Here is a 43,803-nt window from a genome sequence, read left to right as displayed (position 1 = left end):
AAACCGGAATGGATCAAGGCCAAGGTCCAGATGGGCCCGGAGTTCGTGGGCCTGAAGAACCTGGTGAAAAAAGAAGGCCTGCACACCGTCTGCGAAGAGGCCGGCTGCCCGAACATCTTCGAATGCTGGGAAGACAAGGAAGCCACCTTCCTGATCGGCGGCTCCGAATGCACCCGCCGCTGCGACTTCTGCCAGATCGACACCGGCAAACCCTCACCCCTGGACCGGTTCGAACCCACCAAGGTGGCCCGCTCCGTCCAATCCATGCAGCTGCGCTACGCCACCGTCACCGGCGTGGCCCGCGACGACCTCGAAGACGAAGGCGTCTGGCTCTACGCCGAAACCGTCCGCAAGATCCACGAACTGAACCCCGGCACCGGCGTGGAACTGCTCATCCCGGACTTCTCCGGCAAACCCGACCACATCGCCGCGATCTGCGACTCCAAACCCGAAGTCTTCGCCCACAACGTCGAAACCGTGCCCCGGATCTTCAAGCGCATCCGCCCCGCGTTCCGCTACGACCGCTCCCTGGACGTCATCACCCAAGGCCGGAACCTGGGCATGGTCACCAAATCCAACCTCATCCTGGGCATGGGCGAAACCCGCGAGGAAATCAGCGAAGCCCTCCGCGACCTGCACGACGCCGGCTGCGACCTGATCACCATCACCCAGTACCTGCGCCCCTCCGAACGGCACCTGCCCGTGGACCGCTGGGTCAAACCCCAGGAATTCGTGGACCTCCAGCACGAAGCCGAAGAGATCGGCTTCCTCGGCGTCATGTCCGGCCCCCTGGTCCGCTCCTCCTACCGGGCCGGCCGCCTCTGGGCCACCGCCATGCGCAAAAAAGGCCGCGACATCCCCGCCGAACTCGCCCACATCGCCGACGGCATCCAGGACTCCGGCACCACCCGCCAGGAAGCCGCCACCCTCCTGGCAAGCTAGGCGGACGGAGGTTCGGCGGGCTCACCGATGGTTGAACGGCGACGGCGGCAGGAAGCCAAGGGGCCCGGCGGAGGTGTCCGCCGGGCCGCCGTCGGGCATACCGCTTTAGCTGTTGCCGCGCACCACAGGGATGCTCGCCGTCGGAAGTCCGCTGGGGAAGACCGTGGGCTCGGGCTTCGCGACCGGCTCCAGCGGCACCCGGACGGGTTCGCCCGCCACCGCCACCCGCGTCCCGCGCACGTCAATCTCCAGCGGGCCGCCCTCCTGGATGGTGAGCGTGATGGCATCACCCGTCAGCCGAACCAGCAGCAGCCGGCCCCGGATCTTCAGGTGGAAGGACAGGGCGTCCCACTCAGCCGGCAGGCGCGGATCGAAGAACGGCACCGGCCCCTGGTCGCGCATCCCGGCGAAGCCGCAGACCAGCGAACTCCAGACACCGCCGGTGGAGGCGATGTGCACGCCGTCGATGGTGTTGCCGTGGGTGTCGTCCAGGTCGATGAACACGGCGTTGGTGAAGTGGTCCAGTGCTTCTTTCGAGTAGCCCACCTCGGCGGCCATGATCCCCTGGACACAGGCGGACAGGGTGGAGTCGCCGGTGGTGATGGGGTCGTAGAAGTCGAAGGCGCGCTGCTTCTCCTCCGCCGAGAAATCCTGCCACTGCAGGAACATCGCCAGCACGGTATCCGCCTGCTTCAGGACCTGATGCCGGTAAATCACCAGCGGGTGGAAGTGCAGGAGCAGCGGGTACTTGGACCGGGGCGTGGTCCAGTCCCAGGCCTCCAGGGTCATGAAGTCGTTGTCCTGGGAGTGCACCTGCATCCGCTCATCGAACGGCAGCTGCATGCGCTTGGCCGCAGCCTCCCAGAGCTGGCGCTCCTCCTGGGTGATTCCTGCATGCTCAAGGGCGGCGGCGGCACGCAGGTTGAAGCGGGCCATCACGTTTGTGTACAGGTTGTCGTTCACCACGGCGGTGTATTCGTCCGGCCCGGTGACACCGTGAATGTGGAAGAGCCCGTCCTTGCCGAAGAAGCCCAGAGAGATCCACATGCGCGCCGTCTCGATCAGCAGTTCGGCGCCCATTCCTTCCCGGAACGCGGAATCGCCGGTAGCCCACAGGTACCTGTTGGTGGCGAAGGCGATCGCCGCCGCAATGTGGAACTGGGCCGTGCCCGCTGCGTAGTAGGCGCTGGCTTCGAGCCCGTTGATGGTGCGCCATGGGAAGAGGGCGCCGTCAACACTCAGCTCCTTTGCCCGGATCTTCGCCTCGGGAAGCATGCCGTGGCGGAATTCCAGGACCTGGCGGGCGCCGTCGGGATTGGTGTAGGTCAGGTACGGCAGGAGGTACACCTCCTGGTCCCAGAAGTAGTGGCCCTCGTAGCCCGAGCCCGTCACGCCCTTGGCCGGGATACCGGCTACATCGGCGCGTGCAGTGGCCTGGGCCAGCTGGAACAGGTTCCAGCGGACGGCCTGCTGCAGCCCAGGGCTGCCGCCTTCCACCACAACGTCCGACGTCGCCCAGTAGCCGCGGAAGTGGGCCACACTCTCGGCGAAGATCCCGTCCACCGGCCGGAGCGCCTCTTCCGCCACCGCTGCCGCATCGACGTCCGGGTCCTGGATGGTGCGGCCGGCGGCGTAGCTGACGCTCTTTTCCAGCCGGAACGGCTGATCGGCGTCCACGGCCAGGACGTACCGGACGCTGCTGTCGTCCTGGTCCACCAGCGTCTCGAACGGCTGGTGCCCTGCCGAGGTCCAGTGGTCCACGGCAATGCCGACCCGCTGTTTGGACTCGGCTGCCTCCCAGGACAGCCGCAGCGAGCCGTCGCCGCCGTCGAGCCGCACCGGGACCAACACGCGCCCGGCGTGCCGGCCGGCGCGGCGCGGATCATGCACCGAGTGGTCCTCCACGGGCTGGTCCTGCCGGTTGATCACGGAGGAGGTGACGTCCAGGGAGACCTGACGGTTGGTTTCCACCTCCAGCGAGATGCCAAGGCTGCCGCGGGACTCGAACCCTACGGCCCGCCGCTCGGTGGTGGTCACAGTTGCGCCGGACCGGCATTGCCAGGTGATCCGGCACTGATAGATGCCGGTGCTGAAGTCCACGCTGCGGCGGTAGTCCAGGACCTCGGATTCGGCGAGGGACAGGCTCTCGCCATCCACCACCACGGTGAAGTTGTTGGCGTCCGGGATGTAAAGGATCCGCTGCCCCGTCCGGGCAAACCCAAAGGCGTTTTCGGCGTGCTTGATGTCCCAGATCTCGTGCAGTCCATTGATGAAGCTGCCCGGCAGTCCGGCGTCCGCTGCCGCCCAATGGGCGCCACGGATGCCAAGGTGCCCGTTACCCAGGGCAAACAGGGTCTCCAGTGTTCCCGCCGCGCCGGCCTCGTGCCGCGTTTCGATGAGTTGCCAGGGGGTGTCGGGGAACCGTTCGCGGTCCGCGGTGATCAGTGCCATGGTCGGGGTCCTTTTGGCCTTGCTGTGCTGCCGGTCTGGCCGGCAGCAGGAATTCGGGGGGATGGGTATTCGGCTGGGTGCTGCCGGGGGAAGCAGCAGGTTGCCCGGGGACGGCAACCGGGATTCGGCTGGGGTTTAGGGAACGAGCTCGCCAAGGTCCTTGACCACCAGGGTGGCGCCTGCTTCCAGGAGCGTCTGCCGCCCGGCGCCGCGGTCCACGCCGATGACCGAGTGGAACGATCCTGCATGGCCGGCCTGCACGCCGGACACGGCGTCTTCCACCACCACGCACTCGGCGCTGGACAGGTCCAGCAGTTTCGCCGCGTATTCATAGGTCGCCGGGCTGGGCTTTCCGGGCAGGCCCTGTTCGGCGGCCACCACGCCGTCCACCACCACAGTGAAGTGGTGGCTGAGCCCGGCTGCCGCCAGGACGGCGGGGGCGTTGCGGGAGGAAGATACGACGGCGACCCTCAGTCCGCGCTCGAGCACGGCTTTGAGGAAGCGCACCGAGCCTTCAAAGGGTTCGACGCCGGTGCTCACGATGTCATTGAAAATGGCGTTCTTGCGGTTGCCCAGGCCCTGGACGGTTTCGTTGCCGGGGTGGTCGTCCAGGGGCCCTTCCGGCAGGGTGATGCCGCGGGAGGCCAGGAAGTCGCGAACCCCGTCGAAGCGTGGTTTGCCGTCGATGTGGTCGAAGTAGTCGCTTTCGCTGTAGCCCGCGACTCCTGCGCGGGAGGCCAGGTAACCATCGAAGAGTTCCTGCCAGGCACGCTCGTGCACGGTTGCTGTAGGTGTCAGCACCCCATCCAGGTCAAACAGGATTGCTGCGGCGCCGGTCCAGGCGGCCGTATCAGCGGCAGTTTGGTGTGTCATCGGCAGTGCGGTGTCCTCTCGGTTCGTGGACAGCCGGCCCCGCCGGGAGGGCCGGGGAGGAAGATGCGGTGCTTTACGCACACGGCATCGTCTCCCAGTCCGCCCACTGCAGGACCGATCATGGCCGTAGACGAGTGTAAGCGCTTACAAATTTGACTTGCAACTGTTTTTTATATGTGGCTTGCCTGAGGCCCCGAAGTCAGCGCAGCACGTAATGGCGCAGGAACGCGCTGACGTCCACCATCTCGGTTTTCGACATGGCATGCCCCATGCCGGGGTATGTCCTGGTGGTCAGAAGCGTGTTCTTTTCCAGCCATTCAGCGGTGTAGGCAATGGCGTCGTCGTTGATCACCAGGTCCGCCTTGTCCCGTCCCCAGAAGAAGGGCGGCCTGGTCTCGAAGGAATCCATCACCGAGAGGAGTTCGTTGTTGAGGATGAAACCGGACAACCCCACCACCGCCTTGTAGTCGTGCGGATGCAGCCGCAGCAGCGTGCTGGCCATCGCCATACCCTGGGAGTACCCCATCAGGGTGACGCTGCTGTGCCGGTGCTTGACGGAGTTGATCCATGCCTGCACAGCGTTCGCCGCGGAAATGACGTCCGCGAAGTCGTTGGCTAGGAAATAGTCGAGCAGGAACCAGCCCCAGTGGTCGCCGATCGGCATGGGCGCCCGGAGGGCCGCAAAAGTAAACTCGTGCGGCAGGTACTCGAACAGCCGGACCATGCGTGATTCATCTGTGCCGTAACCGTGCATCATCACCAGCAAGGGAGTGCCGGCGCGCTGGTCTTCCGGCCTTGACCACACAACTGTTTCCACCGGTCCAGCCTAGCGAGACAAATCCGCCGCCCCGGGCGGGTCATTGAATCCGGAATAGCTCAGAGGTAGCGTGACGCTTGAAAGACAGCAGGCTTAGCTTTGGCAGTACGCACTACCCTCCCGTAACGCCCAACCAGCGCCGCACAGGATGCGGCCGTAAGGAGCAAGTCATGAGAATCGGCTCGTCAATCTTCCTTATCGCACTTGGCGCCATTCTTGCCTGGGCCGTGGCCCCGGGGCTGATTCCATTCGTGGACCAGCAGCTGGTGGGCTACATCCTGATGGCCGTGGGCGTGATCGGACTGATCGCATCCCTCATCCTCGCCTCCCCCGGCCGCAGTCGCCGCGTCAGCGAGTCCCGTTCCGTCGTCGACCCCAATACCGGCGAACGCATCACCCGCCGCGAAAGCCGCGACGGCGGCATTTAGCAATAGTGAAGCCGGGAAAGGATCCCGAGGAAGCAATACGAGACCCGCCCAGCCGGGCCGGACCAGCAGCGTCCGGCCCGGCTTCTGCGTTACCGGAGAGGCCACCGAAAAACCGCGGAATCTTGTTTCGTGTTGGTTTCCATTGACAAACCAACACAAGCAAAGATAAAGTCAAGTAACTCAACATCAATGTGATGCGAGTCACCCTCCGGACCGGGCGGGGACAGTTCACCACCAGCAGGACCTACGCAACGGAGGGTATGTGTTCGCCGAGGAGCGCCAGCAAAAGATTGCCGAGCTTGTAGCCGGCAGCGGCCGGGTCAGCGTGACCCTGCTGGCTGAGCGCTTCAACATCACCACTGAGACAGTCCGCCGGGACTTGGCTGCCCTGGAGAATGCCGGTACTGTCCGGCGCGTCCATGGCGGCGCGGTAGCGGCAGACCGCTTCAGCACCACTGAGGAAAGCGTCAACGAACGGGCCATCCAGCGGCCGGACCAAAAGATCCGGATCGCCGAAGCCGCCCTGGCCCTGATCCCCCGCAACTCGTCCGCCAGCGTGCTGATGGACGGCGGAACCACCACGGAGGTGCTGGCAGACATGCTGGCGCGGCGCACCGCCGTCGAACCCTCTGATGGAACGGGACCACACCACGAGCTGGTGGTCATCACCCACGCAGTACCCATTGCCAGCAAACTTTCCAACGTTCCCGGCGTGGCCCTGCAGATCCTTGGCGGCCGGGTGCGCGGCATTACCCAGGTGGCCGTCGGCCAGGCAACCGTGGACGCAGCTGCCAGGCTGCGGCCGGACATCGCGTTCATCGGTACCAACGGCATCCACCCAGCCTTTGGCATAAGCACTCCCGATCCTGAAGAAGCAGCCGTCAAGGCAGCCTTCGTCCAGTCGGCGCGCCGCATCGTGGTGCTGGCCGACTCCTCCAAGCTGGACACGGAAACCCTGGTCCAGTTCGCCTCCCTGAAAGATCTGGATACCTTGATCACAGACAGTGAACCCGGACCTGAACTCGCAGCCGCGCTGGAAGACGCCGGCGTCGATGTGGTGATCGCATGATCGTCACCTTCACCGCCAACCCCAGCCTGGACCGCACGGTCGCGCTGCCAGGCCCCCTGGAACGCGGCGAGGTTCAGCGTGCCGTGTCCGTCCGCCAGGAGTCCGGCGGGAAGGGGGTCAACGTCTCCCGCGCCCTGGTGGCCTCCGGCCTGGAATCCCTGGCCGTCCTGCCCGGGGCGGACAGCGACCCAGTCCTTGCCGGCCTGCGCGAAAGCGCCGTTCCCTTCGTTTCGCTTCCCATCGATGAGCCGCTGCGCACCAACGTGGCACTCACCGAGCCCGGAGGCGTCACCACAAAGATCAACGAACCCGGCCCCGTGTTGGCAGCCGACCAGCAGGAAGCGCTCATCAAGCTGCTGCTGGAAAGCTCCCGCGGTGCCAGCTGGGTTGTCCTGGCCGGCTCGCTGCCGCCCGGCTTCCCGGTCGACTTTTACGCCACGGTGGCCCGGCGGATCCGGGAGGCGGGCAACGGCACCACGCCGCTGATCGCCGTCGATTCCTCCGGGGCTCCCCTCGCCGCCGCCCTCACCGGCGATGGAACGGGGACCGGCGGAACCTCTACTGGTTCCGGCAAACCGGACCTCCTTAAGCCCAACGCCGAAGAACTGGCAGAACTGGCCGCAGCGGCCGGTTTCGCCCCGGCCACTGGTGACGAACTGGAGGCGGACCCGGCGGCTGCATCCGCTGCCGCCGCCGCCGTCGTGCGTTCCGGTGTGGGTGCTGTGCTGGCAACTCTCGGTTCCAAGGGAGCTGTCCTTGTAACGGCCGACGGCGCGTGGCTGGCCACGCACCCGCCGGTCGCCGCGGTCAGCACGGTGGGTGCGGGCGACTCCGCGCTTGCCGGTTACCTGCTCGCCCACGGCCGGGGCGCCGCCCCTGCCGATTGCCTTCGTCAGGCGGTGGCCCATGGTGCCGCCGCTGCCTCGCTGCCGGGTTCCACTGTTCCGGCAGTACACCAAACCACCCCGGATGCCGTAACCATCACGGCCCTTCGAAAGGATTGACAGTGACCCAGCTCATCACCACGGAACTGGTCGAGCTCGACCAGAACCTGGGCAACGCGCCCGAGTCGGTGATCCGGCATCTGGCAAGCAAGGTAGCTGCCACCGGACGCGCCTCTGAAGTTGAAGGCCTCTTCGCGGACGCCTTCGCCCGCGAGCAGAAGACGGCCACGGGCATCCCCGGCGGCATCGCCATTCCGCACTGCCGCTCTGCCGCCGTCACCGTACCCACCCTGGCAATGGCCCGCCTGAACCCGAAGGTGGACTTCGGTGCCAAGGACGGCCCGGCCGACCTGGTGTTCTTCATCGCCGCTCCGGACGGGGCGGACCAGGAGCACCTGAAGCTGCTTTCCAAGCTGGCGCGGTCCCTCATCAAGAAGGACTTCACCGCGGCCCTCCGCAATGCCGCCTCCGAGGCGGAGATCGTGGAACTCGTGGACGGCGCCCTGGCGGACAAGCCTGCGGCGCACGCTGCAGCTCCGGTTGATGCAGTTCCGGTCGGCGCCGGAGTAGGCGCAGCCGGTGCCACTGCTGTAGGTGCCCCCGCAGGGGCTTCAACAGGTTCCGCGGCCCGCGGACCCAAGCGCCTGGTAGCCGTCACCGCGTGCCCCACCGGCATTGCCCACACCTACATGGCAGCCGATTCCCTCGTGGCAGCCGCCAAGGAGGTAGGCGTTGACCTGCAGGTGGAGACCCAGGGTTCCTCCGGCGCCAAGGCACTGGACCCCGCCGTCATCGCAGCGGCGGACGCCGTGATCTTCGCTGTCGACGTGGACGTGCGCGGCAAGGAGCGCTTCGCGGGCAAGCCCGTCATCAATGCACCCGTAAAGCGCGGCATCGATGAACCGGACAAGATGGTCCAGGAAGCCCTCGCCGCGGCTGACAACCCCCACGCCCGGCGCGTCCCGCACTTCGGTGCCGAGGAACAGGCCGAGCACGAGGCCGAGGAAAGGGGCGAGCACATTGGGCAGAAGCTCAAGAAGGCCCTCCTGACCGGCGTCAGCTACATGATTCCATTCGTGGCCGGCGGTGGCCTGCTGATCGCCCTCGGGTTCCTCATGGGCGGCTACCTGATCACCAAGTACGCGGACACGATTGTCGTCCAGAACAGCCTGTTCAACCTGCCCACCCAGTTCCCCGACAACGCCTGGGGTCCGCTCGGCGCCTACCTCGGCGCGGTGCTGTTCAAGATCGGCGCATTGTCACTCGGGTTCCTGGTTCCGGCCCTGGCCGGTTACATCGCGTACGCGATCGCTGACCGTCCGGGCATCGCCCCGGGCTTCGTGGCCGGTGCAGTTGCCGGCTTCATGGGTGCGGGCTTCCTTGGCGGCATCGTCGGCGGCCTGCTGGCCGGTTACATTGCCCACGTGGTGGGCCGCCTGCAGGTGGCACGCTGGCTCCGCGGCCTGATGCCGGTTGTCATCATCCCGCTGCTGGCCTCCCTGGTGGCTTCGGGCCTGATGTTCGTGATCCTGGGCGGCCCCATCGTCGCCATCACCAACGGCCTGAACTCCTGGCTGTCCGGCCTCACCGGCGCCGGCGCCATCGCCCTCGGCGTCATCCTGGGCCTCATGATGTGCTTCGACCTCGGCGGCCCGGTCAACAAGGTGGCTTACTCCTTCGCCGTTGCCGGCCTCGGCGCCGCAACCATCGACAACCAGGCACCGTGGCAGATCATGGCAGCCGTCATGGCGTCCGGCATGGTTCCCCCGCTTGCCATGGCGCTGGCCTCCACCGTCCTGAACAAGAAGCTCTTCAGCCTCGCAGAGCAGGAAAACGGCAAGGCAGCCTGGCTGCTGGGCGCGTCCTTCATCTCCGAAGGCGCCATCCCGTTCGCCGCAGCCGACCCGCTGCGCGTTATCCCGGCCAGCATGCTGGGCGGCGCGGTGACCGGAGCCATCTCGATGGCTGCCGGCGTCGGATCCAAGGCACCCCACGGCGGTCTCTTCGTCTTCTTCGCCATCGACAACTTCCTGATGTTCGTCGTCTCGATCATCGTTGGCGTGGTGGTTACCGCGCTCTCGGTCATCGCCCTCAAGCGCTGGGCAGTCAAGAAGACCGTTGATACGGTTGAACCGGTTCCCGTAACCGTCTGAGCCGGTTTAGCCACAGACCTTCCCGGCGCTGAACCATCAGTACGCCGAAAGACAAAGGAGCAAAAATGCCAGAACGCACCGCAACCGTCGCCAGCCGCGTGGGCCTCCACGCCCGCCCCGCAGCCATCTTCGCAGAGGCTGCCGGAGAGTTCGACCTGGACATCACCATCGCCCGTGAAGGCGAGCCGGCCGACGAGGCCATGGATGCCGCCAGCATCCTGTCCCTCATGAGCCTTGGTGCCTCCCACGGCGACGTGGTGGTCCTGCGCGCCGAAGGTGCCGGTGCAGACGATGCGCTGGAGCGCCTGGTGCAGATCCTGGAAACGGATCACGACGCCGAGTAGCGGCTTTCGGTCCGCGGCCGCCGTCGGATGCCTCCCAACGGGAGGATTCCGACGGCGGCCTCGGCGTTTAACGGGCGTTCAGGGGGGGCGGTCAGCGGGCTTCGGCGATGCGCTTGACGTCAGCCACCAGCTTGTCCCACATGGCCTTCGAATGCGCGGCGGCCTCCTCGGTGGGGTTGTTGTCCTGGGCCAGGGTCAGGCGGGTCGAGCCGCCAAGGTCCTCCAGGGTCCATTCGAGGGTGTGGTAGTTCTCCGGCTTGTCCTCCTGGCCCGAAAGTGGGCTGAAGTGGGTGTGGACGAGTTTCCGTCCCGGCTCAACGTGCCGGATCTCGCCTTTGTCCTGGAACGCCGTCCCCTCCCATTCCCCGTGCCAGGTAATGGGACTCCCCTCGTTCCAGTCCGTTTCCAGTTCTGTTCCGAACATGAATTCCTTGACGGCAGCCGGATCGGTGATCACACCCCAGACCCGGTCCGCTGGTGCGTCGATGGTGGCGGTGGACGTGGCCACATGGTTCTCCGGCATGGTTCAGGCCTTCCTCGCGGTGAACAACAGGTACTCCCATTCCATCTGGAATGGGGAATCGCCGTGGGCGTCGCCGAAAGAGTCGGCAAGGTCGGTGAGGGCCTGGTCCAGCGCCTTCACCTTGTCCTGGTCATCCGCGATCGACTTGTAGACGGAGATGATGGGCCCGTAATGGGACTTGAAATACCGGACGAAGTCCGGGGGCTGGTGGAAGCTCCTGACGGTTAGGGTCCGCTTGCGGGTCCGGACATCAGTGATCCTGTCGCCCAGCAGGCTGCGGACATGGTCCTCGCTCCCCCACAGCGGCGCCGGCTGGGCGCCGGGCGGCGGCGGTGGAGCGAAGGGCTTCAGGGTGGCCAACATCTGACCGACGAATCCTTCCGGCGTCCAGCTCAGCAGGCCGATGGAGCCCCCCGGCTTGCAGACCCGCAACAATTCGTCGGCAGCAGCCTGGTGGTGGGGTGCGAACATCACGCCTATGCAGGACATGACGGCGTCAAATTCCGCATCGGGGAACGGCAGGGCCTCGGCATCGCCCTCCTGCCAGTCGAGGCTGACTCCGCGGTTGGCCGCCTCCCGTCGCCCCGCCTCGAAAAGTTCAGGGGTGAGGTCGCTGGCCACCACTTTCGCGCCCATCATTGCCGCAGGAATGGCCGCATTGCCGGTCCCTGCCGCAACATCCAGGACCCGTTGCCGGGACTTAATGCCGCAGGCCTCCACCAGGACGGCGCCCAGCTCCAGCAGCATCTCGTCAGCCAGCGCGGGGTAGTCCCCCAACGCCCACATGGCCCGGTGCTTCTGCTTCAGCTCCCGGTCCGCCTCCGCCACGCCTGTCTGCTCGCTCATCTCCGCGCCCCTTTACATGTCCGTCCGAGGATGGATGACAGCACGCTGTTGGCACAGCGGAGGCTGCGATGCGACTCATTGTGGGCGCGTTGGAAGCGCCTGTAAAGGGTGGGGGGCGGCCGGCAGGGGCTCAGGCTGGCTTGCGCGCCCTGGTGGTCTTGGCCGCCGGCTTTTCCGCGGTCCTGGTTCCCGTGGGCTTGGCGTCCGAGGTCTTCGAGGCAGTGGACTTTGATCCGGTGGACTTCGACGCGGTGGTCTTTGATGCGGTGGACTTTGATGCAGAGGTTCTGGATGTACTGGACTTCGCCGCCGCCGACTTGGCGGCAGGCTTCGCATCGTCCGTGCCGGTCTTCGCTGTTGCCTTGGAGGCGGACGTCTTCGAGGCTGTCGTATCGGAGGCCGACGCCTTCGAAGCCGCCGTCCTGCTTGCGGAAGCCTTGCGGGCCGGTTTGGCCTGCCCGTCCTCCTCGCCGCCGGTGTCCGCTTCGTCGTCGGAAGTTCCCCCGGCGGCGGCCGCGTCCCCGCCACCGCGCTTCCGGTCCAGGCTTCGCTTGAGCGCCTCCATAAGGTCGATGACCTCGCCCTTGCCGCCCTCGCCTGCTTCCACGCCGAAGGTCTCCTCCGTGTCCAGCGATTCGCCCTGTTCGAGCTTGGCGTCGATCAGCTGGCGGAGCTGCACCTGGTACTCGTCCGTGAAGGCGGCGGGGTCGAAGTCGGCCGCCATGGATTCCACCAGCGCCGCGGACATGTCGCGCTCCTGGGCGGAAATCCTGATGTCGGCCTCCAGGGACGGGAAGTTGGCCTCCCGCACCTCGTCCGGCCACAGGAGCGACTGCAGCACCAGCACGTCGTCCTTGATCCGCAGGGCCCCCAGCCGGGTCTTCTCCCGGAGCGCGAACTGGACGACGGCCACCCGGTCCGTATCCTCCAGCGCCCGCCGCAGCAGCACGTAGGCCTTGGGTGACTTCGAATCCGGCTCCAGGTAGTAGCTTTTCTCGAACATCATGGGTTCAAGCTGCTCGGACGGAACGAACTGCACCACTTCGATCTCGTGGCTGTTCTCCGCGGGGATGGACTTGAGCTCATCCTTGGACAGGACCACCGTCCGGCCGTCCTCCTCGAAGGCCTTCTCGATGTCGGAGTAATCCACCACCTCGCCGCACACCTCGCACCGGCGCTGGTAGCGGATCCGGCCGCCGTCGGCATTGTGAACCTGGTGCAGACTGATGTCATGATCCTCAGTGGCGCTGTAGACCTTCACAGGCACGTTGACCAGCCCGAACGCGATGGCACCTTTCCAGATGGCTCTCATTCCTACAGTCAACATCAGAGCGGGCCGGAGGTGAAGACCCGTGGCCGGGAGTAAGGAACGTGTCCGGGTTGCGGGACGGGAACTGACGCTGACCAACCTGGACAAAATCATCTATCCGGAGACCGGCACCACCAAGGCGGACGTGCTGGCCTACTACGCCGCTGTGGCCCATGTGCTGATCCCGGCGGCGGCCAACCGCCCGGCCACGCGGAAGCGGTGGGTCAACGGGGTGGGGACGGCGGACAAGCCCGGCGAGGTGTTCTTCCAGAAGGACCTGGAAGACTCCGCACCCGGGTGGCTCCCCCGGGCTGCCATAACGCACAAGGACCGCACCATCCACTACCCCATGGTCAATGACGCGGCCACGCTGACCTGGTTCGGCCAGATCAACTCACTGGAAGTCCATGTGCCGCAGTGGCGGGTGGACTCCCACGGCCACCAGTTGAACCCCGACCGGCTGGTACTGGACCTCGATCCGGGCGAGGGTGCCGGGCTGCGTGAATGCCGCGAAGTGGCCCTGCTGGCGCGGGCCATCCTGCAGGACGTGGGCCTGGACCCGGTCCCGGTCACCAGCGGGAGCAAGGGAATCCACCTCTACGCAGCCCTGGACGGGACCCAGACTTCAGAGCAGATCTCCGCTTTCGCGCGGGAACTGGCCCGCGCGCTGGAAGCCGACCATCCGGACCTCGCGGTCAGCGACATGAAGAAGTCGCTGCGCAAGGGCAAGGTGCTGGTGGACTGGAGCCAGAACAATGCGGCAAAAACCACGGTCGTCCCCTACTCGCTCCGCGGCCGGCCCACACCCATGGTGGCCGCGCCACGGACCTGGCGGGAAATCGAGTCGCCCAAACTGAAGCACCTGGCTTACCAGGAGGTCCTGCAGCGGGTGCGGGACGGCAAAGACCCGTTCGCCGCCGTCGTCAATGCTGCGGCGGGTGCTGCGGGCAGCACCGCGGCCCAGGAGGAAACGCACGACGGTGACCCCCGGCTGGGCAAGTACCGCTCCATGCGCGACCCCAAGGAAACGCCCGAACCATTCGCGGGCATACCCGCTGGGGGCAACAGCTTTGTCATTCAGGAGCACCACGCCAGCCGGCTGCACTGGGACCTCCGTTTGGAACACGAAGGGGTCCTGGTGTCCTGGGCCCTGCCCAAGGGAGTACCGGAGTCGGGAGAGAAAAACCACCTGGCAGTCCAGACCGAGGACCACCCCATGGACTACCTCACCTTCCACGGCACCATTCCCGAAGGCCAGTACGGGGCCGGTGAGATGACCATCTGGGATACCGGCACCTATGAGCTGCATAAATGGATCAACGGCAAAGAAGTCATCGTCACGCTGGCCGGGTCCGAGGGCGGTGGGCTGAGCGGCACCAGGAAGGTCGCGCTGATCCATACCGGGCGCGGTACCGGCAAGGACGCGGGGAACCAGTGGCTGATCCACCTGATGAACCAGGAACATGCAGGCGGACGACGACGGCAGGCGGCACCGGCGCCGAAGGCACCTTCACAGGGCGCCGGCGAAGGGGAAACAGGGCCGGATCCGAATCAGCCCAGCAGTGCCGAACCCGCACCGGACACGTCCGCGGACCCCTTGGAGTACCGGCCAATGATGGCAACCTCCGGGACCACCGGGGACCTGCAGGGCAGTAAATGGCAGTACGAACTCAAATGGGACGGTGTACGGGCCATCCTTGTGGCCGACGCGGACCAGGTCAGGATCTTCAGCCGCAACGGCAACGACGTCACCAGGACCTACCCCGAGTTCACCAACAGGGCGTGCTGGCCCGAACAGCCCTTCGTGGCGGACGGTGAGATTATCGCCGTCGGGCCAGGTGGGAAGCCCGACTTTGGCCTCCTACAGGGCCGGATGAAGCTGACCCGCGCCGCTGACGTCGCCAGAGCCCGCGCCGCCATCCCGGTCCAGCTGATGCTGTTCGACCTCCTCTTCGACGGAACGGACCTCCGGCGCCTGCCGCTCAGCCAGCGGCGCCGCAGGCTCGAAAAGTTCTTCCGCCCCTCCGACTGCCCCGTGGACCTCTCCCTGGTGCTGGACGAGCCCGTGGACCTCCTCCTGGAGAGCGCACAGGAACTGGGTCTTGAAGGGGTGATGGCCAAGAGGACGGACAGCCGCTATGTCAGTGGCCAGCGGACCCGCACCTGGATCAAACTCAAGACCGAGCAGACCCAGGAAGTGGTGGTGGGCGGCTGGCGTCCCGGCAAAGGGGGCCGCCAGGAGACCGTGGGTTCACTGCTGGTGGGGATCCCCGACGGCGGCAAGCTGCGGTACGTGGGCCGGGTTGGCTCTGGTTTCAGCACCCGTGAGCTCGAGGAACTGCGGCAGACGGTGGAGCGGCTCGGCCGGAAGACCTCGCCCTTCCATGAGGTCCCGCGCCCGGACGCCGCGGACGCCCACTGGGTAGCGCCCGAGCTGGTGGGCGAGGTGACCTACAGCGAGTGGACCGGCCCGGGAAGGCTGCGGCATCCGCGGTGGCGCGGCTGGCGGGTGGATAAGGACCCGTCGGACGTGGTCCGGGAAGGGTAAGCCGGGCGGGGCGCACGCTCTTCGACGAGCTTGCGGGTCCGCGAAGCGGAGATTACCTGGCGGCCGCCACATTTCGGGGGGCGCCAGGTAATCTCCGTGTCGATATGGACAGCGCGCGTCGCCATGCTGGATCCGTGCGCCCGCCGCCACCTACGAGGAGTGCGGCATCTGCGGCCGGCCGGTGCGGTGGACAGCCGTCACGGCGGCTTCGTGGCCCATCCGCCCATGGATCCCGGCATCGTCCTTTGGATGCCGCCTCTTTCCGTAGCCGTCCGGCCATCCGCTTTGCTGTGCAATGGGGACGGCACCGGTTGCCGCGGGACCCGGTGCCGCCGGGGCATCCATGGCCGCCGTAAGGTGGTCCGCCACCTCAGGCTTGATGTGGGACTGGTTGGACTCTTCACGCATGTGGTTCTTCCCTTCTTTCCTTCGTTCTTCCTTGAAACGAATCCCAACGAAAGCGCCCGGGCGCGCGGACTACTGCCCGGAAAGAAGTGTGTTCATCGCTCTACCATAGGCACGTCCGAGGCTGCTGGGAACCCCCTCGGGAACGTGGCCGCGGTCACTTTTTGCGGCCGGTTTCCCGCGGAAAGCGGCTTGAAACGGAGCAATTAGGAAAATTTTTGGTAACGGCACCGCTCATCAGCCTGCTTCCCAGTGACAACGCGGGAAAAGCCGGGGTAAAGAATTTCGGAACCTGCCCCATATCGCGCCCAAAAGGGAGGATGCTACGCCATCAAACTGCCCCGGGGCTAGGGGAATCCCGTAAAATTGAAGGCCTGCCCAGAGCGGGGCAGCTACAAGTCGCAAGCAAATGACCTCCACAGGAGTTGCCCAAATGCCCACAGACCGAAGCATGACCGACTCTTCAGCAGGCGCCAGGAACGCCCGCGGAACCGACCCTGCAGCCCCCGCGGCTGCCAAGAAGCCACGGCTGCTGCCACGCCGCCGGCTCAAGGAATCAGATGTCAACGTCGTTGACCAGCCGATGCTCAAAAAGGCACTGGGCGGAACCATCGTGGGCAACACCATGGAATGGTACGACGTAGGCGTCTTCGGCTACCTCATCACCACCATGGGCCCGGTGTTCCTTCCCGAATCCGATCCCACCACGCAGACGCTGTTCCTGCTGGGAACGTTCGCCGCCACCTTCATCGCACGTCCCCTGGGCGGCGTGATCTTCGGCTGGCTGGGCGACAAAATGGGACGCCAGAAGATCCTGGCGGCCACGCTGATGATCATGGCGGCCAGCACCTTCGCCGTCGGCCTCCTGCCCGGCTACGCCCAGATCGGGCTCTGGGCTGCAGCGCTCCTGGTGCTCCTCAAGGTCATCCAGGGCTTCTCCACCGGCGGTGAGTACGCCGGCGCCACCACCTTTGTCAGCGAGTACGCCGCCGACAAACGCCGCGGCTTCTTCGCGAGCTTCCTGGACCTGGGCAGCTACCTGGGCTTCGCCATCGGTGCCGCCCTGGTGTCCGTCCTGCAACTGACCCTTGGCCAGGACACCATGGAGGACTGGGGATGGCGCATCCCATTCCTCGTTGCCGGGCCGCTGGGTCTGATCGCCGTTTACTTCCGGAGCAAGATCGAGGAATCGCCGCAGTTCCAGGCCACCCTTGACGCCCAGGAAGAGAACGCCAAGAACGCCTCCGCGGGAGACGTCGCGACGACCAAGGGACCCCTGGGCATCCTCAAGGCCTACTGGCGTCCGATCATCGTGGCCATGGTTGTGGTGGCTGCCGCCAACACCGCCGGTTACGCCCTGACGTCGTACATGCCCACCTACCTCACCGAGTCCAAGGGCTATGACGAGGTACACGGCACGCTGCTGACCATTCCGGTCCTCGTGGTGATGTCGTTGTGCATTCCCCTCACCGGCAAGCTCTCCGACCGCATCGGCCGCCGGCCCGTCCTGTGGATCGGCGCCATCAGCACCATCGTGCTGGCCATCCCGGCCTTCATGCTGATCGGCATCGGACAGATCTGGTCCACGGTGGCCGGGCTGGCACTGGTTGCCTTCCCCGTCACCTTCTACGTGGCCAACCTGGCTTCGGCGCTGCCGGCCCAGTTCCCCACATCCAGCCGCTATGGCGCCATGGGCATTGCCTATAACTTCGCCGTGGCCATCTTCGGCGGCACCACCCCGTTCATCGTGGCGGCACTGATCAGTGCCACCGGCAACGACATGATGCCTGCCTATTACCTGATGGCAACTTCCCTGGCGGGCGCTGTGGCGATCTACTTCCTGAAGGAATCGGCCAACCGCCCGCTCCCCGGCTCCATGCCCAGCGTTGACAGCCACGCTGAAGCCAAGGAACTGGTGGCAACCCAGGACGAAAACCCGCTGATCAACCTGGATGAACTGCCGTTCGAGAGCCTTGACGGCGCGGATTCCCTGGCCCACCGCGAAGTTCCGGCAGGGGCATAGCTCCGGCCGCCCGGGCACCCTTGTAGCCCACGCTCGCAGGCCCGTTCCGTGTGCTTCCTTGGGGGAAGCATGCAGGACGGGCCTTCGCGTTGCCGGCGGATGACCTCTTATGACTGCCGCATGTGACTCTGCCGCGGAGCCGGTGATACTTTCCCAGAGGCCGTGGGCCGCGGCAGGAGAACCACAACAGGACAGGCTGGTACATGAAGCGCGTGAGGGAGCAGGTTCGCGCGCTCCATCGGTTGGAACCGGCCAACAACGACCACCTGGCGGCGCTGCGTGTGGCACTGAGCGTCGCCGTCCCCTCCCTGCTGCTGCTGGCCGCCGGCCGCACCGACCTCATCATCTATGCCGTCTTCGGTGCCCTGACGGGCATGTACGGCCGCTCGGAACCACACCAGCTGCGGCTGCGCCACCAGGCCCAGGCCGCACTTGTGCTGCTCACCGGAGTTGCCGTGGGGGTGGCGCTGTCCGTCAACCACATCCACTCCTGGTGGCTGGTGGCCGTGGAAGCCACCCTGGCGGGTGTGGGTTCCGTGTACTCGGACCGGGTACGGCTGAAGCCCAACGGTCCGTTCTTTGGCATTCTCGCACTCGGCGCGTGCGCCTCTGTTCCGGCCCAGGTCCCCTGGTACGCCGCCATGCTCATCGCCTGCGGTTCCGCCCTGTTTTCCATCGCCATCGGGTTCAGTGGCTGGATGCGCCGGAGGACGTGGGAACCAGGGGCAACCCGGACCGTGCCGCCCCGTTCTGCAGCGGGGACCCGCGAACTCGCGCTGCATGCCGCCCGCTACGTCCTGGCCGTTGCCGCTGCCGGGACCGTGGGCGTGGCCAGCGGCAGCGGCCACCCGCACTGGGCCATGGCGGCGGCTGCGGTACCGCTCGCCGGAGCAGACCTGCCCAGCAGCGTCCGGCGGGGTGTCCACCGCATTGTGGGGACGTTCCTGGGCCTGGCGGTGACCGCCGTCGTGCTCCTCCCAGGGCCCTGGACCCTGGCTGCGCTCTACCCCGCATTCCAGGAGCCCGTGCACCAGGCGCAGGTGCTGGCCCTGCTGGTGGTCCTCTTCCAATTCGCCACCGAGCTGTTCATGACCAGGCATTATGGGCTGGCGATGGTCTGGTTTACGCCGGTTATCCTGCTCATGACCCAGCTAGCCTCACCGGCGGAACCACGCATCCTGATCCTCGATCGGGCAGTGGAAACGCTGGTGGGTGCGCTGATGGGCATCCTGGTGGTGGTGGCTGTCCGCCGGCCCGGTTCACGCCGCCGGACCGGCTTCCCTGGACTGCCGGCCGTGCGCCCGGCCCTATTTCGGTTTCCGCGCAGGCCCGGCCATTAGCCGCGTCGGCGCCACCTTGGCCAGCGCCGCAACCACCTTGTACCGCTTGGACGGGATGGACACAGCCTTGCCGCGCTCGTTGTCCGCCAAGCCCTCCCGGACCACCCGGTCCGCCCGCAGCCACGTCCAGGACGGGGCCACCGATTTGTCCATCCCCATCCGGTCGTGGAACTCGGTATGAGTGAAGCCCGGGCAGACGGCCGTGACCTTGATGCCGCGCTTGCGGTAGGCCAGGTTCGCCCAGCGGCTGAAGCTCACCAGCCAGGCCTTCGCCGCCGAATACGTGCCGCGGGGCAGGAACGCGGCCACGCTGGCCACATTGATGATCCTGCCCCCGCCCCGCTCCAGCATGCCCTTCAGCGCCGCGTGGGTGAGCACCATCGAGGTTTCGGCGTGCAGCCGCAGGTGCTTCTTCTCGTCGGATGCATGGTTTTCCTCGAAGTTGTGCAGCAGTCCGATCCCCGCGTTGTTGACCAGGATGCCCACCGGCCGCGTGCTGTCCTCAAGGCGTTCGACGACGGCGGCGACGTCATCCTCGTCCGTCAGGTCGGCGGGAAGCACCTCCGCCGTGATTCCGTAGCGCCGGCGCAGGTCCTCCGCTGTTTCGGCCAGTCGGGCCGCGTTGCGCGCCACCAGTACCAGGTCATTCCCCTGGGCGGCGAGCTGCCTGGCGAATTCGTGGCCCAGTCCGGCGCTGGCACCGGTGACCAATGCGGTGGTTCGGGAGGTTGTTGGCGTCATGCTGCCAGCCTAGTCACGGCCGGGCGTCTCCGTCCGCGAACCTTGCCAGCGGGTTTGCCAGCCGCCCGGCCATCTGCAGTCCGCCGGAGGGATCCGCCAGGTCCAGCATGTGCTGGTTGTTGCGGAGCTGCAGCCGGTTTAAGCAGGACAACGCGAAATCCGGAGCGAAAAGGTCATACCTGGCGAACTCGGCCGCGAGCTCCGGATGGTGCGCCTGGTAGTCCCTGATGGCGGCGGCCGCCGTCCGCCAGAACTCCTCCTGCGGAAGGACGCCGTCCTCGTCCAGCAGCGCACTGAGGAAACGGAAGATGCAGTCGAAGACGTCGGTGAAGATTGCCAGCAACTTTTCGCCATCGGGTATGTCGGCCTTGATGCGGGCCACTTCTTCCGGAAGGTCCAGCTGGTCGCCCATCACCACGATCTCCTCGGCGATGTCCTTCATGATGGCCCTGGCGGGCACGCCGTCCTCCAGCACCAGGATCACGTTCTCGCCGTGCGGCATGAACGCCAGCCCGTACCGGAAGAGGCAGTGCACCAGCGGGACCAGGTAGGCCTCGAAGTAGCGGCGAAGCCAGGCCCCGGCGGCCAGGCCGGACCGCTCGATGAGGGCTGACGCCATTGGCTTGCCCGCGGCGTCCACGTGCAGCAGCGAGGCCATGGTGGCCAGCTGCTGCCCGTCCTGCAAAAGCGGCAGCGGACTTTCCCGCCACAGCGCGGACAGCATCTTCCGGTAGGACGACGCGCTGGCCGAGCCGGCCTCGTAATACCCGTTGTGGTACCCGATCGCCGCCACCTCGCCGATCATGGTAAAGCCCCGCCGGCTGAGCGTGCCGTCGGCTTCGATGAGGCCCCGCAGCCAGTCGTTGATGGCCGGGGTGGCCTTCATGTATTGCGGGGACAGGCCCCGCATGAAGCCCATGTTCAGCACGGACATGGCGGTCTTGACGTAGTTGCGGGACGGGTGGTTGGTGTTGAAGAACGTGCGGATCGACTGCTGTGCCTGGTAGCTGTCCTTCCCGGCGCCCAGGTGGACGATGCGCTGCCGGGCGATTTCTGCCGCGAAAGTCACGGCCAGCTTGTTCTCCCACTGCCACGGATGGACGGGCATGAAGAAGTAATGGTCCGGGTCCAGGCCCATCAGCTGCAGTTCCTTGGCGAAGTTTCCGGCAAGCGGGCCCAGCTCGGCGTCCAGGTGCGCGCGGTAGTCCAGCCCGGCGCTCGCCGTGAATACAGCATGGGACCGCTGCACCGCGATCCATTGCAGCTGCACGGGTGCGCCTGTTTCCGGGGCAAAGGCGTGGTAGTCGCCGATGCCGAAACCCAGGCGGCCGTTGTTCGCTACGAAACAGGGATGCCCCTCAGTCATGCTCCGCTCGACGGCCTGGAAATCGGCGGCAATGTCCCGGCCGCCGGTCACACCAGCCGCGAGTTCGGCTGCCGACGGCCGGCGGCCCCCCTGCTTGTACGCGTGGCTGGCCAGCGTGCTGCTGATTTCTTCGAGGTAGACCGGGAGCATCTGCAGGGTGACACCCAGCGTCGTGTGGAACACCGTGATGAACTCCAGGACATCCAGGGGCGCTTCGGTGCCGTTATGGAGGTGCCGGATGGACGCGGCATCAATGGACCAGTGGTCGAGTTCGAGGATCCTGGCCGCGAACCGGTATTCGTGTGAACCGTCATCGCTGGCCAGACGGTAGCTGCCGGCATCGGCTGCGGCGGACACGCGTTCGGGAGCGAGGATCCGCTCGTGGGAGAACTCGGCGAGGGCCTTGCGGAGCAGGTGCCGGTTGGCTGCGTCCCAGCGGGCAGGTGTCAGGTGGGAAACGGCGGCCCCAGGGGCCGTGGCTTGAGCTGCGGCAGCGGTGGGTCGGTGGTCGAGGTGGATGGTCACAGTGCTCCTTCGGGGCTGCTGTTGGGAATTGTTGGGAGTGGGCGTGCGGGCAGGAGGGCTGCCCGGGCGGCCAGGTAGCCGGAGCGGGTGCAGAAGCTCAGCAGTGCTTTCTTGTCCGGCAGCGCCACCACCCCGGCAGGCTGGAAACCAAGCCGTTCGTTGAGCGCATGGATCCTGGTGTTCCTGACATCCGGTTCCACCACCACGCGTTCCACGTCCGGCAGGGAGAACAGCCGGGCAAGGACGGCGTCCATGACGGCGGTGGTGTAGCCGGGCTCCGGTCCGGACGACGGCGGGCCCACCAGCAGGTGCATCCCCACGTCACCGGGCTGGACGGTGTAGACGGCCGCCAATGGCGAGGAGGCGGGAAGGTACTCCTCCATCAGGAAGGCGGGCACTCCGCCGTCGAGCCCCAGGAGTGCGTGGTGGTGGCCGCTTGACTGGATCGCGGCGTACTCCTCCACCACGTCAGCCACACTGGCGGAGAGCATCCCCCAGAACACGGCGTACGGCTGGGTCACCCAGCCGTGCAGCAGCAGGGCGTCGGCGTGCGCGTCCAGGCAGTGGAACGTGAACCTCATGCCGGGACCTCTTGGGAAATGCCGGCCGGGGCCCCGAACTGCTGGAAGGCGATGCTGCGCTCCACGGGGTACACCTCGCGGCCGGTGATCTCACGGAGGATGCAGGCGTTGCGGTAGGCGCCCATCCCCAGGTCCGGGGTGGCGAACCCGTGGGTGTGCAGTTCGGCGTTCTGGACGAAGATCTCGCCGGGAACCACACCGGTGCTGTAGTTCCGGTCCACGGCGAAGCGCCCGGCGCTGTCACGGGCAATCCGGTCCTGCACGCCGGCCAGGAACGCGGGCTCCCGGTAGCCGTAACCGGTGGCGAACACCACGGCTTCGCTGTCCAACGTGTAGGAGGTGCCCTGTTCGTCATGGTGCAGCTCCAGCGCGTGGGTGCCGGTGGACGGATCCCACTGCGCTCCGGTGAGGGTGGAGTGGGTGAGCAGCCGGCTGTTGACCATGCCGGAGAGGCTCTTGGCGTAAAGCAGGTCGTAAATCGCATCGATCAGGTCCGAGTTGATCCCCTTGTAGAGGTTCTTCTGCGTCTTGTTGAGGTGGTCCCGCCGGTCCTGCGGCAGTGCATGGAAGTAGTCCACGTACTCGGGCGAGGTCATCTCAAGGGTCAGCTTGGTGTACTCCAGCGGGAAGAACCGGCCGGAACGGGTCACCCAGTTCAACTGGTAGCCGTGCACGTCTGCTTCCTGCAGGAGCTCGTAATAGATCTCGGCCGCACTCTGGCCGCTGCCCACAATGGTGATGCTGCGCTGCCGCTGGAGCTCGGCTTTCCGGGCCAGGTAGTCGCCATTGTGGAAGGCCATTCCCCCGCGTCCTGCCTCCGCCGCAGCGGCGATGTCCGCGCCGGCGTCCGGGATGTGGGGCGAGGTGCCCGTTCCGAGCACGAGCCGCCGGGCCCGGAGTACCTCCTGCCCCGCCGGGCCGTCCACGCTGAGCCGGTACACGCCGTCGTCGTACCGGACGTCCAGCACGGTGGTGCCGAACCGCACGGTCGGCAGCTGGCCGGCCACCCACTGGCAGTACTGGTTGTACTCGGCGCGCAGGGGGTAGAGGTTCTCCCGGATGTAGAAGCGGTACAGCCGTCCGGTCTGCTTGAGGAAGTTCAGGAATGAATACGGCGAGGTGGGGTCCGCCATGGTCACGAGGTCGGCCATGAAGGGCACCTGCAGGTGTGCGGGCTCAAGCATCATCCCCGGGTGCCAGTCAAAGCACGCGCGCTGCTCCAGGAAAATGCCCTCCACCCCTTCCACAGGCCCGGTGAGGGCGGCCAGGCCCAGGTTGAAGGGCCCGACGCCGGCTGCGGCGAAGTCGTAGATCCTGCAGTTGTCCGGGGTGCTCATGCTGCGGTGGCCTTCAGGAGTCCGGCCCCGGTGGTGCGGAGGAGGCCAATGATCCCGGCGATGTCCTCGAGCGCTGCCTCGGCGTTGAGGAGGGTGAACTTCAGGTAGTGGCGCCCGCCGACCTTTGTCCCGGCCACCACCGCCTTGCCGGAGGCGAAGACCGCCGCCCGGATGGCGGGGTTCAGCGCGTCGGCGGCGTCCTGGGACAGGCGGACGCCGTCCTGCACGGCAGGGCGGTACCGGAACACCAGGGTGCTGAGCTGCGGCGGTGCGGCGAGCTCGAAGTCGTCGTCGGCCTCGAGGAGGGAACCCACCCGGGCCGTAAGGTCGATGGCCTCGTCGAACAGGGCTCCAACGGCGTCTGCGCCCATGATCCGCAGGGTGAGCCAGAGCTTGAGGGCGTCGAACCGGCGGGTGGTCTGGATGCTCTTGTCCACCTGGTTGGGGATCCCGGCCAGCGCGGCGCTTTCATGGTTGAGGTAGTCGGCGTAGTGGGTGACATGCCGCAGCATTGCGGCCTCGCGGACCAGGAGGGCGCTTGAGCTGACCGGCTGGAAGAAGGTCTTGTGGAAGTCCACGGTGACGGAGTCGGCCAGGGCGATGCCGTCCAGCAGGTGCCGGTAGCAGCCTGAAACCATGAGCCCACCACCATAGGCGGCGTCGACGTGGAACCAGGCGCGGTAAGCCTTGGCGAGACCGGCCAGGTCTGCCAGCGGGTCCACCGCACCGAAGTCCGTGGTCCCGGCGGTCGCCACCACGGCCATGGCGGTCAGGCCGGCTGCCTGTGCTTCCGCCATGGCGTCGGCGAGGGCCGCCGGGTCCGTCCTGTGGTCAGCGGTGCAGGGAATGCTGATGACCGCATCGAGGCCGAGGCCCAGCATGGAGGCTGACTTCCGGATGCTGAAGTGGCTGTCCGCGGAGGTGAAGATCCGCAGGGTGTCCAGCAGGGCCGGAAGGCGGAGTCCGGCGCGGGCGGGGTCCCGGCGAAGCCCCGCCACGGCACGGTTGCGGGCCACGAGCAGCGCCTGCAGGTTGGACTGGCTGCCCCCGGAGGTGAAGATGCCGTCCGCGGTGTCACCCAGGTGCAGGCGCTCTGCTGCCCAATCGATGAGGCGCCGCTCGATCATGGTGGCGCCTGCGCTCTGGTCCCAGGTATCCAGTGACGAGTTCACGGCAGACAGGATGGCTTCGCCGACCAGTGCGGGGATCACCACGGGACAGTTGAGGTGGGCGGCGTACCGGGCGTCATGGAAGTAGACGGCGTCACGCAGGTACACCTCCTCGAGTTCCTGCAGCGCTGCTGCCGTGTCCGGCAGCGGGCTGTCGAGGTCCACGGCGGCCACGCGGGCCTGTAGCGCCGCCGGTTCGACGCCGGTGAACGGCCCGGTGGTTCGCTCAAGCCTGGTGGCCACAGCGGTGACACCCTGCAGCACCTGCGCGACGTACCGGGCCGAGTTGCGGGTGTTGAGCAGGTGGTTTCCGGCAGCCAGCGCCAGTCCGATTTCGTCAGCGAAATGTTTTCCCACCCGGCGTTCCTGCTGTTGCAGTGCGCGCTGCGGGTGACCTCCGGGCCGCTGCGGTGGGTGGCTGGTGTGGTCGGGGCGGGTCATCAACGGCACGGTTTTTCCTTTACTCGGATCGTTAGTAAGGACAGCCTTACTTAGGTGACCCTTTTAATCAAACTTTTATGCCGTAATTATCCAAACGGATCCCTGAAGGCTAGGCTGATGGAGTCGCAGGCACATCAGGCTGCCGGGGCAAAAGGGGGAAGCATGGACCAGCAACCGTCCGGAATGGTCGGATTCCGCGAGGTGGACCGGGACGGAAATCCCGTGCCGCCCGAACGTGAAGACCCGGAGCCTGCGGCGGCAAGGCCTTGGGCGGCGCCAAACCCGTTCATTGTGGTGTTGTGGCTATTGGCTGCGGGGCTGATGGTAGGCGGGGTGGCGGCACTCACCCAAGGGCCCATCGCCATGGCGCCCATGCGCGACGGATTCTCCGTCGCCTTCATAATCTTCACCTTTGCCCCGCAACTGGTGCTCATCGGCATTGCCACGGTGGTTATCCTGCTGCTCTGGCATGCCTGGCGCTGGCAACGCCGGCGCGGCTGACCCGGGCGACACATGCGGGCGACCTCGACGCCCGCATGCAGCCGGCCTCGATTTGTGCAGTAATTAGTAAGCGTGCTTAGCTTACGGGGTACATGAACCTCCGCAAGCAGTTCGCGGCGGGGTTGCCAGCGTTGGCGGCTCCGTGAAAGAAGCCCAAGGATGAACATAATGACCACCGCAATGGAAGACCAGCTGACGGCGTTTGGGGAGCGCACCGAGGAAGCTGCGAAGCTCTTGACCGCCACCGTACCCGTGGATGCAGGGTTGCTGTTGACCCTGAACTCCCGCATGCATTGCCGCACGCCAATGCAGCGCGTCGACCACGGCGAACTGCCGGTGCGGCAGCCTGTGTACGTTGACGGGAACTCCGTAGTTGAGCTGCGGCCCGGATCCGTTCCGGAGAGCGTGGTCACTTACCGCTGCGCCTGCGGCTTCACCATCGACGATCCCGGCACCGCCGTGCCCGTGACCGATCAGGCCCTGGCCAGCTGAACTCCTTGATCATTGCCCGGCAGCGCGCTCAGCCGACGCCGGCCAGCCCGGGCGCCAGTCAGTCCGGGCGCCGTTCAGTTCTGGGGCCAGTCGACGAACTGGCCGTACCCTTCGTGCTTGCGCAGGTAGCTGGAGATGAATGGGCAGTGCGGGATGATCCGCTTGCCCGTGGCCACCACGTCATCCAGGGCAAAGTGCGCAAGGACTTTGCCCAGCCCCTGGCCCTCAAAATCCTGGTCCGTTTCCGTGTGAGTGAAGTCGATGTGCCCGGGAAGGTCATGGAAGAAGGCCTGCACAGCCAGCCTGCCGTCCACCAGTAGTTCGTACCGGTGCTCCGCGTCATTGCGCCGCAACGAAACATTGGCGGTGAATCTGTCTTCCGCGGAGGTGGTGTTCTCGGTCATGGTTCGACACTGGCACTACTTCACCCCGCTGGCAATGCCCTTTCTCCCCCTCTTCCTGCGCGCCCGCAGCGGCAGGCCGGAAAGCAAAAGGACTGCCACCGAGAAACAGGCGGTGCCGGCTGCCAGCAGTCCCAGCGACAGCCCGTTCAGTGCGGCGTCCGCCACGGGGATGAAGACCACTACGACGGCGGCCCCAGCCACGGCGGGCCGGCAGCGGGCGGCGCGCATCGCCGTCGTCCGTTCCTCCAGCCTGCCAAAGGCTGCGGCCACCGGCAGCAGCAGGAGGACCAGCGCAAGGACGACAAGGGGCCGTGACCACCACCATTCAGCAGTGCCGGATCCAGGCTTGGGCAGCGGGGCCAGAAGCAGCAGCCCGGACATGGCGCCCAGCAGGGGCAGGTGCCACAGGTACACCGTCAGGGACCGGGCACCGGCAAGGGCCAGGAGCCGGTCGATCCACTGGATCCCGGCGAGCGGAGCCAGGACCGGCCGCGCCAGTTCCATGACCGCCAACTGGGCAACGCCCAGGATCACCAGCGTCAGGTTGGGCGGATTGAGATTTACCAGCATGTTTCCCCGGTACAGGCCCAGCCCGGTCACAAGCCCCAGCAGCAGGTTGGCCGCCACGGCGATGCCCAGCAGGCTGGAACGGGTGATGCGGGAAAAGTAGCCGTCTGCGGCCAGGAAACCCAGTTGCTGCACTGCGCACCACACGAACACCAGGTTGACGTTGGCGAGGTCCGGCAGGGCACCCCGCAGGCAGTCCACCCCAACCACCAGAGCCGTGAGCACGCCCAGGACCAACCAGGGAGCGCGCCCATGGAGCGCCGCCAGGACGGGGATGTTCAATTGCGCCGCGAGGTAGGCCGCGAGGAACCACAGCGGCATGCCGGCCCCGGCGGCGAGGAGCTGGACCACCTGCGGGTCCACGCCCAGCAGGGCTGCCACGGAGAGGCCCACCACCATCGCCGCCAGCAGGGCCGTGGCCGGACGGACCAGGCGCAGGAGGCGCGCCCTGATGAACTGGGCGGCTGTCCCGCCGCCCGCCTTGAGCCGTCGCCAGGACTGCAGGCCGGTGATGCCGCCGGTGACGAAGAACAGCGGCATCACCATGAAGATCCAGATGACGGGTTCAAACCAGCCCTGCAGGGCGAGGGTGTTCTCCGTTGTCACGGTCCCGTCAGGGTGCAGGACCGGGCTGACCATCATCGAGTGGCCCACCACCACCAAAACCAGGCAGATGAAGCGGACAAGGTCGATGACCGGATCACGGCCTGCCGTGTCCGCCCCGGTTCCTGTTCCCCGCCCGCTGGTGCCCGGCATGGGTGGACCTATAACCGCCTGGCGTTGTCCACAGCACCATTGTGCCCCCGGGCTCCCGCTGTTTTAAGGACTAAACGCCCCTTCTGCCCCTACTGCAGCACTGCCAGCAGTCCCAGCACGACGGCGAGCAGCGGCGTGGTGCCCTGCGTTACGGCGGCCCGCAGGTACTTTCGCCCGGTGAAGGCCAGGACCGCGGCGGCCAGCAGCATGGAACCGCAGCAGCTGAAAATGAGCGTCCAGCCTGCCACATCCTGCCACGCGCCCACACCGCCGAGGGCCACGAGCCCCACACCGATGAAGGCGCCGATGGCCAGGAAGAGGTTGTAGAAGCCCTGGTTGTACGCGAGCGGCCTGGTGGTCTCGGCATCCGCTTGGGAGGCAACGCCAAAGCGCTTCCACGTGGCGGGCCGGGTCCAGGTAAGCGACTCCATGGGTGAAAATGAAGACATGCAGCGCGGCGGCGAGGAAGGCAAAAAGAAGGGAGGCCAGGATCATTGCTTGATCCTAGCCTCCCTTCGGGGGCGCCCCCTCCGGCCGCCCGGTGCCGCTACCGTGCCAGCGTTTGGAGGGTGGCAGCGGCGAAACCCTTCGCCGACGCGTTCCATCTGGCCAGCAGGCCTTGCAGGTTTTCACCGTCGGAGCGGTGCGCGGGGAGCTGCTCCTGGAGGGTCGCCAGGACGCCGGTCCGCAGTTCCGTGTTGAAGTTGACCTTGCCCACGTTCATGGCGGCGGCCTTGACCAGCTCTTCGGCGGGGATTCCGGAGGCGCCGTGCAGGACCAGGGGAACGTGGATCCGCGCCGCGATGTCCTGCAGCACGTCCCAGCGCAGCCGCGGTTCGCCCTTGTATTTGCCATGGACGTTGCCCACAGCCACGGCGAGAAGCTGGGCGCCGGTGCGGGACACGAAGTCCTCCACCTGCGCCGAGTCCGTCAGCCCTGCCACGTCCACGCCGGACTGGCCGGCCGGCTGGTCTGCGGAGAACGCGCGGTCCTCGTCGCCTGCCAGGCCGCCGAGTTCCGCCTCGAGGACCACTTCCGGTCCCAGCAGCGCGCGGGCGGCCTGCACCAAAGCGATGTTGTCCTCGTACGGGAGGGCGGAACCGTCGGCCAGGACCGAATCCGCGCCTGCCTGGACGGCTGCCGCCATGACGTTGAGGTCGGAGGCGTGGTCAAGCTGCACCGCGACGGGGACGGTGGCTGCGTCGGCCAGTCCACGCAGCGCCGAGATCAGCCGCAGTCCGTTCGCGGTGGCGGCCGTTCTGGGTGCCACCAGCAGGATCACGCCCCTGCCGGAATCCTCTGCGGCACCCACCACGGCCAGCGCGGTGGTGAAGTCGTAGCAGGTGAAGGCCGGCACGGCGGAACCCTGCTGCAGGGCGGAAGTGACCAGGTGGTCCAGGCGGGTTTCCATCAGGCGCCCAGTCCTCCCACCAGGATCCATGCCACGAAGGTCAGTGCGAAGCCGGCGAGGCCCAGGATGGTGGTCAGGACGGTCCAGGTCTTCAGGCCGTCGGAGACGGTGAGGCCGTAGTACCGCACCACAACCCAGAAGCCGGCGTCGGTCACGTGCGACAGGCCCAGGGCACCAAAGCCGATGGCGATGACGATGACGGCGATCTGGGCTGGGCTGTAGCCGCCGCCGCTGACCGCTGCGGACAGCAGGCCGGTGGTGGTAACGATGGCCACGGTGGCCGAACCCTGGGCGGCACGGAGGGCCAGCGAAATGATGAACCCGAGCAGCAGCAGCGGCACGCCGAGGGTGTCCAGGGTCTTGGAGAGCGCCCCGCCGATGCCGGAAACTTGCAGGACGTTGCCGAACACGCCGCCGGCGGCCACCACCATCAGGATGGAGGCGATGGGAGGCAATGACCCTTCGAAGATTTCACCGGTCTCCTTGAAGGACCAGCCGCGGCGGACAGCCAGCAGGAAGAAGGACAGCGCCACGGCCACCAGCAGGGCCAGGAACGGGTTGCCGATGAAGGCTGCGAGGCCGTACCGCGGGTCACTCTTGGGGATCACGAGCGTGCCAACGGTACCGAGCAGGATCTGCACGATCGGGGTGGCGATCAGGAAGATGATCAGGCCCGGCCGGGGCGGTGCGATGGCCGCGGCACCGGGGCCGTCGTGGCCCACCTTGACCAGCTGGTCGGAGCCGAACTCCTCCACCTGGGTCTTGACGGCGGGCAGCAGCTCGTAGTCCTTGCGGTTCATGATGGATGCGACCCAGTAGGACAGGAAGCCCAGCGGAATGCAGATGAGGAGGGAGATCAGGGCGATCAGCCCAATGTCGGCGCCCAGCACGCCGGCGCCGGCAACGATGCCCGGGTGCGGCGGAACGGCCACGTGGATGGCGAGCATGATGCCGGCCATGGGCAGGCCGAACTTGACCGGGTGGACCTTGGCGATCTTGGCGAAGGCATAGACGATGGGCACCAGCACGATGATGCCAACTTCGAAGAAGACGGGAATGGCAACCAGGAAGCCGACGGCAGTCAGTGCCACGGCCACACGCTTGGCCCCGAGCTTGCGGGTGAAGTGGTCTGCGAGGGACTGGACGCCGCCGGACACCTCGATCATGCGGCCCAGCACGGCGCCGAGCGCGATCAGGATGGCAACCTTGCCCATGGTGCTTCCGACGCCGCTGGACACCACGGTGAAGATGTCCTGCAGCGGGATGGTTGCTGCCACGGCCACCAGGATGCTGACGGTCAGCAGGGCCACGAAGGCCTGGATCTTGAAGCGGATGATCATGACCAGCAGGATGGCGATGCCCACCGCTGCGATGGTGAGGAGTACCGGCGTGCCCAGCTCAACGGCGGGCTTGATGGCCGGGGCATCGGCCGCCCGCTGTATCAGCGGGCTCATCAGGTTGTTCACAGGGGGATGTCTCCTTTGACGTGCCGGTCCCGGGGCAGGGCGGCACCAGGGCATGGTGGGGTGGGGATGAAACGTTGCGGGACTGCGCCGGCAACGCTGGGAGGTACGACGACGGCGGAGGGGGGACCGCCGTCGTCGTACCGGTTTGGGGTAAAGACGCTTACTTGGTGCGCTTGGAAGGCGCGACCACCTTGATGACCGCGGAGTCATCGGCGGCGGCGAGGCCCTGGGCCTGGCCCAGCAGGTAGAGCTGCTCGGCCGCGGCGGCAACGGGTGCTGCCAGGCCGGCGGCGCGGGTGGCCTTCCCCACGATGCCCATGTCCTTGACGAAGATGTCCAGGCGGGAGAGGACCTCGGCGCCTTCCTCGTTGTAGGCCTCGAGGATGCGGGGGCCGCGGTTGGAGAGCATGAAGGAGCCTGCCGCGCCTGCCTCGAGGGCGGCGAGGGTCTTGGCCTGGTCGAGGCCCAGGGCGTCCGCCAGGGCCAGGGCCTCCGCGGCGGCGGCGATGTGGACGCCGCAGAGGAGCTGGTTGACGGTCTTCAGGGCCTGGCCGTCGCCGGGGTTGTCGCCCACCACGGTGAGGGTGGAGGCGAGCAGGTCCAGGGCGGGGGCGGCCTTCTCGCGGGCTTCCGGGGAAGCGCCGACGACGATCAGCAGGTCGCCTTCGCCGGCGCGCTTGGGTCCGCCGGAGAGGGGGGCGTCCACCAGGTCCACGCCGTATTCGGCCAGCTTGGCCACGGTAGCGGGGATGGCGTCCGTTCCCACGGTGCTGCCGAGGATGACGACGGCACCCGGCTCCAGGACGGAGGCCACGCCGTTCTCGCCGAAGAGGACGTCGTTGAGCTGTTCACCGTTGCGGACGGCCAGGAGGACTGCGTCGGCGCCCTTGGCGGCGTCGCGGGCAGTGCTGAAGGTGGCAATCCCGGCTTCCCGGGCGAGTTCCAGGCGGGGTTCGGCGATGTCGAAGCCGTGGACGGTCAGCTGCGAGGCCAGGCGGGTGGCCATGGGCAGGCCCATGGCGCCCAGGCCCAGGACGGTGACGGTGTAGTTGCTGGTCATGGTGTTTCTCCTTGAAATTTGCTCGGCCCTCGCCGGCGGGGCCGGCCCGTGGAGCCGGTGGGGATTAGAAAGTGCTGCTGAGCTTGCGGGTGACCTGGGCCAGGGAGTCGTCGTCGCCCACGTTGCCGGCGAAGACGATGTAGGGGATGCCCTTGGCGGGGCCATCCACCGGTTCCCAAAGGCTGACGATGCCGGGCAACATGGGTCCGCGGACAATCGCGTGCCGGACTTCCAGGCCGTGGGCTGCCACGTCCGAGGAGGTGATGCCGCCCTTGGCGATGACGAACCGCGGGGGGAAGGTTTTCAGGGTCCGGTTGACCACGTCCACGACGGCGGCGGAGACGGTGCGTGCGATCCGCAGGCTTTCGGCCGGGTCATCGGTCTTGATGAGGAGGCGGCTGGTGTGGACGATGACGTCACCGGTGTGGAGGGCCTCGACGACGGCGTCCACGGTCTGGTCCAGGTGCGCCTTGGCGTCGGTTTCGGTACCGAGGAGCTTCTCGACGTGGATCTCGATGATCCGCGCGGAGCTGTGTTCCGCGGTGAGGACGTTAAGCTGGCGCGTGGTGAGGCCAACGTGCGATCCCACGACGATCAGTCCGCCGGCTTCCGACGGGGTGTTGCCCGCGTAGGCCTCTTCAGCGGTGAGGGCGGTGCGGATTTCCTGGCCGACGCGGCCGCGGACGAACGGCGGGCCAACGCGGTAGAGGAGCTTCTTGCCGCGGCGTTCGGCTTCTTCGAGGCCCAGGGCCAGGGCACGGAAGTCGTTCTCGGTGACGATGTCGGCCACGATGGGAGTGGAGTCGGTGGCCGGCTCGATGGCGTCGGCGATGGCTTTGGCGGAGATGGCCGGGTCCTGGGCGGAGGCGCCGGCGCGGATGATGTTCAGGTCCAGGACGATCACGGAGTCCGCGGGGAACCTGCCCTGCGACTTTTCTGCGATGTAGTCGGCCATGACGGACGTGCTGAAGCCGAAGGAGGCATCCTTGGCGAACTCGGTCTCGGAAACGGGGACCAGGGTGCCTGCGGCGTCGCCGGTGCCTCGCATGTAGTGGACGCCGCCAATGGTGAGGCGGCCGGCGTCGGGGAAGGCGGGGACCAGGACAACGCCATCGGTCTTTTCACCGCTGACCTCTGCAACGGTGGCGGCGATGGTATCCGGTTCCAGGGGGAAGTGGCCGCGGAGGGTGGAGTCGCTGCGGCTGACGAAACCCAGTCGAAGACTGGAACCGGCGGATTCCGGGGATCCTGCCGCGGCCAGCGCGTTGCGGACCACTTCCTCATTGCGGGCTGCGGCTTCTGCCGGATCCAGGCTGCGGGTGTTGGTCAGGACGTACACCGCGGGCTTGCCCTGGGCAAAGGCCCACATGAAGTCCTGGACGTCCCACCGGGTGAGCACGGGCAGGTCAGCCACGGACTGCGTGCCGGTGGGGTCGTCGTCGAGGACTACCAGGACGCGGGGAACCGCAGCGTTGGAAGCGGCCAGCGCGGTGGAAACCAGCCCGGCCGGGATCTCGAGGTCCGCCGGATAGTCGGCCAGCACGTCTGCTTCATACGTCACGATGCACTCCATTGTGTAGCGATCCGGGCTTCCGGATCCAGATATAAAGGTAACTGTAAGATGTCTGACATCTTGCATTTGAATGTTAGTGTGGCACACGGCATAGGGACGCGCAAGTACACTTGTCTGACATATCCGCCGCACTGATGCCGCGGGGGCAGGAATCGGGGGCACAATGGCAAGGAAGTCACTGGTAGGCGTAGTGGCCGACGAATTGCTGGACCGCATCATTGAGGGCGAGTTTCCGCCCGGCTCCACTGTCCCCGGCGAGCACGAACTAAGCGCCCGCCACGAAGTCAGCCGCATGACGGTCCGCGAGGCGATGAAGACGCTGCAGGCCCAGCGCATCCTCAGTGTGGAGCGGGGCCGGGGAACGTTCGTCAATCCCTTGAGCCGCTGGGCGTCCCTGGAAGCCGTGCTTCGCGCCGCATCCGAGGGCAAGAACGACGCCGATGCCTCCATCCAGCTGATCGAACTCCGGCGCATGCTCGAAACCGGCGCCTGCGAGCTTGCCGCCGGGCGGATCACAGAGGAGGACATCACGGCGCTCTTCAACTACGTTTCCGCAATGAAGGCCGCCCACAGCATCAACGACGTCGCGGCCTTCGTGGAGGCGGACCTTGCCTTCCACGACGTCATCCTGCATGCCTCGGGGAACGTCTTCGTGTCAGTTCTGTTTGAACCCCTGCACCGGGTGCTGGAGAAGCGAAGGACTGAAACCTCCGCCGTCCCGGTCATCCAGGAGCACGCCATCGGCCATCACGAAAACATCGCCGAAGCCCTGAAATCCCGCGATGCCGGCAGGGCGCGTGAGGCCATGGACGCCCACATGCAGCAAACCCTGGACGACCTGAAGCAACTGGTGCTCGAGGCCAAATAGCCTGCTCCCCCGCCTGTTTTTGCTTCCGTGCCTAATTGCGGGCGCCTCTGTTCAACCCTCCCGGAGTCCTACTAGGCTTCAGGGACGGCCCGCAACCGGGAGCATCGATGATCACGAGGAGCGAAGTTGTCCAACCACACGTACAGCATTTCTGAAATTGTCGGCACCTCCACCCAGGGCGTGGACGACGCCGTCCGCAACGGCATTGCCAAGGCATCCCAGACCCTCCGGAACCTCGACTGGTTCGAGGTGAAAGAGGTCCGCGGCCACCTGGAGGACGGAAAGATCGCGGACTGGCAGGTCACCATCAAGATCGGCTTCCGGCTGGAAGAGCAGTAGATACAAGCAACCGGCCCGCAGCCAGCGTCGTTGTGACGNTGCTTTAAGTGCGCCTTAGTTTGCCGTTCCCGGGCTGCGCCGCCGCCACACTGTAGGCACGCCGTCGAACGCGGGAAATACATGGCCTTCGAAGAAGGACAGGACCGTGTGCGGGTCCAGGTCAGGGCTCCACAAGCCCGAAGCCGGGCAGTGCGAACCGGTGGCGGTGGAGGCAGTGCCGGCGGACGCCTGGCGTTCCTTCAACAGTGCGATGCGTTTCATCGTTGAGACCATCCTGGTGATAAAAACTGGGCAAAGAAAGCTGATACTCCCACCCTAGGAAACGCCTGCCCCTCCGCCAATGGGCGCATGGCCAGAATGCAGCGACCGCGCTGGACGAATGTACAGAACGAACGGGGGGCCGGGCCTGCTCAGTCCGATCTGCTCAATCCCTTTCGCCCTTGTCGGCCACAGCGGGGGTCCCGCAGTCCAGGTCCACCCCGGGCACCGCTCCGAGGCTGCCGAGGAGGGCCAGCGCGTCTGACGACGGCGACCCAGGCCTGGCGGAGTACACCCGCAGCGTCTGGTCGGGGTCCTCGGGCAGGACGAGGTTTTCAAAGTTCAGTTCCAGGTCCCCCACCGCGGGATGGTGCAGCCGGACGGTACCGGCCGCCCTGGTGGCCACCCGGTGTCCGGCCCACCACTGCCGGAAGTGCTCGCTGTGGACCGCCAGTTCGCCTACGAGATGGTTGGCCTGCGCATCGTTGGGGTGCCGTCCCACGTCCAGCCGGAGCGAGCCCGCCGCTTCCGCGGCCACGGTTTTCCAGTCCCTGAACAGTTCCCGGGCCGCGGGGTCCAGGATGGTCCAGCGCGTCAGGTTACGCTCCGCCGGCGGCAGCGCCGGGAAGTCCGCGAACAGCAGGAACGCCATCCTGTTGCCGGCCAGCACATCGCTCCGCCGACCCAGAACCATCGCGGGCACCTCTCCCACGGCATCGAGGAGCTGGCGCAAGGCCGGGCGGACACCCTGGGCAGTGTTGGCGCCGGGTTCGCGGGGTGCACCTGCGCAGTTCTCCAGGAGGTCCAGCATGTGCGCGTGTTCGCTGCTGTCCAGCCGCAGCGCCCGGGCGACTGCGTCCAGAACGGTTCGTGAGGGATGGATGTTCCGCCCCTGCTCCAGACGGACGTAGTAGTCGGTGCTGACCCCGGCCAGCCGGGCGACTTCCTCGCGCCGCAGCCCCGGGACCCTCCGCGCGCCGGTGCTGGGACCCGTTCCCGCAACCTCCGGACTCAACCGGGACCGCATGGCTTTGAGGAATTTTCCGAACTCGGCGCTTTGACCCATGCAGACCATTCTGCCCGCGATGCCTGCGGCGCTCTACGACGAAAGTAGGACTGGCAGTCCTAGGAAAAACAGGAACAGCTTCCCCTGCTGACTTGGCGGCAAAAAGTGCATAGGCTCAGGAGTGAGCCAGCGGAAACCGCTTTCTCGTTACGTCGAGCAGCCGGCGCCCATCCACGCCAGTCTTCCGTTCCACGCCTCATACCGTTCCAAGGAGCACACCCATGTCAGAGCTGACACTCAACAACGGCGTCACCATCCCGCAGCTTGGCTTCGGCGTCTTCCAGGTCCCGCCGGAGGACACCCAGCGGACCGTGGAGGACGCGCTTGAAGCAGGCTACCGCCACATCGACACCGCTGCCGCCTACCGCAATGAAGCCGGGGTCGGGGCAGCGCTTGCCGCCACCGGCATCCCCCGCGAGGAAATCTTCGTCACCACCAAGCTGCGCAACGGCGAGCAGGGCCGGGCGCAGGAAGCCTTCCAGAACAGCCGCAAGGCACTGGGCCTGGACTTCATCGACCTCTACCTCATCCACTGGCCGGTCCCTTCCCAGGGGCTCTTCGTCCAGGCCTGGAAGGAGATGGAGCGGCTGTACGAGAACAAGGAGATCCGTGCCATCGGCGTCTCCAACTTCCTTTCGGACCACCTGGACACACTGCTGGAATCCGCCCAGACGGTTCCGGCAGTCAACCAGATCGAACTCCACCCGAGCTACCAGCAGGCAGACCTTGCGGCAAAATGCCGGAGCCTGGGCATCGCCGTCGAGGCTTACAGCCCGCTGGGGCAGGGCGGCGACCTCAATGGGAATGCCGTCACCGCCATTGCCCGGGCCCACGACGCCTCCACCGCCCAGGTGGTGCTCGCGTGGCACCTGGCCAACGGAAACATCGTCATCCCCAAGTCTGCCAACCCGGACCGGATCCGGGAGAACTTCGCGGCGTCCGCACTCACCCTGAGCGATGACGAACTTTCCGCCATCACCGCCCTGGAGTCCGGCGCGCGCATCGGGTCCGATCCCGCCGTCGCCTCCTTCACCCAGATGTAGGTTGCCCGCGGGCCAACCTCCGGACCGCCCAACCACCACTGGATACCGGCCAACAACGCAGGCACCTTCCGAAAGGACCTTCCGTGCAGTACACGCATTTGGGCCGCTCCGGCCTTAGAGTTTCCCGTCTTTGCCTGGGCACCATGAACTTCGGTCCGCAGACAGAGGAAGCGGACGCCCAACGCATCATGGACTCCGCCCACGGGTCCGGCATCAACTTCTTCGACACCGCCAACGTGTACGGCGGCGCCGAACACCGCGGCTGGACCGAAGAAATCATCGGACGCTGGTTCGCAAAGGGCGGCGAGCGCCGGGAGCACACCGTCCTGGCCACCAAGCTGTACGGCACCATGACGGACCGGCCCAACGAATCCAAGCTCTCGGCATTGAACATCCGCCGCGCACTCGATGCCAGCCTCAAGCGCCTGCAGACGGACTACATCGATGTGTACCAGTTCCACCACATCGACCGCGATACGCCCTGGGACGAGATCTGGCAGGCCATCGAAGTGGCCGTCCAGCAGGGGAAGGTCCTCTACTCAGGCAGCAGCAACTTCGCCGGCTGGCACATCGCCCAGGCCCAGGAAGCAGCACGCCGCCGGAACTACACCGGCCTCGTCAGCGAGCAGTCCATCTACAACCTGTTCATGCGCCAGGTGGAACTGGAAGTCATTCCGGCGGCCCAGCAGTACGGGCTGGGTCTGATTCCGTGGTCGCCTTTGCAGGGCGGCCTGCTGGGCGGCGTGCTCAAGAAGGAGCGCCAAGGTGTGCGCCGCACCGAGGGCCGCCCCGCCGAAACGCTGAAGAAGCACGAAGACCAGATCCGCCAGTACGAGGACTTCGCCGACGAACTGGGCCACGAGCCCGGCGACGTGGCCCTGGCCTGGCTCCTGCACCAGCCGGCCGTGACAGCCCCGATCGTGGGCCCCCGCACCCAGGAGCAACTCGACGCCGCCATCCGCGCCCTGGACGTCACCCTCGACAGCGACGCACTCAAGCGGCTGGACGACATCTTCCCGGGACACCGCACGGCACCGGAAGACTACGCGTGGTAACCCCACTCGATCTGCCGGACACTGTGGCGCCGAGGAACATCCTCTTCATCGGCGGCACCGGGGTCATCAGCGCGGCGGCGGCAGAACGCGCCGTCGCACTGGGCCACCGGCTGACCATCCTCAACCGGGGCCAGTCCACCAGGCCGGTCCCGGACGGGGCGGAAGTGCTCCACGCGGACGTCCGTGATGCAGCGGCCGTGCGGGAGGTGCTGGGCGGCAGGGAATTCGACGCCGTGGCAGACTTCATCTCCTACACCCCGGACCAGGCGCAAACCAGCATGGACCTGTTCCGGGACCGGGTCGGGCAGTACGTCTTCATCAGCTCCGCCTCCGCGTACCAGAAGCCACCCACCAGGCTTCCCATCCGCGAGTCCACGCCGCTGAAAAACCCGTTTTGGCAGTACTCCCGTGACAAGATCGCGTGCGAGGAGCTGCTGTTCCGGGCCTACCGGGAGGACGACTTCCCGCTGACGGTGATCCGGCCGTCGCACACGTACGACCGCACCAAGATCGCCATGGTGGGCGGCTGGACGGACATCCACCGCATGCGCAGCGGCCTGCCGGTCATGGTCCACGGCGACGGCACCTCCCTGTGGACGCTCACGCACAGCAAGGACTTTGCCAAGGCGTTCGTCGGCCTGCTCGGCAGGCCGCAGGCGGTGGGCGAGAGCTACACCATCACCTCCGACGAGTACCTGCCCTGGAACCAGATCTACCGGCTGTTCGCGAGGGCGGCCGGAGTTCGGGAACCGGAACTGGTCCATGTGGCGTCCGAAACCATCGCCGCCCAGGACCAGGAACTGGGTTCCAACCTCCTGGGTGACCGGTCCCATTCGGTGGTCTTCGACAACACCAAGATCAAGTCCCTGGTCCCGGACTACACCGCCACCATCCCGTTCGCGGACGGCGCCAGGGAAATCGTGGAGTGGTACGACAGCAACCCGCGGCTGCAGCAGGTCAACGAGGCCTACATGCAGCTTTCCGACAAGCTGACCGGCTGGGCGCGGCAGGGCGCCTGAACCCGGCCGCGCGCCGGCCTGCCGCATGCCGGCGGCAGGCCAGCTGCCGGAGGGCGGCTGTGCTACATTTCGGCGCATGACTTCGCCCCCTTCCAGCCGCCCCGCCGATGGGCATCCCGCCGACGGGCCCGTTGCGGCAGCCATTGGCCTCCTGACGAAGCAGGGTTTCGACGCCACGTCGGTCGAGGAACTGGCAGAAGCCTCAGGCATGAGCCGCAGCACGTTCTTCCGCAGGTTCGGGTCCAAGGAGGACGTTGTCTTCGCCGACCACGAGCGGATCCTGCACCAGGTCAATGAACGGCTCGCCGAATCCAGGCTTGAGCCCCTGGCCGCAGTGGCTGACGCGGCGCTGCTGGTCTTCGACCACCATCTGCGGAACCCGCAGACCTCCCGCGCCCGGCACGGGCTTTTGCAGGCAGTTCCGGCACTCCGGGACCGGGAACTGGTGACCTCCCACCGGTACGAGCGGGCGTTCCTGCACTACCTGAATGACAGGCTGCCCCGGAACGGCCGGCGCGAATACAAGGCCGTCGCCTTCGCGGCAGCGGTCGTGGCCGTGCACAACGCCTTCCTGCGGGAGTGGCTGCGGGCCGCTCCCGGGGCCGCGGCGGCCGACCGGCAGCGGTCCACGGCCCTGGCCGCGGAGCTCCATGCTCTGGCGGACACGTTCCGGCCTGCACTCCTGGGCGCCCCGGTTACCGATGCCCCCCAGCCGGCGCCGACCGTCGTCGTCACCGTCCTTCCCGGCCCCGCGGACAAGGACGCCATCGCCCAGGCGGTAAGGGATGCGCTCCCCTAGCCCTACTGCCCGCCATTTGCCCAACTTGGTACCCAGTTTCTTGACCTGGAACTGCGTTTCATTGCATCCTTAGACCGTGTGGTGCAGGCCACACACTACCGGCCCTCCCGCCGCTGCTGATTCGAAGGATGCATATTCATGACGACGACGTCGCCCAGCCTCGCGCCCACCCGCACCGAGGGACCCACTGGCTTCCCTTCCGGCACGGTTGAGCCGGAATACATCCTGACCGAGGCCCTCGGGACGGACCCGGCATCCGTCCTTGCCGGCGTCGGCGACGAGGACCGCGCGTACTGGGACCGCGCCCGCAGCTTTGTCCAGGACGAGGTCCTCCCCGTCATCGACGACTACTGGGAACGCGGCGAGTACCCGCTGCACCTCCTCCAGCGCCTGGGCGAACTGGACCTGCTCCGCGATGGCATTACAGTGGAGGGCTTCGCGCCCATGAGCAGCATGGCTGCCGGCCTGGTGAACATGGAAATCAGCCGGGGCGACGGCTCCGTGGCCACGATGATCGCGGTCCAGGGCGGCCTGGCCCTGCGCTCCGTGGCTGAATGTGGATCCGCGGCGCAGAAGGAACGCTGGCTGCCGGCGATTGCCAAGGGCACGGAATACGCGGCGTTCGCCCTCACGGAGCCTACCCATGGCTCCGATTCGGTGGCACTGGAAACCACGGCAACCCGCACGGACGGCGGGTTCCTGCTCAACGGCGAAAAGAAGTGGATCGGCAACGGCTCGGTGGGCGGCATCAGCGTCGTCTGGGCCCGCGGCGACGACGGCCAAGTCCATGGCTACCTGGTTCCGCAGGACTCCCCCGGCTACACCGCCACGAAAATCGAAGGCAAACTCGCCCTCCGCGCCATCTGGCAGGCCCACATCCGGCTGGAGGACGTCTTCGTCCCCGAAGAAAGCGTCCTGCCGGGTGCACGCAGCTTCAAGGACACGGCCCGGGTCCTGCTGGCGACCCGCCTCGGCGTGGCCTGGTCCGCCGTCGGCCACGCCACTGCCTGCTACGAAACGGCCGTCCAGTACGCCAAGCAGCGAAAGCAGTTCGGCCGGCCGCTGGCCGCGTCCCAAATCGTCCAGGAGCGGCTGGCCCGGATGCTGAGCGAACTGGCCACCATGCAGCTGATGGTGGTGCAGATGACGCGGCTCGATGAGGCGGGGACACTCACTCCGGAGCAGGCGTCGCTGGCCAAATACACCTGCACCAGGACCGCCCGCGGCATCGCCTCCAACGCCCGGGACCTGCTGGGCGGCAACGGCATCCTACTGGAAAACAGGGTGGCCAGGCACCTTGCCGACATCGAAGCCATTCACACCTACGAAGGCACCGAAACCATGCAGGCCCTCATCATCGGCCGCGGCATCACGGGCACCTCCGCCTTCGCCTAAGGGCAATCCCCCACCCGTCCGAGTGCCACCAGCCAACCAAGAAGAAGGCCATGACCACCACCAACTCCACCGACGGCTTCGCCACCATCTCCGTGGCAGCCGTCCTGGCTGAATCAGCAAAACGGACCCCGGACAGCATCGCGCTCGTCGTCGGTGATGACCGGGTCAGCTACGGCGACCTTTGGCGGGAGACGCGTGCCTACGCCGGGGCGTTGCGGTCGCGGGGCATTGGCCCCGGAGACGCCGTCGCCGTCCTGATCCCCAATGTCCCGGACTTCGCCCGGGTGTACTACGCCATCCTGGCGCTCGGCGCGATCGTGGTGCCGGTGCATGCCCTGCTGAAGGGCCGTGAAATCGAATACGTCCTGCAGGACAGCGGCGCCAGGCTCCTAATCTGCGCCGCGCCGCTGCTGGCGGAGGGCACCGCGGGAGCGACGGCCAGCGGCATCGATGTCCTCACCGTGATGGCTCCCGACGACGGCGGGTTGCCCCGGCTGGAAGCGGAGGCGGCCGGCGCCGAGCCGATCCGGACGTATGAACCCTGCCGACCCTCGGACACGGCCACCATCCTGTACACCTCAGGCACCACGGGCAAGCCGAAGGGTGCCCTGGGCACCCACTTCGCGCTGGTGGAGCAGACCAGCGTCCTGCTGACCAGCGTCATGGACTTCAAGCCGGGCGACGTCCTGTTCGGCGGGCTGCCGCTATTCCACACCTTCGGCCAAACAGTGGTCCTCAACACCGGCCTGCGGGCCGGGGCCACCATTGTGCTGATGCCCCGCTTCAACGGTGCGGACGCCCTGAAACTGTTGGCCCGGCACGGCGTCAACATCTTCCTCGGGGTGCCCACCATGTACGTGGCGCTCCTGGAAGCCGCCAAGGCCATACCGGACCGCCCGGCCGCGCTTCGGTATGGCATCTCCGGGGGCGCATCCCTTCCCCTGGCCGTCATGGACCGGTTCCGCGACGTCTTCGGTGTGGAAATCCATGAAGGCTACGGCCTGACCGAGACATCACCGGTTGCCGCTTTCAACCACGTTGGCACGCCGCCGCGGCCCGGCACGATTGGGGTTCCCATCTGGGGAGTCGACATCGAAATCGCACGACCCGAGACGGTGGAAAGCATTGAACTGCTGCCCAACGGCGAACTCGGCGAACTGGTCATCCGCGGGCACCTGCTGATGAAGGGCTATCTCAACCGGCCGGAAGCCACGGCGGAAGCCGTGGTGGACGGGTGGTTCCGGACGGGGGACCTCGGAACCAAGGACGACGACGGCTACCTCACCATCGTGGACCGCAAGAAGGACATGATCATCCGCAATGGATACAACGTCTATCCCCGGGAAGTGGAGGAAGTCCTGCTCACCCATCCCTCGGTGGTCAGCGCCGCCGTCTACGGCGTCCCGGATGAGGTCCACGGCCAGGAGATCGCAGCCGCCATCGTGCTGGACGCGGGCGCCACGGTGACCGAAGCCGAACTGATCGAATTCGCGGCCAACCAGCTCGCAGCGTTCAAGTACCCGCGGGTGGTCAGGATCCTCTCCGAGCTCCCCCTGGGCCCCAGCGGAAAGATCCTCAAGCGGAAGCTGGCTGGCGACGCCAACGGGGGCTAGGGCGTGTCTCCTAAACCCGGGTTGGTTAAGCCGGGATGCTTGATGAGTGTCTCGTACTTCTGTTTTGACTGATGGGCAGTGGGCCCGCATCCAGCCGTTGCTACCGTCCTCTGATGGTCGTCGGGGCCGTCCTTTTCGGGACGACCGCCGGGTGGTCGAGGGCATCATTTACCGGTATCGGTGCGGAATCGCGTGGCGGGATGTGCCTGGCGAGTTCGGTCCGTGGCAGACGATTTGGAAGCGTCACCGCCGCTATAGCGGTGACGGAACTTGGGACAGCATTCTGGCGGCTTTGCTGACGGTTGCGGACTCTCAGGGTGAAGTGGACTGGTCGGTCTCGGTCGATTCGACGGTGAACCGTGCCCACCAGCACGGCACGAACCTTCCCCGCACCACAGGGGGCCGGCTCGAATTACATGAATCTGTGTGCTGAACCGGACGACCATGCCATTGGCCGGTCGCGCGGCGGGCTGAGTACCAAGATCCACGCCCTGGTTGATGGCAAAGGCAGGCCCCTAGTTCTGCTGGTCGCGCCGGGACAGGGCGGCGATGCGCCGATGTTCGCCCACCTGATGAACCAGTTGAAGGTCAACCGGGCCGGTCCGGGCAGGCCACGTACCCGCCCGGACCGGGTTCGTGGAGACAAGGCCTACTCATCGAGGGCCATCCGAACCCAGCTCCGGGATCGAGGCATCGTCGCTGTCATCCCGCAACCATCCGACCAGATCGGCCACCGCAAGCGACGAGGATCCACCGGAGGCAGGCCTCCGGCCTTCGACAAAGAGGACTACAAAGGCCGGAACGTCGTCGAACGGAACTTCAACATCTTCAAGCAATGGCGTGCCCTGGCGACCCGCTACGACAAACTCGCCCTGACCTACCGCGGCGGAGCCGTTCTCCGGGCAATCAGCATCTGGCTGACAGCTTTAGGAGACACGCCCTA

General features: G+C 66.6%; 40 protein-coding genes and 1 pseudogene. 20 read left to right on the top strand and 21 right to left on the bottom strand.

Annotated elements, in window-relative coordinates; translation table 11 throughout:
* Window positions 1-942, top strand: a 942-nt coding sequence (lipA, locus tag ACTJK0_RS19080) for a lipoyl synthase (RefSeq protein WP_440746233.1), incomplete at its 5' end; no start/stop codon positions are given.
* Between the two features lie 105 nt (window positions 943-1,047).
* On the opposite strand, the gene ACTJK0_RS19075 is transcribed toward lipA, so the two are convergent.
* The 3 genes from ACTJK0_RS19075 to ACTJK0_RS19065 all read right to left on the bottom strand — a co-directional run bounded on the left by ACTJK0_RS19075 (window position 1,048) and on the right by ACTJK0_RS19065 (window position 5,083).
* Window positions 1,048-3,393 carry a glycoside hydrolase family 65 protein gene (locus ACTJK0_RS19075; RefSeq protein ID WP_440746232.1) on the bottom strand — a complete coding sequence of 782 codons (2,346 nt, stop codon included), beginning with the start codon at window positions 3,391-3,393 and terminating at the stop codon, window positions 1,048-1,050.
* A 135-nt stretch (window positions 3,394-3,528) separates the two neighbouring features.
* Window positions 3,529-4,266 carry an HAD family hydrolase gene (locus ACTJK0_RS19070; protein ID WP_440746231.1) on the bottom strand — a complete coding sequence of 246 codons (738 nt, stop codon included), beginning with the start codon at window positions 4,264-4,266 and terminating at the stop codon, window positions 3,529-3,531.
* 199 nt (window positions 4,267-4,465) lie between these two features.
* Window positions 4,466-5,083, bottom strand: coding sequence for an alpha/beta hydrolase (locus ACTJK0_RS19065; protein WP_440746230.1), 618 nt, complete (start codon window positions 5,081-5,083; stop codon window positions 4,466-4,468).
* A gap of 170 nt (window positions 5,084-5,253) precedes the next feature.
* Between ACTJK0_RS19065 and ACTJK0_RS19060 the strand changes: the two genes are divergently transcribed.
* From ACTJK0_RS19060 to ACTJK0_RS19040, 5 genes are all read left to right on the top strand, one after another.
* Window positions 5,254-5,511: a DUF6458 family protein gene (locus ACTJK0_RS19060; RefSeq protein WP_440746229.1), complete on the top strand. Its 258-nt coding sequence runs from the start codon at window positions 5,254-5,256 to the stop codon at window positions 5,509-5,511.
* A gap of 262 nt (window positions 5,512-5,773) precedes the next feature.
* A complete protein-coding gene (locus ACTJK0_RS19055) occupies window positions 5,774-6,580 on the top strand; it encodes a DeoR/GlpR family DNA-binding transcription regulator (RefSeq protein WP_440746228.1) in 807 nt (268 codons plus the stop codon).
* Complete coding sequence (locus tag ACTJK0_RS19050) at window positions 6,577-7,584, top strand: 1-phosphofructokinase family hexose kinase (protein ID WP_440746227.1); 1,008 nt, start codon at window positions 6,577-6,579, stop codon at window positions 7,582-7,584. The genes ACTJK0_RS19055 and ACTJK0_RS19050 overlap by 4 nt, the downstream gene beginning before the upstream one ends.
* A 2-nt stretch (window positions 7,585-7,586) precedes the next feature.
* A complete protein-coding gene (locus ACTJK0_RS19045; RefSeq protein WP_110542503.1) occupies window positions 7,587-9,677 on the top strand; it encodes a fructose-specific PTS transporter subunit EIIC in 2,091 nt (696 codons plus the stop codon).
* 65 nt (window positions 9,678-9,742) lie between these two features.
* Entirely contained in the window at window positions 9,743-10,021 is a 279-nt protein-coding gene (locus ACTJK0_RS19040) for an HPr family phosphocarrier protein (RefSeq protein ID WP_015935750.1), read from the top strand.
* A gap of 91 nt (window positions 10,022-10,112) precedes the next feature.
* Here the strand turns inward: ACTJK0_RS19040 and ACTJK0_RS19035 are convergent, their stop codons facing one another.
* The 3 genes from ACTJK0_RS19035 to ku form a co-directional block, all read right to left on the bottom strand.
* Entirely contained in the window at window positions 10,113-10,544 is a 432-nt protein-coding gene (locus ACTJK0_RS19035) for an SRPBCC domain-containing protein (protein ID WP_440746226.1), read from the bottom strand.
* A gap of 3 nt (window positions 10,545-10,547) precedes the next feature.
* The gene (locus ACTJK0_RS19030) at window positions 10,548-11,390 is read right to left on the bottom strand and encodes a class I SAM-dependent methyltransferase (RefSeq protein WP_440746225.1); all 843 of its coding nucleotides are present in this window, start codon (window positions 11,388-11,390) and stop codon (window positions 10,548-10,550) included.
* Window positions 11,391-11,520: 130 nt separating this feature from the next.
* Entirely contained in the window at window positions 11,521-12,702 is a 1,182-nt protein-coding gene (ku, locus tag ACTJK0_RS19025; RefSeq protein WP_440746224.1) for a non-homologous end joining protein Ku, read from the bottom strand.
* Window positions 12,703-12,742: 40 nt separating this feature from the next.
* On the opposite strand from ku, the gene ACTJK0_RS19020 reads away from it, so the two are divergent.
* On the top strand, window positions 12,743-15,247 hold the full coding sequence (locus tag ACTJK0_RS19020) for an ATP-dependent DNA ligase (RefSeq protein ID WP_440746223.1): 2,505 nt from the start codon (window positions 12,743-12,745) through the stop codon (window positions 15,245-15,247).
* A gap of 150 nt (window positions 15,248-15,397) precedes the next feature.
* Here ACTJK0_RS19020 and ACTJK0_RS19015 read toward each other — a convergent pair whose 3' ends face one another.
* Window positions 15,398-15,655, bottom strand: a complete 258-nt coding sequence (locus ACTJK0_RS19015) for a hypothetical protein (RefSeq protein WP_110542498.1) — start codon at window positions 15,653-15,655, stop codon at window positions 15,398-15,400.
* Between the two features lie 430 nt (window positions 15,656-16,085).
* On the opposite strand from ACTJK0_RS19015, the gene ACTJK0_RS19010 reads away from it, so the two are divergent.
* Together ACTJK0_RS19010 and ACTJK0_RS19005 are read left to right on the top strand one after the other, a co-directional pair.
* Entirely contained in the window at window positions 16,086-17,675 is a 1,590-nt protein-coding gene (locus ACTJK0_RS19010) for an MFS transporter (RefSeq protein ID WP_110542497.1), read from the top strand.
* A gap of 203 nt (window positions 17,676-17,878) precedes the next feature.
* Window positions 17,879-19,015: an FUSC family protein gene (locus ACTJK0_RS19005; RefSeq protein ID WP_110542496.1), complete on the top strand. Its 1,137-nt coding sequence runs from the start codon at window positions 17,879-17,881 to the stop codon at window positions 19,013-19,015.
* Here ACTJK0_RS19005 and ACTJK0_RS19000 read toward each other — a convergent pair.
* From ACTJK0_RS19000 to ACTJK0_RS18980, 5 genes are read right to left on the bottom strand one after another with little or no spacing between them, the layout of a single operon-like run.
* On the bottom strand, window positions 18,983-19,756 hold the full coding sequence (locus ACTJK0_RS19000; RefSeq protein WP_110542495.1) for an SDR family NAD(P)-dependent oxidoreductase: 774 nt from the start codon (window positions 19,754-19,756) through the stop codon (window positions 18,983-18,985). The two genes, ACTJK0_RS19005 and ACTJK0_RS19000, sit on opposite strands and share 33 nt — an antisense overlap.
* A 13-nt stretch (window positions 19,757-19,769) precedes the next feature.
* A complete protein-coding gene (locus ACTJK0_RS18995) occupies window positions 19,770-21,647 on the bottom strand; it encodes an IucA/IucC family protein (RefSeq protein WP_440746222.1) in 1,878 nt (625 codons plus the stop codon).
* Complete coding sequence (locus tag ACTJK0_RS18990) at window positions 21,644-22,228, bottom strand: GNAT family N-acetyltransferase (RefSeq protein ID WP_440746221.1); 585 nt, start codon at window positions 22,226-22,228, stop codon at window positions 21,644-21,646. Before ACTJK0_RS18990 ends, ACTJK0_RS18995 begins: the two co-directional genes overlap by 4 nt.
* The gene (locus ACTJK0_RS18985; protein ID WP_440746220.1) at window positions 22,225-23,565 is read right to left on the bottom strand and encodes a lysine N(6)-hydroxylase/L-ornithine N(5)-oxygenase family protein; all 1,341 of its coding nucleotides are present in this window, start codon (window positions 23,563-23,565) and stop codon (window positions 22,225-22,227) included. Before ACTJK0_RS18985 ends, ACTJK0_RS18990 begins: the two co-directional genes overlap by 4 nt.
* Complete coding sequence (locus ACTJK0_RS18980; RefSeq protein ID WP_440746234.1) at window positions 23,562-25,175, bottom strand: pyridoxal phosphate-dependent decarboxylase family protein; 1,614 nt, start codon at window positions 25,173-25,175, stop codon at window positions 23,562-23,564. Before ACTJK0_RS18980 ends, ACTJK0_RS18985 begins: the two co-directional genes overlap by 4 nt.
* A 162-nt stretch (window positions 25,176-25,337) precedes the next feature.
* Here ACTJK0_RS18980 and ACTJK0_RS18975 point away from each other — a divergent pair, with 162 nt between their 5' ends.
* Window positions 25,338-25,676 (top strand): hypothetical protein, encoded by a 339-nt coding sequence (locus tag ACTJK0_RS18975; RefSeq protein WP_440746219.1) that lies wholly within the window; start codon window positions 25,338-25,340, stop codon window positions 25,674-25,676.
* A gap of 168 nt (window positions 25,677-25,844) precedes the next feature.
* Entirely contained in the window at window positions 25,845-26,168 is a 324-nt protein-coding gene (locus ACTJK0_RS18970; RefSeq protein WP_110542490.1) for a hypothetical protein, read from the top strand.
* Between the two features lie 74 nt (window positions 26,169-26,242).
* On the opposite strand, the gene ACTJK0_RS18965 is transcribed toward ACTJK0_RS18970, so the two are convergent.
* The 7 genes and pseudogenes from ACTJK0_RS18965 to ACTJK0_RS18935 all read right to left on the bottom strand — a co-directional run bounded on the left by ACTJK0_RS18965 (window position 26,243) and on the right by ACTJK0_RS18935 (window position 33,393).
* Window positions 26,243-26,572 carry a GNAT family N-acetyltransferase gene (locus ACTJK0_RS18965; RefSeq protein WP_110542489.1) on the bottom strand — a complete coding sequence of 110 codons (330 nt, stop codon included), beginning with the start codon at window positions 26,570-26,572 and terminating at the stop codon, window positions 26,243-26,245.
* Between the two features lie 15 nt (window positions 26,573-26,587).
* On the bottom strand, window positions 26,588-27,895 hold the full coding sequence (locus ACTJK0_RS18960) for an acyltransferase family protein (RefSeq protein WP_440746218.1): 1,308 nt from the start codon (window positions 27,893-27,895) through the stop codon (window positions 26,588-26,590).
* A gap of 89 nt (window positions 27,896-27,984) precedes the next feature.
* Window positions 27,985-28,390 (bottom strand): annotated as a pseudogene (locus ACTJK0_RS18955) (DUF1304 domain-containing protein).
* 52 nt (window positions 28,391-28,442) lie between these two features.
* Window positions 28,443-29,306, bottom strand: a complete 864-nt coding sequence (locus tag ACTJK0_RS18950; RefSeq protein WP_440746217.1) for a class II fructose-bisphosphate aldolase — start codon at window positions 29,304-29,306, stop codon at window positions 28,443-28,445.
* Entirely contained in the window at window positions 29,306-30,772 is a 1,467-nt protein-coding gene (locus ACTJK0_RS18945; protein ID WP_440746216.1) for a GntP family transporter, read from the bottom strand. The genes ACTJK0_RS18950 and ACTJK0_RS18945 overlap by 1 nt, the downstream gene beginning before the upstream one ends.
* Window positions 30,773-30,932: 160 nt before the next feature.
* Window positions 30,933-31,832, bottom strand: coding sequence for an NAD(P)-dependent oxidoreductase (locus ACTJK0_RS18940; RefSeq protein WP_440746215.1), 900 nt, complete (start codon window positions 31,830-31,832; stop codon window positions 30,933-30,935).
* Window positions 31,833-31,896: 64 nt separating this feature from the next.
* The gene (locus ACTJK0_RS18935; protein WP_440746214.1) at window positions 31,897-33,393 is read right to left on the bottom strand and encodes a four-carbon acid sugar kinase family protein; all 1,497 of its coding nucleotides are present in this window, start codon (window positions 33,391-33,393) and stop codon (window positions 31,897-31,899) included.
* 175 nt (window positions 33,394-33,568) lie between these two features.
* On the opposite strand from ACTJK0_RS18935, the gene ACTJK0_RS18930 reads away from it, so the two are divergent.
* Together ACTJK0_RS18930 and ACTJK0_RS18925 are read left to right on the top strand one after the other, a co-directional pair.
* On the top strand, window positions 33,569-34,273 hold the full coding sequence (locus ACTJK0_RS18930; protein WP_440746213.1) for a FadR/GntR family transcriptional regulator: 705 nt from the start codon (window positions 33,569-33,571) through the stop codon (window positions 34,271-34,273).
* Window positions 34,274-34,399: 126 nt separating this feature from the next.
* Window positions 34,400-34,612 carry a dodecin gene (locus ACTJK0_RS18925; protein WP_440746212.1) on the top strand — a complete coding sequence of 71 codons (213 nt, stop codon included), beginning with the start codon at window positions 34,400-34,402 and terminating at the stop codon, window positions 34,610-34,612.
* A gap of 54 nt (window positions 34,613-34,666) precedes the next feature.
* On the opposite strand, the gene ACTJK0_RS18920 is transcribed toward ACTJK0_RS18925, so the two are convergent.
* Window positions 34,667-34,873, bottom strand: coding sequence for a hypothetical protein (locus ACTJK0_RS18920; RefSeq protein WP_043451888.1), 207 nt, complete (start codon window positions 34,871-34,873; stop codon window positions 34,667-34,669).
* A 163-nt stretch (window positions 34,874-35,036) separates the two neighbouring features.
* Window positions 35,037-35,936, bottom strand: a complete 900-nt coding sequence (locus ACTJK0_RS18915) for a helix-turn-helix domain-containing protein (protein ID WP_440746211.1) — start codon at window positions 35,934-35,936, stop codon at window positions 35,037-35,039.
* Between the two features lie 221 nt (window positions 35,937-36,157).
* Here ACTJK0_RS18915 and ACTJK0_RS18910 point away from each other — a divergent pair, with 221 nt between their 5' ends.
* The 7 genes from ACTJK0_RS18910 to ACTJK0_RS18880 form a co-directional block, all read left to right on the top strand.
* Window positions 36,158-36,979 (top strand): aldo/keto reductase, encoded by an 822-nt coding sequence (locus ACTJK0_RS18910; RefSeq protein ID WP_440746210.1) that lies wholly within the window; start codon window positions 36,158-36,160, stop codon window positions 36,977-36,979.
* A gap of 83 nt (window positions 36,980-37,062) precedes the next feature.
* On the top strand, window positions 37,063-38,034 hold the full coding sequence (locus ACTJK0_RS18905; RefSeq protein WP_440746209.1) for an aldo/keto reductase: 972 nt from the start codon (window positions 37,063-37,065) through the stop codon (window positions 38,032-38,034).
* Window positions 38,028-39,053 (top strand): NAD-dependent epimerase/dehydratase family protein, encoded by a 1,026-nt coding sequence (locus ACTJK0_RS18900; protein ID WP_110542478.1) that lies wholly within the window; start codon window positions 38,028-38,030, stop codon window positions 39,051-39,053. The genes ACTJK0_RS18905 and ACTJK0_RS18900 overlap by 7 nt, the downstream gene beginning before the upstream one ends.
* Window positions 39,054-39,129: 76 nt before the next feature.
* Entirely contained in the window at window positions 39,130-39,852 is a 723-nt protein-coding gene (locus ACTJK0_RS18895; protein ID WP_110542477.1) for a TetR/AcrR family transcriptional regulator, read from the top strand.
* A 138-nt stretch (window positions 39,853-39,990) separates the two neighbouring features.
* Window positions 39,991-41,247 (top strand): acyl-CoA dehydrogenase family protein, encoded by a 1,257-nt coding sequence (locus ACTJK0_RS18890; RefSeq protein ID WP_110542476.1) that lies wholly within the window; start codon window positions 39,991-39,993, stop codon window positions 41,245-41,247.
* 50 nt (window positions 41,248-41,297) lie between these two features.
* Window positions 41,298-42,860 carry a long-chain-fatty-acid--CoA ligase gene (locus tag ACTJK0_RS18885; protein ID WP_110542475.1) on the top strand — a complete coding sequence of 521 codons (1,563 nt, stop codon included), beginning with the start codon at window positions 41,298-41,300 and terminating at the stop codon, window positions 42,858-42,860.
* A 46-nt stretch (window positions 42,861-42,906) separates the two neighbouring features.
* Window positions 42,907-43,803, top strand: a protein-coding gene (locus tag ACTJK0_RS18880) for an IS5 family transposase (RefSeq protein ID WP_440744999.1) whose coding sequence is annotated in 2 segments (ribosomal slippage) — window positions 42,907-43,257 and window positions 43,259-43,803 — 896 coding nt annotated over the 2 segments. Because the reading frame shifts where the segments join, the coding sequence is not laid out codon by codon here. This gene is flagged as partial in the annotation.

Source organism: Paenarthrobacter sp. 22069 (assembly GCF_052046035.1).
GTDB lineage: Bacteria > Actinomycetota > Actinomycetes > Actinomycetales > Micrococcaceae > Arthrobacter.
This window is presented reverse-complemented; position numbering and strand designations above follow the sequence as displayed.

Coding starts and splice junctions, on each gene's coding strand:
- ACTJK0_RS18890 (WP_110542476.1), top strand. CDS start 39,991: ATGACGACGACGTCGCCCAGCCTCGCGCCCACCCGCACCGAGGGACCC.
- ACTJK0_RS19015 (WP_110542498.1), bottom strand. CDS start 15,655: ATGCGTGAAGAGTCCAACCAGTCCCACATCAAGCCTGAGGTGGCGGAC.
- ACTJK0_RS19070 (WP_440746231.1), bottom strand. CDS start 4,266: ATGACACACCAAACTGCCGCTGATACGGCCGCCTGGACCGGCGCCGCA.
- ACTJK0_RS19035 (WP_440746226.1), bottom strand. CDS start 10,544: ATGCCGGAGAACCATGTGGCCACGTCCACCGCCACCATCGACGCACCA.
- ACTJK0_RS18970 (WP_110542490.1), top strand. CDS start 25,845: ATGACCACCGCAATGGAAGACCAGCTGACGGCGTTTGGGGAGCGCACC.
- ACTJK0_RS19060 (WP_440746229.1), top strand. CDS start 5,254: ATGAGAATCGGCTCGTCAATCTTCCTTATCGCACTTGGCGCCATTCTT.
- ACTJK0_RS19000 (WP_110542495.1), bottom strand. CDS start 19,756: ATGACGCCAACAACCTCCCGAACCACCGCATTGGTCACCGGTGCCAGC.
- ACTJK0_RS19050 (WP_440746227.1), top strand. CDS start 6,577: ATGATCGTCACCTTCACCGCCAACCCCAGCCTGGACCGCACGGTCGCG.
- ACTJK0_RS18895 (WP_110542477.1), top strand. CDS start 39,130: ATGACTTCGCCCCCTTCCAGCCGCCCCGCCGATGGGCATCCCGCCGAC.
- ACTJK0_RS18920 (WP_043451888.1), bottom strand. CDS start 34,873: ATGAAACGCATCGCACTGTTGAAGGAACGCCAGGCGTCCGCCGGCACT.
- ACTJK0_RS18885 (WP_110542475.1), top strand. CDS start 41,298: ATGACCACCACCAACTCCACCGACGGCTTCGCCACCATCTCCGTGGCA.
- ACTJK0_RS18985 (WP_440746220.1), bottom strand. CDS start 23,565: ATGAGCACCCCGGACAACTGCAGGATCTACGACTTCGCCGCAGCCGGC.
- ACTJK0_RS18940 (WP_440746215.1), bottom strand. CDS start 31,832: ATGACCAGCAACTACACCGTCACCGTCCTGGGCCTGGGCGCCATGGGC.
- ku (WP_440746224.1), bottom strand. CDS start 12,702: ATGAGAGCCATCTGGAAAGGTGCCATCGCGTTCGGGCTGGTCAACGTG.
- ACTJK0_RS19005 (WP_110542496.1), top strand. CDS start 17,879: ATGAAGCGCGTGAGGGAGCAGGTTCGCGCGCTCCATCGGTTGGAACCG.
- ACTJK0_RS19040 (WP_015935750.1), top strand. CDS start 9,743: ATGCCAGAACGCACCGCAACCGTCGCCAGCCGCGTGGGCCTCCACGCC.
- ACTJK0_RS18930 (WP_440746213.1), top strand. CDS start 33,569: ATGGCAAGGAAGTCACTGGTAGGCGTAGTGGCCGACGAATTGCTGGAC.
- ACTJK0_RS19010 (WP_110542497.1), top strand. CDS start 16,086: ATGCCCACAGACCGAAGCATGACCGACTCTTCAGCAGGCGCCAGGAAC.
- ACTJK0_RS18960 (WP_440746218.1), bottom strand. CDS start 27,895: ATGCCGGGCACCAGCGGGCGGGGAACAGGAACCGGGGCGGACACGGCA.
- ACTJK0_RS18965 (WP_110542489.1), bottom strand. CDS start 26,572: ATGACCGAGAACACCACCTCCGCGGAAGACAGATTCACCGCCAATGTT.
- ACTJK0_RS18990 (WP_440746221.1), bottom strand. CDS start 22,228: ATGAGGTTCACGTTCCACTGCCTGGACGCGCACGCCGACGCCCTGCTG.
- ACTJK0_RS19030 (WP_440746225.1), bottom strand. CDS start 11,390: ATGAGCGAGCAGACAGGCGTGGCGGAGGCGGACCGGGAGCTGAAGCAG.
- ACTJK0_RS18910 (WP_440746210.1), top strand. CDS start 36,158: ATGTCAGAGCTGACACTCAACAACGGCGTCACCATCCCGCAGCTTGGC.
- ACTJK0_RS18915 (WP_440746211.1), bottom strand. CDS start 35,936: ATGGGTCAAAGCGCCGAGTTCGGAAAATTCCTCAAAGCCATGCGGTCC.
- ACTJK0_RS18950 (WP_440746217.1), bottom strand. CDS start 29,306: ATGGAAACCCGCCTGGACCACCTGGTCACTTCCGCCCTGCAGCAGGGT.
- ACTJK0_RS18980 (WP_440746234.1), bottom strand. CDS start 25,175: ATGACCCGCCCCGACCACACCAGCCACCCACCGCAGCGGCCCGGAGGT.
- ACTJK0_RS18975 (WP_440746219.1), top strand. CDS start 25,338: ATGGACCAGCAACCGTCCGGAATGGTCGGATTCCGCGAGGTGGACCGG.
- ACTJK0_RS19075 (WP_440746232.1), bottom strand. CDS start 3,393: ATGGCACTGATCACCGCGGACCGCGAACGGTTCCCCGACACCCCCTGG.